At 72.1% G+C, this 56295-nt stretch carries 56 protein-coding genes, 1 tRNA gene and 1 riboswitch (1 of these 58 only partly in view); of the genes, 33 read left to right on the top strand and 24 right to left on the bottom strand.

From position 1 onward, the window contains the following. Both asnB and AC156L_RS41910 read left to right on the top strand, forming a co-directional pair. On the top strand, window positions 1–1240 hold the 3' portion of the coding sequence (gene asnB, locus AC156L_RS41915) for an asparagine synthase (glutamine-hydrolyzing) (RefSeq protein ID WP_330877760.1). The gene continues 689 nt to the left of window position 1, outside the view; the window shows 1240 of its 1929 coding nt (coding positions 690–1929); its start codon lies off the left edge, out of view; it ends in the stop codon at window positions 1238–1240. 149 nt (window positions 1241–1389) lie between these two features. Continuing rightward, on the top strand, window positions 1390–1539 hold the full coding sequence (locus AC156L_RS41910) for a hypothetical protein (RefSeq protein WP_330877761.1): 150 nt from the start codon (window positions 1390–1392) through the stop codon (window positions 1537–1539). On the opposite strand, the gene AC156L_RS41905 is transcribed toward AC156L_RS41910, so the two are convergent. The 3 genes from AC156L_RS41905 to AC156L_RS41895 all read right to left on the bottom strand — a co-directional run bounded on the left by AC156L_RS41905 (window position 1527) and on the right by AC156L_RS41895 (window position 3623). Continuing rightward, window positions 1527–1820: a MerR family transcriptional regulator gene (locus tag AC156L_RS41905; RefSeq protein WP_484407838.1), complete on the bottom strand. Its 294-nt coding sequence runs from the start codon at window positions 1818–1820 to the stop codon at window positions 1527–1529. The two genes, AC156L_RS41910 and AC156L_RS41905, sit on opposite strands and share 13 nt — an antisense overlap. Window positions 1821–2115: 295 nt before the next feature. Continuing rightward, the gene (locus tag AC156L_RS41900; protein ID WP_330877763.1) at window positions 2116–2505 is read right to left on the bottom strand and encodes a HesB/IscA family protein; all 390 of its coding nucleotides are present in this window, start codon (window positions 2503–2505) and stop codon (window positions 2116–2118) included. A gap of 113 nt (window positions 2506–2618) precedes the next feature. After that, entirely contained in the window at window positions 2619–3623 is a 1005-nt protein-coding gene (locus AC156L_RS41895; protein WP_330877764.1) for a glycerate kinase family protein, read from the bottom strand. Between the two features lie 40 nt (window positions 3624–3663). Here AC156L_RS41895 and AC156L_RS41890 point away from each other — a divergent pair, with 40 nt between their 5' ends. The 3 genes from AC156L_RS41890 to AC156L_RS41880 all read left to right on the top strand — a co-directional run bounded on the left by AC156L_RS41890 (window position 3664) and on the right by AC156L_RS41880 (window position 5863). Next, window positions 3664–4305, top strand: a complete 642-nt coding sequence (locus AC156L_RS41890) for a DUF3043 domain-containing protein (RefSeq protein ID WP_330877765.1) — start codon at window positions 3664–3666, stop codon at window positions 4303–4305. A gap of 142 nt (window positions 4306–4447) precedes the next feature. Further along, window positions 4448–5434 carry an aldo/keto reductase family protein gene (locus AC156L_RS41885; RefSeq protein WP_330877766.1) on the top strand — a complete coding sequence of 329 codons (987 nt, stop codon included), beginning with the start codon at window positions 4448–4450 and terminating at the stop codon, window positions 5432–5434. 48 nt (window positions 5435–5482) lie between these two features. Continuing rightward, entirely contained in the window at window positions 5483–5863 is a 381-nt protein-coding gene (locus AC156L_RS41880) for a GNAT family N-acetyltransferase (protein WP_330877767.1), read from the top strand. Here AC156L_RS41880 and AC156L_RS41875 read toward each other — a convergent pair. Next, window positions 5860–6060, bottom strand: a complete 201-nt coding sequence (locus tag AC156L_RS41875) for a hypothetical protein (RefSeq protein WP_330877768.1) — start codon at window positions 6058–6060, stop codon at window positions 5860–5862. The genes AC156L_RS41880 and AC156L_RS41875 overlap by 4 nt on opposite strands. A 71-nt stretch (window positions 6061–6131) precedes the next feature. Here AC156L_RS41875 and cobU point away from each other — a divergent pair, with 71 nt between their 5' ends. The 3 genes from cobU to cobS are packed head-to-tail and all read left to right on the top strand — an operon-like array spanning window position 6132 to window position 8515. Continuing rightward, window positions 6132–6683, top strand: coding sequence for a bifunctional adenosylcobinamide kinase/adenosylcobinamide-phosphate guanylyltransferase (gene cobU, locus AC156L_RS41870; RefSeq protein WP_330877769.1), 552 nt, complete (start codon window positions 6132–6134; stop codon window positions 6681–6683). Next, window positions 6680–7747 (top strand): nicotinate-nucleotide--dimethylbenzimidazole phosphoribosyltransferase, encoded by a 1068-nt coding sequence (gene cobT, locus AC156L_RS41865; RefSeq protein ID WP_414719967.1) that lies wholly within the window; start codon window positions 6680–6682, stop codon window positions 7745–7747. The genes cobU and cobT overlap by 4 nt, the downstream gene beginning before the upstream one ends. A 42-nt stretch (window positions 7748–7789) precedes the next feature. Further along, window positions 7790–8515, top strand: a complete 726-nt coding sequence (gene cobS, locus AC156L_RS41860) for an adenosylcobinamide-GDP ribazoletransferase (RefSeq protein ID WP_330877770.1) — start codon at window positions 7790–7792, stop codon at window positions 8513–8515. Between the two features lie 30 nt (window positions 8516–8545). Here cobS and AC156L_RS41855 read toward each other — a convergent pair whose 3' ends face one another. Both AC156L_RS41855 and AC156L_RS41850 read right to left on the bottom strand, forming a co-directional pair. After that, window positions 8546–9646, bottom strand: coding sequence for a branched-chain amino acid aminotransferase (locus tag AC156L_RS41855; protein WP_330877771.1), 1101 nt, complete (start codon window positions 9644–9646; stop codon window positions 8546–8548). Between the two features lie 16 nt (window positions 9647–9662). Beyond that, window positions 9663–10973: an APC family permease gene (locus AC156L_RS41850; protein WP_330877772.1), complete on the bottom strand. Its 1311-nt coding sequence runs from the start codon at window positions 10971–10973 to the stop codon at window positions 9663–9665. A 196-nt stretch (window positions 10974–11169) separates the two neighbouring features. Between AC156L_RS41850 and AC156L_RS41845 the strand changes: the two genes are divergently transcribed. Next, on the top strand, window positions 11170–12666 hold the full coding sequence (locus tag AC156L_RS41845; protein WP_330877773.1) for a leucyl aminopeptidase: 1497 nt from the start codon (window positions 11170–11172) through the stop codon (window positions 12664–12666). Window positions 12667–12869: 203 nt separating this feature from the next. Here AC156L_RS41845 and AC156L_RS41840 read toward each other — a convergent pair whose 3' ends face one another. Next, window positions 12870–13190 (bottom strand): oxidoreductase, encoded by a 321-nt coding sequence (locus AC156L_RS41840; RefSeq protein ID WP_330877774.1) that lies wholly within the window; start codon window positions 13188–13190, stop codon window positions 12870–12872. A 193-nt stretch (window positions 13191–13383) separates the two neighbouring features. On the opposite strand from AC156L_RS41840, the gene lpdA reads away from it, so the two are divergent. From lpdA to AC156L_RS41805, 7 genes are all read left to right on the top strand, one after another. Continuing rightward, window positions 13384–14754 (top strand): dihydrolipoyl dehydrogenase, encoded by a 1371-nt coding sequence (gene lpdA, locus AC156L_RS41835; RefSeq protein WP_484407836.1) that lies wholly within the window; start codon window positions 13384–13386, stop codon window positions 14752–14754. 55 nt (window positions 14755–14809) lie between these two features. Then, complete coding sequence (gene sucB / locus AC156L_RS41830; RefSeq protein ID WP_330877776.1) at window positions 14810–16564, top strand: 2-oxoglutarate dehydrogenase, E2 component, dihydrolipoamide succinyltransferase; 1755 nt, start codon at window positions 14810–14812, stop codon at window positions 16562–16564. 126 nt (window positions 16565–16690) lie between these two features. Further along, window positions 16691–17584, top strand: coding sequence for a TIGR01777 family oxidoreductase (locus tag AC156L_RS41825; RefSeq protein ID WP_330877777.1), 894 nt, complete (start codon window positions 16691–16693; stop codon window positions 17582–17584). Further along, the gene (locus AC156L_RS41820) at window positions 17581–18189 is read left to right on the top strand and encodes a phosphatase PAP2 family protein (protein WP_330877778.1); all 609 of its coding nucleotides are present in this window, start codon (window positions 17581–17583) and stop codon (window positions 18187–18189) included. The genes AC156L_RS41825 and AC156L_RS41820 overlap by 4 nt, the downstream gene beginning before the upstream one ends. After that, window positions 18176–18919, top strand: coding sequence for a lipoyl(octanoyl) transferase LipB (gene lipB, locus AC156L_RS41815; protein ID WP_330877779.1), 744 nt, complete (start codon window positions 18176–18178; stop codon window positions 18917–18919). Before AC156L_RS41820 ends, lipB begins: the two co-directional genes overlap by 14 nt. 114 nt (window positions 18920–19033) lie before the next feature. Then, window positions 19034–20041 carry a serine hydrolase gene (locus AC156L_RS41810; protein WP_330877811.1) on the top strand — a complete coding sequence of 336 codons (1008 nt, stop codon included), beginning with the start codon at window positions 19034–19036 and terminating at the stop codon, window positions 20039–20041. Beyond that, a complete protein-coding gene (locus tag AC156L_RS41805) occupies window positions 20038–20520 on the top strand; it encodes an ArsR/SmtB family transcription factor (RefSeq protein ID WP_330877780.1) in 483 nt (160 codons plus the stop codon). The genes AC156L_RS41810 and AC156L_RS41805 overlap by 4 nt, the downstream gene beginning before the upstream one ends. A gap of 223 nt (window positions 20521–20743) precedes the next feature. On the opposite strand, the gene AC156L_RS41800 is transcribed toward AC156L_RS41805, so the two are convergent. The 3 genes from AC156L_RS41800 to AC156L_RS41790 form a co-directional block, all read right to left on the bottom strand. After that, window positions 20744–21355: a DUF8189 domain-containing protein gene (locus AC156L_RS41800; RefSeq protein ID WP_330877781.1), complete on the bottom strand. Its 612-nt coding sequence runs from the start codon at window positions 21353–21355 to the stop codon at window positions 20744–20746. 75 nt (window positions 21356–21430) lie between these two features. Further along, complete coding sequence (locus AC156L_RS41795; RefSeq protein ID WP_330877782.1) at window positions 21431–22357, bottom strand: LLM class F420-dependent oxidoreductase; 927 nt, start codon at window positions 22355–22357, stop codon at window positions 21431–21433. Between the two features lie 26 nt (window positions 22358–22383). Beyond that, complete coding sequence (locus tag AC156L_RS41790; protein WP_330877812.1) at window positions 22384–23028, bottom strand: TetR/AcrR family transcriptional regulator; 645 nt, start codon at window positions 23026–23028, stop codon at window positions 22384–22386. Between the two features lie 133 nt (window positions 23029–23161). On the opposite strand from AC156L_RS41790, the gene AC156L_RS41785 reads away from it, so the two are divergent. From AC156L_RS41785 to lipA, 3 genes are read left to right on the top strand one after another with little or no spacing between them, the layout of a single operon-like run. Further along, entirely contained in the window at window positions 23162–23605 is a 444-nt protein-coding gene (locus AC156L_RS41785) for a hypothetical protein (RefSeq protein WP_330877813.1), read from the top strand. A 22-nt stretch (window positions 23606–23627) separates the two neighbouring features. Further along, window positions 23628–24551, top strand: coding sequence for an oxidoreductase (locus AC156L_RS41780; protein ID WP_330877783.1), 924 nt, complete (start codon window positions 23628–23630; stop codon window positions 24549–24551). Window positions 24552–24588: 37 nt separating this feature from the next. Continuing rightward, the gene (lipA, locus tag AC156L_RS41775) at window positions 24589–25593 is read left to right on the top strand and encodes a lipoyl synthase (protein ID WP_330877814.1); all 1005 of its coding nucleotides are present in this window, start codon (window positions 24589–24591) and stop codon (window positions 25591–25593) included. A gap of 42 nt (window positions 25594–25635) precedes the next feature. Here the strand turns inward: lipA and AC156L_RS41770 are convergent, their stop codons facing one another. The 5 genes from AC156L_RS41770 to AC156L_RS41750 all read right to left on the bottom strand — a co-directional run bounded on the left by AC156L_RS41770 (window position 25636) and on the right by AC156L_RS41750 (window position 28455). Then, window positions 25636–26670, bottom strand: coding sequence for a saccharopine dehydrogenase family protein (locus AC156L_RS41770; RefSeq protein ID WP_330877784.1), 1035 nt, complete (start codon window positions 26668–26670; stop codon window positions 25636–25638). 24 nt (window positions 26671–26694) lie between these two features. Continuing rightward, the gene (locus AC156L_RS41765) at window positions 26695–26967 is read right to left on the bottom strand and encodes a hypothetical protein (RefSeq protein WP_330877785.1); all 273 of its coding nucleotides are present in this window, start codon (window positions 26965–26967) and stop codon (window positions 26695–26697) included. Window positions 26968–27437: 470 nt separating this feature from the next. After that, window positions 27438–27509: transfer RNA gene (locus AC156L_RS41760), tRNA-Val, on the bottom strand. Then, complete coding sequence (locus tag AC156L_RS41755; protein WP_330877786.1) at window positions 27500–27958, bottom strand: peroxiredoxin; 459 nt, start codon at window positions 27956–27958, stop codon at window positions 27500–27502. The genes AC156L_RS41760 and AC156L_RS41755 overlap by 10 nt, the downstream gene beginning before the upstream one ends. A gap of 65 nt (window positions 27959–28023) precedes the next feature. Next, on the bottom strand, window positions 28024–28455 hold the full coding sequence (locus AC156L_RS41750; RefSeq protein WP_259621958.1) for a DUF3052 domain-containing protein: 432 nt from the start codon (window positions 28453–28455) through the stop codon (window positions 28024–28026). 342 nt (window positions 28456–28797) lie between these two features. Here AC156L_RS41750 and aceE point away from each other — a divergent pair, with 342 nt between their 5' ends. Beyond that, window positions 28798–31563, top strand: a complete 2766-nt coding sequence (gene aceE, locus AC156L_RS41745) for a pyruvate dehydrogenase (acetyl-transferring), homodimeric type (protein WP_330877787.1) — start codon at window positions 28798–28800, stop codon at window positions 31561–31563. Window positions 31564–31612: 49 nt separating this feature from the next. On the opposite strand, the gene pnuC is transcribed toward aceE, so the two are convergent. After that, complete coding sequence (gene pnuC, locus AC156L_RS41740; RefSeq protein WP_330877788.1) at window positions 31613–32242, bottom strand: nicotinamide riboside transporter PnuC; 630 nt, start codon at window positions 32240–32242, stop codon at window positions 31613–31615. A 73-nt stretch (window positions 32243–32315) separates the two neighbouring features. Then, window positions 32316–32444: riboswitch (FMN riboswitch) on the bottom strand. Window positions 32445–32558: 114 nt separating this feature from the next. On the opposite strand from pnuC, the gene AC156L_RS41735 reads away from it, so the two are divergent. Beyond that, the gene (locus AC156L_RS41735; RefSeq protein ID WP_330877789.1) at window positions 32559–33821 is read left to right on the top strand and encodes a phytase; all 1263 of its coding nucleotides are present in this window, start codon (window positions 32559–32561) and stop codon (window positions 33819–33821) included. A 241-nt stretch (window positions 33822–34062) separates the two neighbouring features. Further along, window positions 34063–34719, top strand: coding sequence for an LPXTG cell wall anchor domain-containing protein (locus AC156L_RS41730; protein WP_330877790.1), 657 nt, complete (start codon window positions 34063–34065; stop codon window positions 34717–34719). A gap of 160 nt (window positions 34720–34879) precedes the next feature. On the opposite strand, the gene AC156L_RS41725 is transcribed toward AC156L_RS41730, so the two are convergent. Beyond that, window positions 34880–35674 (bottom strand): mechanosensitive ion channel family protein, encoded by a 795-nt coding sequence (locus AC156L_RS41725; RefSeq protein WP_330877791.1) that lies wholly within the window; start codon window positions 35672–35674, stop codon window positions 34880–34882. 200 nt (window positions 35675–35874) lie between these two features. After that, window positions 35875–37392 carry an alpha/beta fold hydrolase gene (locus AC156L_RS41720; protein ID WP_330877792.1) on the bottom strand — a complete coding sequence of 506 codons (1518 nt, stop codon included), beginning with the start codon at window positions 37390–37392 and terminating at the stop codon, window positions 35875–35877. Between the two features lie 96 nt (window positions 37393–37488). Between AC156L_RS41720 and AC156L_RS41715 the strand changes: the two genes are divergently transcribed. The 5 genes from AC156L_RS41715 to AC156L_RS41695 all read left to right on the top strand — a co-directional run bounded on the left by AC156L_RS41715 (window position 37489) and on the right by AC156L_RS41695 (window position 42347). Continuing rightward, the gene (locus AC156L_RS41715; RefSeq protein WP_330877793.1) at window positions 37489–38691 is read left to right on the top strand and encodes a PucR family transcriptional regulator; all 1203 of its coding nucleotides are present in this window, start codon (window positions 37489–37491) and stop codon (window positions 38689–38691) included. 204 nt (window positions 38692–38895) lie between these two features. Next, complete coding sequence (locus tag AC156L_RS41710) at window positions 38896–39825, top strand: ACP S-malonyltransferase (protein WP_330877794.1); 930 nt, start codon at window positions 38896–38898, stop codon at window positions 39823–39825. Beyond that, a complete protein-coding gene (locus AC156L_RS41705; protein WP_330877795.1) occupies window positions 39822–40799 on the top strand; it encodes a beta-ketoacyl-ACP synthase III in 978 nt (325 codons plus the stop codon). Before AC156L_RS41710 ends, AC156L_RS41705 begins: the two co-directional genes overlap by 4 nt. A 76-nt stretch (window positions 40800–40875) precedes the next feature. Then, a complete protein-coding gene (locus AC156L_RS41700; RefSeq protein ID WP_259621948.1) occupies window positions 40876–41115 on the top strand; it encodes an acyl carrier protein in 240 nt (79 codons plus the stop codon). Beyond that, entirely contained in the window at window positions 41112–42347 is a 1236-nt protein-coding gene (locus tag AC156L_RS41695) for a beta-ketoacyl-[acyl-carrier-protein] synthase family protein (RefSeq protein ID WP_330877796.1), read from the top strand. The genes AC156L_RS41700 and AC156L_RS41695 overlap by 4 nt, the downstream gene beginning before the upstream one ends. A 109-nt stretch (window positions 42348–42456) precedes the next feature. Here AC156L_RS41695 and AC156L_RS41690 read toward each other — a convergent pair whose 3' ends face one another. Then, the gene (locus AC156L_RS41690; RefSeq protein ID WP_330877797.1) at window positions 42457–43065 is read right to left on the bottom strand and encodes a hypothetical protein; all 609 of its coding nucleotides are present in this window, start codon (window positions 43063–43065) and stop codon (window positions 42457–42459) included. 729 nt (window positions 43066–43794) lie between these two features. On the opposite strand from AC156L_RS41690, the gene lanKC reads away from it, so the two are divergent. The 5 genes from lanKC to AC156L_RS41665 all read left to right on the top strand — a co-directional run bounded on the left by lanKC (window position 43795) and on the right by AC156L_RS41665 (window position 50274). Then, entirely contained in the window at window positions 43795–46344 is a 2550-nt protein-coding gene (gene lanKC, locus AC156L_RS41685; protein WP_330877798.1) for a class III lanthionine synthetase LanKC, read from the top strand. Window positions 46345–46412: 68 nt separating this feature from the next. Further along, window positions 46413–46574 (top strand): SapB/AmfS family lanthipeptide, encoded by a 162-nt coding sequence (locus tag AC156L_RS41680; protein ID WP_330877799.1) that lies wholly within the window; start codon window positions 46413–46415, stop codon window positions 46572–46574. A 154-nt stretch (window positions 46575–46728) separates the two neighbouring features. Continuing rightward, window positions 46729–48354: an ABC transporter ATP-binding protein gene (locus AC156L_RS41675; RefSeq protein WP_330877800.1), complete on the top strand. Its 1626-nt coding sequence runs from the start codon at window positions 46729–46731 to the stop codon at window positions 48352–48354. Beyond that, complete coding sequence (locus AC156L_RS41670; RefSeq protein WP_330877801.1) at window positions 48354–48503, top strand: hypothetical protein; 150 nt, start codon at window positions 48354–48356, stop codon at window positions 48501–48503. The genes AC156L_RS41675 and AC156L_RS41670 overlap by 1 nt, the downstream gene beginning before the upstream one ends. Before the next feature lie 49 nt (window positions 48504–48552). After that, on the top strand, window positions 48553–50274 hold the full coding sequence (locus AC156L_RS41665; RefSeq protein ID WP_414719969.1) for an ATP-binding cassette domain-containing protein: 1722 nt from the start codon (window positions 48553–48555) through the stop codon (window positions 50272–50274). A gap of 93 nt (window positions 50275–50367) precedes the next feature. Here AC156L_RS41665 and AC156L_RS41660 read toward each other — a convergent pair whose 3' ends face one another. Further along, the gene (locus tag AC156L_RS41660; RefSeq protein WP_330877802.1) at window positions 50368–50871 is read right to left on the bottom strand and encodes a DUF3145 domain-containing protein; all 504 of its coding nucleotides are present in this window, start codon (window positions 50869–50871) and stop codon (window positions 50368–50370) included. A gap of 428 nt (window positions 50872–51299) precedes the next feature. Between AC156L_RS41660 and AC156L_RS41655 the strand changes: the two genes are divergently transcribed. Then, window positions 51300–52586, top strand: a complete 1287-nt coding sequence (locus AC156L_RS41655) for a hypothetical protein (RefSeq protein WP_330877803.1) — start codon at window positions 51300–51302, stop codon at window positions 52584–52586. Window positions 52587–52590: 4 nt separating this feature from the next. On the opposite strand, the gene AC156L_RS41650 is transcribed toward AC156L_RS41655, so the two are convergent. The 4 genes from AC156L_RS41650 to AC156L_RS41635 form a co-directional block, all read right to left on the bottom strand. After that, window positions 52591–52974, bottom strand: a complete 384-nt coding sequence (locus AC156L_RS41650) for a hypothetical protein (protein ID WP_484407833.1) — start codon at window positions 52972–52974, stop codon at window positions 52591–52593. Window positions 52975–53025: 51 nt separating this feature from the next. Beyond that, entirely contained in the window at window positions 53026–54408 is a 1383-nt protein-coding gene (locus tag AC156L_RS41645) for a dihydrolipoyl dehydrogenase family protein (protein WP_330877805.1), read from the bottom strand. Between the two features lie 36 nt (window positions 54409–54444). Beyond that, window positions 54445–55050 carry a TetR/AcrR family transcriptional regulator gene (locus tag AC156L_RS41640; protein WP_330877806.1) on the bottom strand — a complete coding sequence of 202 codons (606 nt, stop codon included), beginning with the start codon at window positions 55048–55050 and terminating at the stop codon, window positions 54445–54447. A gap of 437 nt (window positions 55051–55487) precedes the next feature. Further along, entirely contained in the window at window positions 55488–56156 is a 669-nt protein-coding gene (locus AC156L_RS41635; RefSeq protein ID WP_330877807.1) for a hypothetical protein, read from the bottom strand. Window positions 56157–56295 lie beyond the last annotated feature (139 nt).

Genomic DNA, 56295 nt, shown 5'->3' with positions numbered 1-56295 from the left:
CTTCCCCGCGACCTTCCGGCCGCGCGCGGTCCGCGGCGAGTCGGACGAGAACCGCCTCTACGACGAGATCACCGAGGCGCTGCGCGACTCCGTCGCCAAGCACATGCGCGCGGACGTGACGGTCGGCTCGTTCCTGTCGGGCGGCATCGACTCCACGGTCATCGCCGCGCTGGCGAAGGAGCACAACCCGGACCTGATCACGTTCACCACCGGCTTCGAGCGCTCCGGCTTCTCCGAGGTCGACGTGGCCGCCGAGTCGGCCGCGGCGATCGGCGTGAAGCACGTCGTCCGGACGGTGACCGCGCAGGAGATGATGGACTCCCTGCCGCTGATCACCTGGTACCTCGACGACCCGGTGGCGGACCCGGCGCTGGTGCCGCTGTGGTTCATCGCCCGCGAGGCGCGCCAGCACGTGAAGGTCGTGCTGTCCGGTGAGGGCGCCGACGAGCTGTTCGGCGGCTACACGATCTACCGCGAGCCGCTGTCGCTGGCGCCGTTCGAGAAGGTGCCCGGCGCGCTGCGCAAGGCGATGGGCAAGGTCTCCACGAAGATCCCGCAGGGCGTGCGCGGCAAGGACCTGCTGCGCCGCGGCGCGCTCACGCTGGAGGAGCGCTACTACGGCAACGCGCGCATCTTCATGGACGACCAGGTCCGCGCGGTGCTCAAGACCTACGACCCGAGCGTGACGCACATGGACGCCACGGCGCAGGCGTACCGCGAGTCGGCGAACTGGGACCCGGTGACCCGGATGCAGCACGTGGACCTCTTCACGTGGCTGCGCGGCGACATCCTGGTCAAGGCCGACAAGGTGACCATGGCGAACTCGCTGGAGCTGCGGGTGCCGTTCCTGGACCCCGAGGTCTTCAAGATCGCGTCGCAGATCCCGTCCGAGCTGAAGATCACCAAGGACACGACGAAGTTCGCGCTGCGCAAGGCGATCCGCGACATCATCCCGCCGCACGTCCTCAACCGGCGCAAGCTGGGCTTCCCGGTGCCGATCCGGCACTGGCTGAAGGAGGAGATGCACGACTGGTCGCTCCAGATCGTGGCCGAGTCGCAGACGGACCAGTACATCGACAAGGCCGCGGTGCGCCGGATCATCGAGGAGCACCGCAACAACGTGCAGGACCACAGCCGCCGCATCTGGGCGCTGCTGGTCTTCATGCTGTGGCACGGGATCTTCGTCGAGGGGCGCATCTCCCCCGTCGTGCCGGAGCCGCACTACCCCGTCAAGCTGTAGGCACTCGATCGCGAAAGCCCCCGCCTCGGCGGGGGCTTTCGCGCGTCGTGGGGTCGGTCACCCGGCCGGAGACTACCGTTTGGTAGGGCTATCGCAGGTCAGACCACTCGTCCTACCGTCGGAACGTGACTACTCCAGAGGCTGCGACCATGACCGAGTTGATCGAGGACTGCGCCGGGATCCCGCGGTCGATCACGCACGCGGAGCACCCGCTGCCCGCGCCCCGCGCCGCCGCCTCGTGGGAGGTCGACGAGAGCACCGCGCGGCGGTTCGAGGGGCTCAACGACTACGGCGTCTGACCCCCGGTCCCGGGAGCGCAGGCGGGGCCGCCCCGCCAGAGGGCGTCGGCGGTGCCCGCCTCCGGGTGCTCCTCGTAGAGCCCCGCCTCGAACTCGATGACGTCCGGGGCCTCGTTCAGCTCGGCCACCTGCTGGATGACCCCGGCCTCGTGGGCGCGGAGCAGGTCGGGGCGGGCGGCCTCCGTGCCGGAACCCTCGCGGACCAGTTCGGCGTAGCGGCGGATGCCCGGCAGGGGCATGCCGGACGAGCGCAGCCAGCCGACCTCGAACTCGGTGAACACGCGGTGGCCCGAGGAGTCGCGCCCCCGCGGGCTCCACGAACAGGTGTTCCCGCTCGTGGAACCGCAGCGTGTGCGAGCGCGATCGTCCTGGTCGAGAGCGGGGAGGTGCCGCTGCGGCTGCCGCTCGGACCGGACACCTACCGCGACGTCCGCGCGTCGCCGGTGGCCCGGCTGGAGGAGCACGACGCGCACCGCGCGCGACGGCGCTGTCCGTGGCCCGCGACGACGTCGCGCTCGTCTGAGACGCGGAAGGGCGGCTCCCGCCGTGGGGAGCCGCCCTTCCGCGCTGTGCGGACTAGTGGAACGAGTCGCCGCAGGCGCAGGAGCCGCCCGCGTTCGGGTTCTCGATCGTGAAGCCCTGCTTCTCGATGGTGTCGACGAAGTCGATGACAGCGCCCTCGACGTAGGGAGCGCTCATGCGGTCGACGGCGACCTTCATGCCGCCGAAGTCGCGGACCGCGTCACCGTCGAGGCTGCGCTCGTCGAAGAAAAGCTGGTAGCGCAGGCCCGCGCAGCCGCCGGGCTGGACGGCGATGCGCAGGTGCATGTCATCGCGGCCCTCCTGGTCGAGCAGCGCCTTCGCCTTCGAGGCCGCCTGGTCGGTGAGCGTCACGCCGTGCGTGGGCGCTTCAGGAGCCGGTGCGGCTGCTTCGGTGGAGGCGGCTGCGTCCTGAGCGGTGGTCATAGCTCTCCCTCAGAGGTCGAAACGGGCGGTCAGCCCTGTCAACACGGGCGGTACCCGCTTTGTTCCACCACCCATGGTGGCACAGTCCGCGCCCGGCACCGACAACTCGGACGTCAGCGTGACCACCGTCCCGCCACCTCGGCGGCCAGAGCGCGCAGGGTGCCCGCCGGATCCGCCATGGCTGCGGCCACGGAGCCCGCGTGCTCGGCGACCGCGTAGGAGTCGGTGATGCCCGCCGCGCCCGCCTCCCGGCGGCCGACGCTCACCTGGCCCGCCAGGACCAGGCACGGGATGCCGCGGGCCGCGGCGCCGGACGCGACGGCGGTGACGAGCTTCCCCCTGAGCGACTGCCAGTCGAAGCTGCCCTCCCCCGTGAGGGCCACGTCGGCGGTGGCGAGGGCGTCGTCCAGGCCGGTCAGCGTCCGCACCAGGCCCGCGCCGGACGTGACGGTGGCGCCGAGCGCGAGGAGGGCCGCGCCGAGGCCGCCCGCGGCGCCCGCTCCGGGCAGGTCGCGGACGTCGCGCAGCCGGTCCATGCCCTCCAGCCTGGCCTCCAGGCGAGCAACGGCCTCCGGGGAGGCGCCCTTCTGCGGGCCGAACGTCGCCGCGGCGCCGTGCGGGCCGAGCAGCGGGTTCTCCACGTCGGACGCGGCCACGAGCCGGGCCGTGACGTCGGTCACGACCGACAGCAGGCCCTCGCCGCCGTCGGTGGTGCCCGAGCCGCCGAGGCCGACGACGACCGTGTGCGCGCCCGAGGCGGCGAGCACCAGTTCACCGACGCCGCGGGTGGTGGCGCGTTCGCACCACTCGGCGCGCTGGTCGGCGGGGACGAGGTGCAGGCCGCACGCCTCGGCGGACTCGACGTACGCCGTGCCGTCGTGCTCCAGCCACCGGGCCGTCACCGGCGTGCCGAGCGGGCCGGTGACCTCGGTGGTGCGCAGTTCACCGCCCAGCGCGGCGTGCAGGACGTCCACGAAGCCGGGTCCCCCGTCGGCCAGCGGACGCAGCAGGAGTTCGTCGTCGGGTGCGGTCGACCGCCAGCCGTCGGCGATGGCGGAGGCCGCCTCGCCCGCCGTCAGCGTCCCGCCGAAGCAGTCCGGAGCCACCAGTACGCGCACCTCGCGGAGGGTACGGAACGCATTGTCATACCCTTGTCGGGTGAGGTTCCTGCGCCGCAGCTCCAACGAGTCCACCGCCACCGTCGACGAGACCGTCCCGGAGGTGGTGACCGACGACGCCGACAAGAGCCGCACGCCGGGCAAGGGGCGCCCCACCCCGAAGCGCCGCGAGGCGCAGGGCAGGCGGACCGGCCCGGTCCCGCCGCCTCCCCGCACGCAGCGCGAGGCGCTCAAGCGCGCTCGGGGCAACAAGAGCAAGCTGACGAAGGAAGAGCGCCGCGCCGCCGCGGCCGACCGCCGGGCGAAGATGATGTCCGGTGACGAGAAGTACCTGCTGCCGCGCGACCGGGGGCCGGTCAAGGCCTACATCCGCGACCTCGTGGACGCGCGCCGCAACCTCATGGGCCTGTTCATGCCGCTGGCGATCGTGGTGTTCGCCGCGCTGCTGACGCCGCTGGTGGTCGTGCAGCAGTACGCGACGCTCGTGACGACGTTCATGCTGCTGGCGATGGTGCTGGAGGGCATCGTGCTCGGCCGCGTCGTCGCGAAGAAGGTGCGCGCGAAGTTCCCGAACGAGACGATCCGGGGCCTGTCGATCGGCTGGTACTCGTTCATCAGGGCGAGTCAGCTGCGTCGTCTGCGGGTGCCGAAGCCGCGGGTCTCGCCCGGCGACACGGTCTAGTGGCCGCTGCTCCGCAGACGGCGGCTTGGCCGCTCTCAGTCGGCAGGTCGGGTCACCACCTGCCGACGCGGCCTCGCTGCCTCGCGGCCGACGTGATCTGAATCCTTAGCAAGCCGAACGACATCGGTCTAGGCTCGGACCCATGGAGTTTCGACGTCTCGGCCGCAGCGGCCTGAACATCAGCGAGATCTCGTACGGCAACTGGCTCACCCACGGCTCGCAGGTCGAGGAGGACCAGGCGCACGCGTGCGTCCGGGCCGCACTGGACGCGGGCATCACCACGTTCGACACGGCCGACGTCTACGCCAACACCAAGGCCGAGTCGGTGCTGGGGCGGGCGCTGGCCGGTGAGCGCCGCGAGTCGTTGGAGATCTTCACCAAGGTCTTCTGGCCGACCGGCCCCGGCGGTCCGAACGACAAGGGCCTGGGCCGCAAGCACATCATCGAGTCGGCCAACGCCTCGCTGAAGCGGCTCCAGACCGACTACGTCGACCTCTACCAGGCGCACCGGTTCGACCGGACCGTGCCGCTGGAGGAGACGATGCTCGCGTTCGCGGAACTGGTGCGGCAGGGCAAGGCGCTCTACATCGGGGTGTCCGAGTGGAACGCCGAGCAGATCACCCGCGGTGCCGCGCTGGCCCGCGAGCTGAACGTGCCGTTCATCTCGAACCAGCCGCAGTACTCGATGCTGTGGCGGGTCATCGAGTCGCAGGTCGTGCCCGCGTCCGAGCGCGAGGGGCTCAGCCAGATCGTGTTCTCCCCCATCGCCCAGGGCGTGCTGACCGGCAAGTACACGCCGGGCGGCGAGCTGCCCTCCGGCTCCCGGGCGACCGACGAGCGCGGGTCGAAGATGATCTCGCGCTGGATGCGCGACGACGTGCTCGCGAAGGTGCAGGAGCTGAAGCCGCTCGCCGACGAGGCGGGTCTCACGCTGTCGCAGCTCGCGGTCGCGTGGGTGTTGCAGAACCCGAACGTGGCCAGCGCGATCACCGGTGCCTCGCGGCCCGAGCAGGTGCACGAGAACGTGAAGGCGGCGGGCGTGAAGCTGGAGGCCGAGCTGCTGGAGAAGATCGACGCGGTGCTCGACGGCGTGGCCGAGACCGACCCCAGGCTGACCGTCACCGTGTGACGCGGAAGGGGCCCCGCGGGTTCGCCCGCGGGGCCCTGTCGTGCCCGGATGATCGAGTACCGAACCGCGGTGGACGGCCTGCGGCCCGAGCAGCTGCGCGGCTTCTTCGTGGGCTGGCCCGCGCCGCCCTCGCCCGAGCGGCACCTGGCGCTGCTGCGCGGTTCCACGCACGCGGTCGTCGCGCTGGACGGTGACCGGGTCGTGGGGTTCGTCACGGTGCTGTCCGACGGGGTGCTGATGGCGAGCGTCCCGCTGCTGGAGGTGCTGCCCGAGCACCAGGGCCGGGGCGTCGGCCGGACGCTCGTCGAGACCGCCGTGGCCCTGGTGGGCGAGCTGTACCAGGTGCAGCTGTGCTGCGACGACGACGTGCGGGCGTTCTACCGGAAGCTGGGCTTCCAGCGGGTGGACGGCATGGTCCTGCGGCTCTAGTCGGCCGGTGCGAGCGACATCGGGCCGTACACCTCGGACTCGCTGCGCAGCAGCGTGACCTGGGCGATCCCCGCCTCGGTCAACTCCTGCCACCGCGCGCTGAACCAGTCCTCGGCGTCGGCCTGGTCGGCGAAGGTCTCGGCCGGTCCGTCGACCTCGCGACCCTGCTCGTCCTGGTAGCGCCACCGGTAGTCCACGACGGCCTCCTGGGGATGTCCTCCGGGTAACGTTCCAGGTCAGGCTAAGCGATCGGTGGACGGAGTTCGGTGTGACGCGTCGGACACTCGTGCTCGGCGGCACCCGTTCCGGGAAGTCGGCCCACGCCGAGGGGTTGCTGACCGACCCCGTGGTGACGTACGTGGCGACCGCCCGCCGCTACCCCGGTGACGACGACTGGGACCGGCGGATCGCGCGGCACGTCGAGCGCAGACCGGCGGCGTGGACGACGGTCGAGGCGCCGGACCTGCCGGAACTGCTCGCGGCGGCGGGCGGGGACGACCCGCCGCTGCTCGTCGACGACCTCGCCACCTGGCTCACCGGGGTGCTGGACGACGCCGGCGCGTGGGAGGGCGGAGGGACCGACGAGGTCGAGCGGGAGTGCTCGGCCCTGGTCTCCGCCGCCGCCGCGTGCCGGACGCGCCTGGTCGTCGTGTCGGCCGAGGTCGGCCTCGGCGTCGTGCCGTCCACCCGCTCTGGCAGGCTCTTCCGAGACCACCTCGGTTCGCTGAACGCACGGCTGGCCGAGGTCTGCGACGAGGTGTTCCTGCTCGTCGCCGGAATCCCACTGACACTGCGCGAAGCTGGAGGTGCTGGGCCGTGAACACCAGCGATGACACGGGCGCGGGCTTCACGTTCCCGCCCGTGGACCCGCCCGACGAGCAGGTGCTGCTCCAGGCGTTGGCCCGGTTGGACACGCTGACCAAACCGGTCGGCTCGCTCGGCAGGCTGGAGGGCGTCGCCGCGTGGGTGGCGTCCTGCCAGGGCGTCTGCCCGCCCCGGCCGTTCACCCGACCCCGCGTCGTCGTGTTCGCGGGCGACCACGGCGTCGCCGAGCACGGCGTGTCGGCCTACCCCAGCGAGGTCACCGCCCAGATGGTGGCCAACTTCCTCGCGGGCGGGGCCGCGGTGAACGTGCTGGCCGCGTCCGCGGGCGCGACGGTGCGGGTGGTCGACGTGGCCGTCGACGGCGACACGCCGGAGGAGGTGCGGGCGCACAAGGTGCGCCGCGGCTCGGGGTCGATCGACCGCGAGGACGCGCTGACCCGCGAGGAGGCCGTCCAGGCCATCACCGCGGGCAGGCGGATCGCCGACGAGGAGGTCGACGGCGGCGCCGACCTGCTGATCGCCGGTGACATGGGCATCGGCAACACGACGCCGTCCGCGGTGCTGATCGCGTCGCTCACCGGGTCGGAGCCGGTGAACGTGGTCGGGCGCGGCACGGGCATCGACGACGCGGCCTGGATGCGCAAGACGGCCGCCATCCGCGACGCGATGCGCCGGGCCCGCCCGCACATCAGCGACCCGGTGGCGCTGCTCGCGACCGCGAGCGGCGCGGACATCGCCGCGATGGTCGGCTTCCTCGCGCAGGCGGCGTTCCGCGGGGTGCCGGTCATCCTGGACGGCGTCGTGGTCGGCGCGGCGGCCGTCGTGGCCGAGGAGCTGGCTCCGGGCGCCCGCGAGTGGTGGACGGCCGGGCACCGCTCGGCCGAGCCGTCGCACGCGCTGGCGCTGGGCCACCTGAGCCTCCAGCCTCTGCTGGAGTTCGACATGCGCCTCGGCGAGGGCACGGGCGCGGTCACCGCGCTGCCGCTGGTGATGATGGCCACGAGGATCCTCGCGGAGATGGCCACGTTCGACAGCGCGGGCGTCTCGGGCAAGGAGTAGCGGGGTGGTCCACCGGGGAGTCCGGCCGTCCGGGTGGGACGGGTGAGGGCCGACGGCGTTCGGCTCGCCCTGTCCTGGCTGACCGTGCTGCCGGTGCGCTCCGGCGCGGTCGACGCGCGCGTCGCGCGGCAGGCCATCGCGCTGGCGCCGCTGGTGGGCGTGCTGCTGGGTGCCGTCACCGCCGCGTTCCTGCACGGCCTCGCCTGGCTGGGCGCGCCGTCCGCGGTGGCGGGGCTGCTGGCCGTGGGGCTGCTCGCGCTCGGCACCAGGGGGATGCACCTGGACGGGCTGGCGGACACCGCCGACGGGCTCGGCTGCTACGGGCCGCCGGAGCGGGCCCTCGCCGTGATGAAGGACGGCGGTGCGGGCCCGTTCGCGGTCGTCACGCTCGTCGTCGTGCTGGGCGCGCAGGCGTCGGCGTTCGGCGACGTGCCGTGGGGCGCGGTGGTCGTGGCGCTGGCGGCGGGCCGGGCCGCGTTCGCCGCGTGCTGCCTCGAGGGGGTGCCCGCGGCGCGGCCGGAGGGGCTCGGCGCGCTGGTGGCGGGCAGCCAGTCGTGGCCCGTGGTGGCGCTCTGGTGGACCGCGCTCGCGGCCGCGAGCTTCGTCGTCGTGCCGCACGGCCCGGTCGCCGTGGCGGTCGCGCTCGGCGCGGTGCTGCTGCTGGTGCGGCACACCCGCAAGCGCTTCGGCGGCATCACGGGTGACGTGCTCGGCGCGGCCTGCGAGCTGGCGACGCTGATCGTGCTGGTCGGCTGCACGCTGGGGTGAGGGCCCCCTCGCGGAGGCCCCCACCGGTGCTCAGACGAGCGTCGTCATCCAGCCGTGCACGTCCTCGACGGTGCCGTGCTGCAACCCCGTCAGCCGTTCGCGCAGCTTCTTGGTCACCTCGCCGGTCTCGCCGCCGGAGACGCTGAACTCGCCGTCCGCGTGCTTCACGTGGCCGACGGGCGTGATCACGGCGGCGGTGCCGCAGGCGAACACCTCGGTCAGCTCGCCGGACTCGGCCTTCTTCTCCCACTCCTCGGTGGAGATGCGCCGCTCCTCGACCGGGAGGCCGAGGTCGGCCGCCATCCGCAGCAGCGAGTCGCGGGTGATGCCGGGCAGCAGCGTGCCGGTCAGCTCGGGCGTGACGACGCGGGCGGTCGAGCCGGAGCCGAGGACGAAGAACAGGTTCATCCCGCCCATCTCCTCGACCCAGCGGCGCTCCACCGCGTCGAGCCACACGACCTGGTCGCAGCCCTTCTCGGCGGCCTGCGCCTGCGCGACCAGGGAGGCGGCGTAGTTGCCCGCGAACTTGGCCGCGCCCGTGCCGCCGGGGGCCGCCCGGACGTACTCGGTCGACAGCCAGACGCTCACCGGCTTCACGCCGCCGGAGAAGTACGAGCCCGCCGGGGACGCGATGAGCGCGTAGAGGTACTCGCTCGCGGGCCGAACGCCGAGGCCGACCTCGCTGGAGATCATGAACGGGCGCAGGTAGAGGGACTCCTCCGCGGCGGAGGGCACCCAGCGCTCGTCGACGGCGACCAGCCGGCGGATGGACTCCAGGAACAGCTCGTCCGGCAGCTCCGGCATGGCGATGCGCTGCGCGGACAGGCGGAAGCGGGCCGCGTTCGCCTCGGGGCGGAACGACGCGATGGAGCCGTCCGGCCTGCGGTACGCCTTGAGGCCCTCGAAGATCGCCTGGCCGTAGTGCAGGACCATGGAGGCGGGATCGAGTTCCAGCGAGTGGTAGGGCTCGACGGCCGGGGAGTGCCAGCCCCGCGCCCGGTCCCAGCGGATCGTCACCATGTGGTCGGTGAAGTGCTGGCCGAAGCCCGGCCTCGCCAGTACCTCCGCTACGCGTTCCGGGGTGGCCGGCTGCGGGTTCGAGGTCACGGTGAAAGGCGGCGCTGTCGTCATGGGTAGACGATAATCCCTACTCTTGCATCAGAAAATCGCCATCCCGAGAATCGGACGTCCGACTTTCCCGCGGCGGGAGCTGGTCGCGCCTCCGCCGGGCTCCGACCAGGGCTCCCAGCCCCAGCGCACCGGTTCCCACCAGCATGACCACGGCCGTCGTGAGCAGGGCGGCGACCGGTGCGCTCATCGCCAGCAGGACCGACAGCCCGAGCCCGAGGCAGGCGGTGCGCATCGGCCACGTCCGGTCCTCGTGCAGCAGCAGGCGTGCCGAGGCGTTCGTGAACGCGTAGTAGAACAGGGTGCCGCACGCGCCGATCGCGAGGGCCGTGGCGGGCGGGGCGAGCAGCAGCACCACGACGACGGCCAGTCCGCCGAGCAGGTCGAGCAGCGGTGCCCGGCCGTCGCCGCGGGGGGCGAGCCGGACGGGCAGGTCGCCGGTCGACGCGAGGCTGCCGAGCGCGCGCCGCATGCCGCCGAGGACGGGCGTGAGCACCGCCAGCGCCGCGACCACCGCGCCGACCTGGACGAGCGGCACGAGCCAGCCGCCGTCCGCGGCGAGGAGAGCGTCGCGCAGCGGGGCGGGCGACAGGGCGAGCCGGGCGGAGCCGAGCTGGTACCGCACGGCGGCGGCGACGGCGAGGGTGGTGACGAGCGTGACCGCGACGAGCAGCGGGATCGCCAGCCGCAGCGTCCTGGCGGAGTGCACGGGGTCGCCGTGCGGCGGCGCGGTGATCCGCTCGAAGCCGGAGAACGCGACGAACATGATCGCGGCCACGGCCATGAAGGACGTGAAGCCCTCGTCGGCGGGCGGCGGCGCGGCGGCCTGGGGCGGTGCGACGCCGAAGCAGGTGACCACGACGAGCGCGAGCACGGCGAGGACGGTCGCGCCGACGAGCCAGAGCGCGGTGCGGCTCCAGCGCACGCCCGTGGCGCTGAGCACTCCGGCGCAGACGAGCACGAGCAGCGCGACGAGCGCCCGGTTCTCCGGGAAGGCGTAGGCGGCGGCCGTGCCCGCCAGCGCGGCGGCGATGCCCGCGCGGCCCAGCAGGTAGGCGCTCGCGCCGAGCCGGGCGGGCCACGGGCCGAGCTGGTCGCGGATGTGGGCGTGGCCGCCTTCGGCGGCGGGGTGGGCGCGCGACTGGTCGGCGGTCGAGAGGGCGCTGCAGAGGGCGGCCAGCGCGGCGACCACGACCGCCGGGAGGAGCCAGCGGCCCGCGACGGACGCCGCCGGGGCGAGCCCGAGGAAGATGCCCGCGCCCGTGGTCGACGTGAGTCCGAGCACCAGGGCCGTCGGCACCGCCGAGCGGCCCTGAGGCGATTCCGTCACGGCTACACACTGGCAGATTCCCCGCAAGAACCGTAACCGCCCTACGACGGTCCCACGATCGTGTTAATTGTTACTCGCCGCAATCGATGGTGCCGTGGACAGTCGAGGTCGCCAGACCTTTAGCATCCATCAGCATCCATCCTCGTTCCCGCCGCACAGATCAGCAGTGCCGGGAGGAATCGCCAAGGAGCACCACGTGACAGGGCCGAAACTGGCGCTTACTGACAGTGACCTCACCACCCTTGCCGCGGATGTCGTGGTGGTGGGCACGGTGCAGGGTCCGGACGGCCTCGCGCTGGCCGACGGCGCCGCCGCCGTCGACGCCGCGTTCGAGGGCGGGCTGGTCGCCCTGCTCGACACCCTCGGCGCCAAGGGCAAGGCCGAGGAGGTCGTGAAGCTGCCGACGCTCGGCAAGCTGGCCGCGCCCCTGCTGATCGCGGTCGGCCTCGGCAAGCCCGACGCGGGCGGCGCCCTCACCGAGGAGCAGGTCCGCCGCGCCGCGGGTGCGGCCGCCCGCGCGCTGACCGGCCGCAAGCGGGCCGTGACAACGCTGTCCGCCGTCCACCTCGGCGCCACCGTCGAGGGCGCGCTGCTCGGCGGCTACGGCTTCACCGCGTACAAGTCCGAGGCGGGCGACGGCCCGCTCGGCAGGCTCGACCTGGCCGTCCCGGCCACCGGCACGCTGAAGGCGCACCGCGCCGCGCTCAAGGCGTCCACGGCCATCGCCGAGGCCGTCACGACCACGCGCGACCTGGTGAACACGCCGCCGAACGACATGTTCCCGGCCTCGTTCGCCGACCGCGCCGCCGCGCTCGGCCGGGACGCGGGCCTCGACGTCGAGGTGTTCGACGAGAAGGCCCTGCGCAAGGCGGGCTACGGCGGCATCCTCGGCGTCGGCATGGGCTCGTCCCGCCCGCCGCGCCTGGTGCGCCTGACCTACACCGGTCCCAAGGCGACGAAGAAGGTCGCGCTGGTCGGCAAGGGCATCACGTTCGACACCGGCGGCATCTCCATCAAGCCCGCCGCGGGCATGGACGAGATGACCTCCGACATGGGCGGCGCCGCCGCGATCGTCGCGACGGTGGTGCTCGCCGCGAAGCTCAAGTACCCGCTGGAGATCACCGCGTGGGTGCCGATGGCGGAGAACATGCCGTCCGGCACGGCCTACCGGCCCGGCGACGTCCTGACCATGTACGGCGGCAAGACCGTCGAGGTGCTCAACACCGACGCCGAGGGCCGCCTGATCCTCTCCGACGCCATCGCGCGCGCCTGCGAGGACAACCCGGACTACCTGATCGAGGCGTCCACGCTGACCGGCGCGGCCGTCGTCGCGCTCGGCAAGAAGACCACGGGCGTCATGGGCTCCGACGAGTTCCGCGACCGCGTCGCCGCCACCGGCCGCGCGGTCGGCGAGAACGCGTGGGCCATGCCGCTCCCCGAGGAGCTGCGGGCCGACCTCGACTCCCGCCTCGCCGACCTGGCCAACGTGATGGGCCACCGCTGGGGCGGCATGCTCGCCGCGGGCATCTTCCTGCGCGAGTTCGTCACCGAGGGCGTCCAGTGGGCGCACCTCGACATCGCGGGCCCGTCCTGGCACTCCGGTGGCCCCACCGGCTACACCACCAAGGGCAGCACCGGCGTCCCCGTGCGCACGCTCGCGGCCGTCCTGGCGGACATCGCCGCACACGGCTAGTAACAGAACGTGAAAGGCCCCCGCTGAGCAGCGGGGGCCTTTCACATTTCCCCCACCCGCCCGCCACGCGAGGCCGCGCCGGTAGGTCGATTCCCTTTTTTTTGAGCCGGGCGGTGACGAAGTCCCCGCCCGGCTCGAAAAAAATGCGGTTCCGACGTGCCGACTTCAGGCGGCCGAGCCGCCGCGACGAAGTCGCGGCCGTGTCACGGCCGCTTTTTCTGCCTGGCCGTGTAATCGCGCATGCGCTGCGGGTAGCCCACGATGCCCGCGTCGTAAATGGGCATACCCAGTTTCCGGGCGAACTTCTTCGCGCCGTCCGTGCCGTCGATCCGCCTGCGGGTCCACTCGCCGTCGTGTGCGACCAACACCACGGTGGTTTCCGTCACGGTGGTCTTGGGCTCGACGAACGCCTCGACGCCGTGGCGCGCCGCCGCCCACTCCTCCAGGTGCCCGGTGTCGTTCGACGACGCGGTGCGCAGCACTCCCGGCTTGGGCTTCCTGCGGAAACGATCTAAGAGCCCCACGGGGCCACCTCCTACGAGACCTGTCGCACCATGGTGCCGGCAGGCCTGTGAAGCAGGCGGCAAAATCGTCCCGAAGGGACACCCGATCGAGGCCCCGTCGCCGCTTGCTCCAAGCTAGTGACAAGATGACTTGAGTACCCGCGCGCACCCGCGCGGATGCAAGGCGTGTTCCACCACTGTCGAGGAGTTCGAAGTGACCGACACCTCCGCCGACCTCGTCATCCTCGGCGGCGGCTCAGGCGGCTACGCCTGCGCGTTCCGCGCGGCTGAGCTCGGTCTGTCCGTCGTCCTGGTCGAGAAGGACAAGCTCGGGGGGACCTGCCTGCACCGCGGCTGCATCCCGACGAAGGCCCTGCTGCACGCGGCCGAGGTCGCCGACAACGTCCGCGAGGGCGACCAGTTCGGCATCAAGAGCTCGCTCGAGGGCATCGACATCGCGGGCGTCAACTCGTACAAGGACGGCGTGATCAGCAAGCTCTACAAGGGCTTGCAGGGTCTGGCCAAGGCCAACAAGGTCACCCTGGTCGAGGGCGCGGGCACGTTCGTCGGGCCGAACACCGTCGTGGTGAACGGCGAGCGCTACACCGGCAAGAACGTGGTCCTCGCGACCGGTTCGTACGCCAAGAGCCTGCCCGGTCTGGAGATCGGCGGCCGGGTCATCACCAGCGACCAGGCGCTCAACCTGGACTTCATCCCGGAGAGGGTCGTCGTCCTCGGCGGCGGCGTCATCGGTGTGGAGTTCGCCAGCGTGTGGCGCTCGTTCGGCTCCGAGGTGACCATCGTCGAGGCGCTGCCGCGACTGGTCCCGGCCGAGGACGAGTACGCCTCCAAGCAGCTCGAACGCGCCTTCCGCAAGCGCGGGATCAAGTTCAAGACCGGCGTCCGGTTCACCGGCGCCACCCAGACCGACTCCGGTGTCTCGGTGTCGCTGGAGTCCGGCGACGTCATCGACGCCGACCTGCTGCTGGTGGCCGTCGGTCGCGGCCCGAACAGCGCGGGCCACGGCTACGAGGAGGCGGGCGTCGCCACCGACCGCGGCTTCGTCACCACCGACGAGCGCCTGCGCACCAACCTGCCGAACGTGTACGCCGTCGGCGACTTCGTGCCCGGCCTCCAGCTCGCGCACCGCGGCTTCCAGCAGGGCATCTTCGTCGCCGAGGAGATCGCGGGGCACAACCCGAAGGTCATCGACGAGGCGGGCATCCCCCGCGTCACGTACTGCAAGCCCGAGGTCGCCTCGGTCGGCCTCTCCGAGGCCGCGGCCAAGGAGAAGTACGGCACGGTCGAGACCTTCGTCTACGACCTGGCGGGCAACGGCAAGAGCCAGATCCTCAAGACCGCCGGTGGCGTCAAGCTCGTGAAGGCGCCCGACGGCCCGGTCGTCGGCATCACCCTGGTGGGCGAGCGCGTCGGCGAGCTGATCGGTGAGGCCCAGCTGATCTACAGCTGGGAGGCTTTCCCGGAGGACGTGGCTCCCCTGATCCACGCCCACCCGACCCAGACAGAATCCCTCGGCGAGGCCTTCCTCGCCTTGGCCGGCAAGCCGCTGCACGTGCACGGCTGACCGTCGCAAACAAGTCAGCCGAACCTGCAACTCAAGCACGAGGAGTCAGCGAACGATGGCCTTCTCCGTCCAAATGCCCGCACTCGGCGAGAGCGTCACCGAGGGCACGGTCACCCGCTGGTTGAAGCAGGAGGGTGACCGGGTCGAGGTCGACGAGCCCTTGCTGGAGGTCTCGACCGACAAGGTCGACACCGAGATCCCGTCGCCCGCCGCCGGGGTGCTGCAGAAGATCGTCGCCCAGGAGGACGAGACCGTCGAGGTCGGCGCCGAACTGGCGGTGATCGGCGACGGTGCCGGTGGTGGCGAGTCCGCTCCCGCCGCGCCCGCCGAGGAAGCCCAGCCCGAGTCCGAGCCCGAGCCCGAGCAGGCGCCGGAACCCGAGGCCGAGGCCCCGGCGCAGGAGCAGCAGGAGGCGCCCGCGCCGTCCAGCGGCTCCGGCGGCGGCACCCCGGTCGTCATGCCCGCTCTCGGCGAGTCCGTCACCGAGGGCACCGTCACCCGCTGGCTCAAGCAGGTCGGCGACTCGGTCGAGGTCGACGAGCCGCTGCTGGAGGTGTCCACCGACAAGGTCGACACCGAGATCCCGTCGCCCGTGGCGGGCACCGTGCTGGAGATCACCGCGGCCGAGGACTCGACCGTCGAGGTCGGCGGCCAGCTGGCCGTGGTCGGCTCCGGTTCCCCGGCGCAGTCCTCCGCACCGGCCCCGACGCCCGCTCCCGAGGCGCCGAAGCAGGAGGCCCCGAAGCAGCAGGAAGCCCCCGAGCAGGAGGCTCCCAAGGCTGCTCCGGCCCCCGCAGCCGCACCGGCTCCGGCCCAGTCGGCCCCGGCTCCGGCCGCGTCGTCCTCGTCCGAGGAGTCGTCCAACGGCACCCCGTACGTGACGCCGCTGGTCCGCAAGCTGGCGTCGGAGAACGGCATCGACCTGAACTCGCTGACGGGCACCGGTGTCGGTGGCCGCATCCGCAAGCAGGACGTGCTGGCCGCGGTCGAGGCCAAGAAGGCCCCGGCTCCCGCGCCCGCCGCTCCGGCTCCGGCCGCCGCCGCTCCCGCCCGCGCCGCGGCTCCGGCCAAGGCCGACCAGAGCGGTCTGCGGGGCAGCACGCAGAAGCTCCCGCGCCTGCGCCAGATCGTCGCGCAGCGCACCCGCGAGTCGCTCCAGATGTCGGCGCAGCTCACCCAGGTGTTCGAGGTCGACGTGACCAAGATCGCCCGGCTGCGCACCCGCGCCAAGTCGGCGTTCGAGCAGCGCGAGGGCGTCAAGCTCACGTTCCTGCCGTTCTTCGCGAAGGCCACCGTCGAGGCGCTCAAGCAGCACCCGAAGCTGAACGCCTCGATCAACGAGGAGGCCAAGGAGGTCACCTACTACGGCGCCGAGCACCTCGGCATCGCGGTGGACACCGAGCGCGGCCTGCTCAACGCGGTCATCCACAACGCCGGTGACCTCAACCTGGCCGGTCTGGCGCACAACATCGCCGACCTCGCCGCCCGCACCCGTGCGAACAAGGTCACCCCGGACGAGCTGTCCGGCGGCACCTTCTCGCTGACGAACCTGGGCAGCAACGGCGCGCTCTTCGACACCCCGATCATCCAGCAGCCGCAGGTCGGCATCCTGGGCGTCGGCGTGGTCAAGAAGCGCCCCGTGGTGATCACCGACGAGAACGGCGACGACAACATCGCCATCCGCTCGATGGCGTACCTGGCGCTGACCTACGACCACCGCCTGGTGGACGGGGCCGACGCCGGTCGTTTCCTCACCACCATCAAGAACCGCCTGGAAGAAGGCGCGTTCGAGGCCGACCTCGGCCTGTAGTACCGCTCGTCGAGAGCCCCCCGGTGCGGTGTCGGCACCGGGGGGCTCTTGCTGTCGCCACCTGTCCCCGTCTGGGAAAACGCCCCCTGCCGTGCACGAACCCCACCCTTGGGAGACGATCAACCCATGCGCGTCGTGATCGCCGGTTCGTCCGGGATGATCGGAACCAGTCTGGTGGCGGCGCTGCGCGGCGAGGGGCACGAGGTGCTCCGGCTGGTGCGGCGCACACCGAAGGCCCCCGACGAGCGGGGCTGGGACCCGCCCGCGGGCCGGGTCGACGACGGCGCGCTCGACGGTGTGGACGCCGTGGTGAACCTGTGCGGCGCGGGCGTGGCGGACAAGCGCTGGAACGACGCCCGCAAGCAGGTGCTGCGCGACAGCCGGAGCGTGCCGACCGAGGTGCTGGCCGCCGCCGTCGTGGAGCACGGGGTGCCGACGCTGGTGAACGCCTCGGCGATCGGGTTCTACGGCGACACCGGCGACGCCGTGGTGGACGAGACGCGCGGGCCGGGCACCGGGTTCCTGGCGGACCTGTGCCGCGAGTGGGAGGCTGCCGCGGCGGTCGCCGACCAGGCGCCCGGAGTGCGCGTGGTGAAGCTCCGCACCGGTCTGGTGATCGGCCCCTCCGGCGGCCTGTTCGGCCGGATCAAGCCGCTGTTCTCGTTCTTCCTCGGCGGCAGGCTCGGCGACGGCACCCAGTACATGCCGTGGATCTCCCTGGACGACGCGATCTCCGCGATCCGCTTCGCCGTCGAGCACGCCGCGGTGGCGGGCCCGATCAACCTGACCGCGCCGAGCCCCGTGACGAACGCGGAGTTCACCCGCACCATCGGCCACGTGCTGCACCGGCCGACGCCGTGGATCGTGCCCGGATTCGTGCTGAAGGCCGCGCTCGGCGAACTGGCGGAGGAGGGGATCCTCGCGGGCCAGCGGGCCGTGCCGAAGGTGCTGGAGCGCAACGGCTTCCACTTCCTGCACCCCGCGCTCGGAGCGGCGGTGTCGGCAGCGGTGAACGGTTGAGCGCGCTCCGCCTCGCCCTCGTCGGTCTGCTGCTCGTGGGGATGTCGACCGCGCTCGGGGTGCTCGTGCGCGACGAGGTGCCCGCGCTGGACGCCCGGCTCAACGGCTACGCGCCGCTGCACACCCGTCCGCTGACGTTCGTCGCGGAGTGGATCAGCTTCGTGCTCAGCCCCGGCCTCGCGACCATCACGCTGCTGGGGCTGGCCGTGCGGTCGTGGCTGGCGAGGGACCCGCTGCTGTTCCGGATCGCCGTGCTGCTCGGGCTGTGCTGGGCCACGGTGCTGGTGCGCTACGCCTACCGGCGGGTGCGGCCGATCGACTTCCCGAAGTGGAGCTACCCGAGCGGGCACGTGACCGCGGTGACCGCGCTCGCGTTCACCTCGGTCGTGGCGTGCTCCTGGCTGGCCCACCGGTGGCTGCGGACGGTCGTCGTGCTGGCGGTGACGGCCGTGGTGCTGACGGCGGCGAGCCGGGTCGTGCTGCGGATGCACTGGTTCACCGACACCGCGGGAGCCGTGTCGGCCGTGGTCGGTGTCGGGTTGCTCGCCGGACTCGCCCTGGGACTGGTGAGACCCGGAGTAACCTCGGACCGTGACCGGATCTGACGTCTCCTGCCGCACCTCGAACCACCCCTTCGACGTGCGTGAGCTGGGCACCATCGACTACGTGGCCGCCTGGGACCTGCAACGCGACCTCGCCAACGCCCGTGCCGACGGCACGGTCGGCGACACGCTCCTGCTGCTGGAGCACCACCCCGTCTACACCTGCGGCCGCCGCACCGAAGAGGCCGACCGGCCCGTGAAGAGCACCATCCCGGTCATCGACGTCGACCGCGGTGGGAAGATCACCTGGCACGGTCCGGGCCAGCTCGTCGGCTACCCCATCGTGGAGCTGACCGAGCCCATGGACGTCGTGCAGTACGTGCGCAGGCTGGAGCAGGCGCTGATCCACGTGTGCGACCAGCTCGGGGTGCCCACGGGTCGGGTCGACGGGCGCAGCGGCGTGTGGCTGGCGGCGGACGACCGGGGTCCGGAGCGCAAGATCGCCGCGATCGGCATCCGCGTGCAGCGCGGCGTGACGATGCACGGTTTCGAGATCAACTGCAACGCCGACCTGGCCCCGTTCGGCGACATCATCCCGTGCGGCATCAGGGACGCCGGCGTCGCGTCCCTGTCGCAGGAGCTGGACCGGGACGTGACGGTGGCCGAGGTGCTGCCGATGGCGCGCGACGCCGTGCTGGCCGCCCTGGACGGCAGCCTCCCGCTGACCGACCGGGTGGTGGAACGCGGTGGGCCGAACGCCGCCGGGATCACCTTCGCCGTTCGGACGGGCTGACAAGGCCGACCCCGCTCCTCTAGTATTCCGTAATTACGGACTACCAGAGGGGGAATTGTCGTGCTCTTGACCCGACGACAGGCGCTCACCGCCGCGGGGGTGGCGGGTGCCTCGATGGTGATCGGTGCAGGGCGGGCGGCGGCAGAGCCGAAAGGGTGGCTCGGCTGGATCTCCGGACATCGCGACCACGTCGGAGTAGTCGTCGACGACGGACGCGGAGGCCGGTTGAGCCATCGGCCCCACCAGGAGCACCTCCTGGCATCGGCCGTGAAGGCCGTGCACGCGGCGGGCTACGCGCTCGCCGTCGAGCGGGGTCGCGTCCAGCCGGACGAGCAGGTGCGCGTCGGCGACTGGGAGGCCTACTACCTCGGCCTCGACGGTGGCGCGCACCAGGCCGCGCTGACCGACCTGCGGATCCCGTTCTCCAACGGCCTCACCGCCGACGACCCCGACCGGCTCGTCCCGCTGGACGACCTCGTGAAGGTCGCCCTGCTGCACAGCGACAACGCCGCGTCGGACTTCGTGCGCAACCGGGTCGGTGACGCCTCCCTGCGCGCGGCGGCGCTGCGCTGCGGGTGGCCGTCGCCGGACACGCGGTCCATCTCGGGCGAGGTGCTGATGCTCATCCTCCCCGAGCGCGCGCCCGCGAACCCCGCGCACCGCAAGCGCGTGGGCGACGAGCTGGCCGCGCGGCTGCTGACCGACACGAACTTCCAGCTGGAGGTCATCGGCCGGTTCCCGCACACCCCCGCCACCTACGACGCCCAGCGGCCGTGGGCGAGGCGGACGTGGCACGGCTCCGCGGCGCACCTGCACCGCCTGCACCGCTCCATCGCGGGCGGGAGGTTCCCCGCCGCCAGGGTCCACCTGGAACGCGCCTACGCGGGCTCGCTGCCCGAGGGCGTGCGGGCCATCGGGTTCAAGGGCGGTTCGCTGCCGGGCGTGCTGACGCTGGCGTTCACCGTGCGGTGGGAGGACGGGCGGATCGGCACCGCCGTGCTGCTCGCCGACGAGGTCGACGAGCCGATGTCCACTCAGGCCGGTGCCCTGGTCGACCTGACGCTCACCTCGCTCCTCGACCCGGCGGCACTGCGAGAACTGCGGGACTCAGTCGTAGGATGACCACGGTGGACGTGGCGCGGAGGCTGGCCGAGTTGGAAGAGCGCGTCGCCGCGCTGGAGGGCGACGACCGGGAGACCGTCGAGATCCCCCGGAGCGAGGACGGCGGCGGCACGATCGCCTACCGCGGCCTCGTGACGCTCGGTGGCGGCGAGGTGCGGTGGCAGATCGACGTGCGGGCCGAGCGCGTGCTCGGCCTGCCGGACCGCGGCCCGATCGACGTGCTCGCCGCCCTGGCCCACCCCGTGCGCGTGGGCATCGTGCGCTCCCTGCTCGTGGACGGCCCGCAGCCCGGATCGGCGTTGCAGGAGGCCGCCGGGCTCGGGTCGACGGGCCAGCTCTACCACCACCTGAAGTCGCTCACGTCCTCCGGCGTGGTGGAGCAGGACAAGCGCGGCAGCTACCGGCTGAGGACCGCCGCCACCGTGCCCGTGCTGGTGCTGCTCACCGCCGCGTCCGACGTCGCAGGTCAGCTGAGATAGGGATTTTCGCTGTGGGACGAGGGGGTGACGGCGTCCGCTCGGGAGGGTGGACTTCCGCGCGTCGTTCCGGATCCACAGCGGACTCGTCGCGCTGGACATGGTCAAACCCGTGCGGTACCAGGAGACCCGGTTCGCCGGGGCGCTGGGCGCGGTGTGGATCGAGGCGCCGTTCGCCTTCATCGGGTGTCTCCAGGGGCCTGCGCCGGTGCGGGAGCGCGGGCGACTAGCCCACCGACCAGATCGCCCAGCCGCCCGCCGCGTTCTCCACCCGGACGACTCGGCCGTCGGTCGTGCGGGCGAGGACCTCGGTGGCGCCCGTGCCCGCGTCCGTCACCGGCGTCAGCGCCCCGGTGACCGTCCAGTCGCCGATGGCCGTCCACGGCGCCCACTCCCCCGCCGAGTCGTCGGTGTGGACCAGCCTGCCGTCGGCACCGCGCGCGAACACCTCGGTCGTGCCGGTGTTCGGCTGGTGCACGGCCAGCGGGTCGCCGTCGAGGCGCTGGTCGCCGATGGCCGTCCACGGCGACCAGCCCGAGCCGGAGTTGTCGGCGTGCACCAGTCGGCCGTCGGTGCCGCGGGCGAAGACCTCCGTCGACCGGGTGCCCGGCTGGTGGACGCCGCTGGGCGTGCCGAGCACCCGCTGGTCGCCCACCCGCGCCCACGGCGTCCACCCCGTCCCGGTGCGGTACGTGTGCAGCACCGCGCCGTCCGCCCCGCGCGAGAACCCCTCAGCGCTGCCCGGCAGGTAGGCGGGATCGGCGGAGGCGGGTGTGGCGAGCGCGGCCAGGACGGTCATCCCCAGCAGGGTCGAGCCGAGCTTGGCCGCGTTCGTCACGTGTTCTCCCGAGGTCCGGACCTGCGTCGTGCTCGACGCTAGGGACCGGACCTTGGAGGAATCTCAAAGCGACCTTCAAGCCAGCGCCGGGGCGACCTCGGCGGCGACGAGTTCGACGTGGTCGAGGTCGGCGAGGTCCAGGACCTGGAGGTAGACGCGGTCGACGCCGGTCTTCTCCCGCCACTCCGAGAGCCGTTCGACGGCTTCCGCCGGCGTGCCCGCGATGCCGTTGGCGCGCAGCTCGTCGACCTCTCGGCCGATGGCCGCGGCCCGCCTCGCCACCTCGGCGTCGTCGCGCCCGACGCACAGCACCAGCGCGGCGGAGCGGATCACCTCGGCGGGGTCGCGGCCGATCTCGACGCAGGCCTCGACGACGCGGGTGAACTGCCGGTTGGCCACGTCGTGGCCCTGGAACGGCAGGTTGAACTCGGTCGCGAACCGGGCGGCCAGCGCGGGGGTGCGCTTCGCCCCGACACCGCCGATGAGCACCGGCAGGGGCGACTGGACGGGCTTGGGCAGCGCGGGCGCGTCCACGAGCCGGTGGTGCTCGCCCTCGAAGGAGTACGGGCCCTCGGCCGCCCAGAGGCCGGTGATGACCTCCAACTGCTCGGCGTAGCGGTCGAACCGCTCCCCGACCGGCGGGAACGGGATGCCGTAGGCGCTGTGCTCGGCCTCGAACCAGCCCGTGCCGAAGCCGAACTCGACCCGGCCGCCGGACATCTGGTCCACCTGGGCGACGGTGATCGCGAGCGGGCCGGGGTGGCGGAAGGTGGCGGCCGTCATCAGCGTGCCGAGCCGGATGCGGGACGTCTCGCGGGCCAGGCCCGCCAGCGTGGTCCAGGCGTCCGTGGGGCCGGGCAGCCCGTCGCCGTCCCCCATCGCGAGGTAGTGGTCGGAGCGGAAGAACGCGTCGTAGCCCGCGTCCTCGGCGGTCCGCGCGACGCGCAGCAGGTCGTCGTAGGTGGCCCCTTGCTGGGGCTCGGTGAAGATCCGGAGTTCCACCACGCCAAAGTAGTACGCCGAGCGAACTAGTGCCGCCGGGACCGCGAGCGACCGCGGACCGGGACCGGCGCGGGCTCCCCGTCGCGCACCCGCAGGCCCTCGACGACGCGCACGATCGTCCACTCGACCTCGGCGCTGGCCTTCTTCGGGTCCGACGCCGCCGCGATCGTGCTGGCGCCCGCCGACAGCGAGCCGAACAGCAGGCGCGCGGTGGTCTCGACCGGCACGTCCTCGATCTCGCCGGAGTCGACCAGCAGCTCGATGGCGGTGCGCAGCAGGCCGTAGCTGAAGTGCTCCTCGGCCTCGCGCCAGCGCTCCCAGCCCATCACGACCGGGGCCTCGTGGATGACGATCCGCTGGTAGGAGGGCTCCAGGCAGACCCGGACGTAGGCGCGCAGGCCCGCGATGGCCGTCTCCCACGGGTCGCCGGGGGCGGAGACGATCTCCGACAGGCGGCGCATGAACTTGTTCTCCACGGCGTCGAAGGCCGCTTCGAACAGGGCCTGCTTGCCGCTGAAGTGGTGGTACAGCGCGCCCTTGGTGACCCTCGCGCGCTTGGTGACCTCGTCGAGCGACGTGCCCGCGTAGCCGCGCTTGGTGAACAGCTCCACCGCGTTGTCCACGAGCGCCTGCCGCGTGGACTCCGAGTACTCGACCCGCCTCGAACCGATTGTCACCACGCTCACAACCGTACGACATACCGCCGGTACGTACCGATGGTATGTTGGCCTCACGCGGTCATACCGGCGGTATGCGAAAAACTGCGAGTATGACCCCGGCCACCCCACGAGAGGAGGCGTGACGATGGGCTGGAACGACTTCTACCGACGGCGCGACGCCCTGGACGCCGTGCTGCGGCGCGACCCGGCGGGCCCGCTGGAGTTCGACCGCACCGTGTTCGGGACCGCCGACGAGCTGCTGCTCGCGCTGCACCACCGCTGGCTCCAGCAGCTCACCGGCCGCCTGGGCGTCGCGCTGGCCGACGCCGACGACCGCGCCGACGCCGTGCTGAGGACCTGGCGCGCCCTGCGCGCCGAGCAGCCCGTGCTGCGCTCCGTGCTGGACTCCCACCTGACCGACCCCGCGGCCGTCGAGCGCGAGGAGCGCCTGCTGGCGCTGACCTCCGGTCTCGCCGAGATGTCCGAACCCCCGACCGAGGTCGCGAGGATCGGCGCCGCGTTCCTCGACCTGATCCGCTCGGAGCCCGCCGCGCGAACGTCGGGGAGCAGGCTGCTCAGCCGCACCTGAACGACCTTGGTTAGGTGGAGCCATGTGGACCGAAGCCGACATCCCCGACCAGACCGGCCGCACCGTCGTGGTCACCGGCGCGAACTCGGGCCTGGGACTGCGCTCGGCCGAGGTGCTGGCCGCCAGGGGCGCTCGGGTGCTCATGGCCTGCCGTTCCCCCGAACGGGGCGCCGAGGCGCTCCGGCGGGTCCGCGCGAGCGGTGGTGAGGCCGAACTCGTGGCGCTCGACCTGGCCGACCTGTCGTCCGTGCGGACCGCCGCCGCGGACGTCCGCGAGCGGACCGGTGACGCGGTCGACGTGCTGATGAACAACGCGGGCGTGATGGCCACCCCGCGCGGCTGGACCGTCGACCACTTCGAGACCCAGTTCGGCACCAACCACCTCGGGCACGCCGCCCTCACGTGGCTGCTGATGCCCGCGCTGCGCACCCGAGCGGGCGCGCGGGTCGTGACGCTGTCGAGCCTCGGGCACCGGATGGGCGGGTTCCAGGTCGCCGACCCGAACTTCGAGGCCCGCCGCTACTCGGCGTGGCCCGCCTACGGCCAGTCGAAGCTCGCGAACCTGCTGTTCGCGAACGCCCTGGCCAGGCACCTGGTGGCCGCGGGCCTGGACGTGACCTCCGTCGCAGCCCACCCCGGCCTGACCCGCACGAACCTCGGCCTGAACCACGCCAAGGCCCAGGGCAGCGCCGTGCTCGACAAGATCGTGCGGATGTGGGACGCGGTGGGCACGCAGAGCGTCGAGAAGGGGGTGTTGCCGCAGCTCTACGCTGCGACGGCGCCCGGCGTGGCGCAGAACGACTACTTCGGACCCGACCGGCTGGGCGAGACCCGCGGCCACCCGAAGCCCGCCGCGCGGTCGAGCGCCGCGAAGGACGAGGTCGCGGCCGACCGGCTGTGGGACCTCACGGCCACGCTCACCGGGGTCGATCCCGATCCGGCGTGACCCCGCACACGCGCGCGCGGAGCGTAGGGTGACCTCTGTGACGCCGGTACCAGAGGGTCGGAAGCTGCTGCGGCTCGAGGTCCGCAACAGCCAGACGCCGATCGAGAAGAAGCCCTCGTGGATCAAGACGAAGGCCAAGATGGGCCCCGAGTTCCGGGAGCTCAAGGGCCTCGTCAAACGCGAAGGGCTCCACACGGTCTGCGAAGAGGCGGGCTGCCCCAACATCTACGAGTGCTGGGAAGACCGCGAGGCCACCTTCCTCATCGGTGGCGAGCAGTGCACCCGGCGGTGCGACTTCTGCCAGATCGACACCGGCAAGCCCTCTGACCTCGACCGCGACGAGCCCCGGCGGGTCGCCGAGTCGGTCCAGGCGATGGGTCTGCGCTACTCCACCGTGACGGGTGTCGCCCGCGACGACCTGCCCGACGGCGGCGCGTGGCTGTACGCGGAGACCGTGAACCAGATCCACGCGCTGAACCCCGGCACCGGCGTCGAGCTGCTGATCCCGGACTTCAACGCGGTGCCCGAGCAGCTGGCCGAGGTCTTCGAGTCCCGGCCCGAGGTGCTCGCGCACAACGTGGAGACCGTGCCGCGCATCTTCAAGCGCATCCGGCCCGCGTTCCGCTACGAGCGGTCCCTCGACGTGATCACCAAGGCCCGCGAGTTCGGCCTGGTCACCAAGTCGAACCTGATCCTGGGCATGGGCGAGACCCCGGAAGAGGTCACCCAGGCGCTGCGCGACCTGCACGAGGCGGGCTGCGAGATCATCACGATCACCCAGTACCTGCGGCCCTCGCCGCGGCACCACCCGGTCGAGCGCTGGGTGAAGCCCGAGGAGTTCGTCGCGCACTCGGACGACGCCAAGGCCATGGGCTTCTCCGGCGTGATGGCCGGACCGCTCGTGCGCTCGTCCTACCGCGCGGGCAGGCTGTACGCGACCGCCGTGGAGAAGCGCGGCGAGGAGCTGCCGGAGAACCTGCGGCACCTGCTCCAGGCCGGTTCGGCGGCCCAGGAGGCCAGCTCGCTGCTGGCCCCCCGCTAGCCACACGACACCCCGTGCCCCGGCGTCCGCGCCGGGGCACGGCTATGCCCGGACCGGCTCGTCGACCACCACGCCGTCCAGGGTGCGCACGAAGTCCGCACCGAACGCGCTGGACGGCGTGTGCGACCCCGCGGGCACGTCACCGGCGAGCAGCCGGTCCACCACGCGGACGACCGCGTCGGCGGTGAGGTCGTAGCCGTTGGGCGTGGTGAGCGCGATGGACACGGTGTGCCCCTCGGCGTCCGACGCCTCTCCCCACACCTCGGAGCGGGTCCGGCCGCGCAGGGCCTCGTCCGGGCCGCTGACCCGCTGCGCCAGCGCCTTGCCGACGTTCTGCGCCAGCGACGAGCGCAGCAGCGGCGCGAACAGCGCCTGGACGTGCCCGGTGAGGCCGGGCAGGACGGTGAACGTGGTGATGTTCGGGATGCCCGTCGACCGGTAGGCCGTGCTCACGTCGCCCCACGGGATCGACCCGACGTCGCGGGCACCCGACCGGAACGCGGCGCTGCGCCTGCGGTGGCCGAGCCGGACCCGGCGCAGCTCGCCGTCGACCCGCGCCCGGCCACCCGCCGCGCTGCCCTCGACGGACGTCTTCGTCGTGCCGGGGCTCGCCCCGCCGCCCGCGGCGAACGCGAGGTCCAGGTGCGTCGCGCTGGGCAGTTCGGCCTTGAGCATCGCCGCCACGCAGTCGGTCGGCACGACGTCGAAGCCCGCGCCGGGCAGCAGCACAACCCCGGCGGCGCGCGCCTCGGCGTCACGGGTCGCGACGGCCTCGAACACGTCGATCTCGCCGGTGATGTCGACGTAGTGCGTCCCCGACGCCAGGCAGGCGTCCACCATCGGCGCGGACGTCGCGGAGAACGGGCCCGCGCAGTGCACGACCAGGTCGACGTCGGCGAGCGCCTGCTCGGCGTCCTCCAGCCCGAACACCCGGTGCTCCAGCCCGAGCCGCTCGGCGAGGGGGGCGACCTTCGCCGCGGACCGTCCCGCCAGGACGGGCCGGTGGCCTCGTCGCACGGCCAGATCCGCGATCAGCTCGCCGGTGTACCCGTTGGCGCCGTACAGCATCCACGTCATGCACAAGACGCTACCAACGAGTAGCTAGTGTCGGGAGCGCCGTCTGCCGACGAGCCCGCCCGCCGCCAGCAGCACGCCTCCGCCGATCGCCATCGGCAGGGCCCAGCCCATCCGCTCGTTCCGCAGCCGCTCGCAGATCCCGACGAACGTCGGATCGATCTTCTCGACCTCAACCTGGTCGAAACCGATGCCCAGCGCGTTGCCGCACGACACGGGTGAACCGCCGGGGGTGTCCGACGACATCGGCACGAACATGATCAGCAGGCCGGCGAGCAGGAATGCGAGACCAATCACCATCGTGACCGTCCTCGGCGCCATGGGGAGAAGTTACGTCCGAATTGGACTCCCGTACAGAGCCCGAACGGCCTCATGTTGATCAATCGCGTTCCAGTTGGCCGAGACGTCCGACGTCTCCCGTTCGAGAGGGTCGATGCCGAGTGGTCGAGCCGGCCTGGACGGAGGGGGCCAGCCTCGGGAGCACGGCGCCGGACACGATCCACGAGCCCCAGGGGTCGACCCCTCCACTGCGGATCGATGGCCCGCCCGCGAACAGCCCGACTTTCGCCGTTCGGAGCACCGAGGACGTAGCGGCATCCGGGAAAGCCCCGAGCGCACTGCGGTGGACGAGCGTCCTCACCCCGAGGCGACCGCCACCGGGGGTCCGGGGGCGGAGCCCGCCGGGCGGGGTCTGGGGGTCGCACCCCCGGAGAACACGACGGGGCGAGTCCGTTCGCGCATTCCGCGAACAGGGCTCACCCCGAGAACCGTGGGCGCGGCAGGGTTCGAACCTGCGACCGCTCGGGTGTAAACCGAGTGCTCTTCCGCTGAGCTACACGCCCTGGTCGGCCGCCAACGCGGCAACCGCATGCTGCCATGCCGTCTGGTCGCGGGGTTCGCCGGGTTCGTTCACCTCGGCGTACCGGACCACCCCGGCGACGTCCACGAGGAACGTGCCGCGGTTGGCCATGCCCTTGGCCTCGTTGAACGTGCCGTAGGCCCGCGCGACGGCCCCGTGCGGCCAGAAGTCGGACAGCAGCGGGAACCGGTAGCCCCGGTCGAGGGACCACGCCTTGAGGCTGTACGGCGTGTCGACCGAGATCCCCAGCACCGCCACGCCCGCCGCCGAGTACACCTCCAGCCCGTCCCGCAGCGCGTCCAGCTCACCCTGGCAGGTGCGGCTGAACGCGAAGGGGTAGAACACCAGCAGCACCGCTGAGGCACCGCGGTAGGACGACAACGACACGACCTGGTTGTTGGCGTCCTTGAGGGTGAAGTCGGGGGCTCGCACGATCTCCCTGGAAGGCGTGAGCACAGGCCCCCGTACGTCTCGGGGTGCCCGTGCTCAGCCTTCGGTCAGCGCTTGACCTTCGCCGAGCTGGGGCGCACGAGCCTCGTGCCCGACCAGTCCTCGGCGACGGTGATGTTGGACGTCTGGGACAGCCCTGCGGTCGGCACCGCCTCGGCGATCTCACTCGGCTCGACGTGTCCAGGGCGTCCGGTCTTGGGCGTCAGCACCCACACCACGCCGTTCTCGGCCAGCGGACCGGTCGCGTTGATCAGGTCGTCGACCAGATCTCCGTCACCGTCCCGCCACCACAACAGGACAACGTCCACAACATCGTCCGCGTCCTCGTCGAGGAGATCGCTACCGATCCTCTCCTCGATGGCGGCACGAACGTCGTCGTCAACGTCCTCGTCCCAGCCGATCTCCTGAACTGCCTGGCCCGGTGCAATCCCGAGCTTGTCGGCGACACCGCCCTTGTCGGCGTCTCCCGCGGCGACCACGGCTTCCACTCCTCCAACTACGCAAGAGCGGCAGTCGACTCGACTGCCGCGCGATGTATCAACACCTGTCGCGGCTAGCGAACACTGACAGATGGCCTCCGCGCAACCGTTGACCTCATGACACGCCGCAATCCGACCCCCCTGAACCGTCACCCGACCGGATGACGCACACTGAACACACCTCATACCGCGCGCGCGAGGGACACGATCCAGAACTACTGGCCGGTAGGGGGTCGTCTGGGGTGTCCCACGGGCGCCGATGAGGAATCATGGACAGGTAAACCGCCTGAACCCGCAGTGAACGCCGGCAGAAGTCGGCTGCAACCCTGGCGAGGAGAACCCTTGGCCCCGCAGAACAACGGCACCGCCCCCGAACGGGTGCGTGTCATCCGTGACGGTCTCGCCGCACACCTGCCGGACATCGATCCGGACGAAACTGCGGAGTGGCTGGAGTCGTTCGACGCCGCGCTCAAGGGTGGCGGCCAGCAGCGTGCCCGTTACCTGATGCTCCGGCTCCTGGAGAAGGCGCGCGAGGGCGGCGTCGGCATCCCGTCCCTGACCAGCACGGACTACGTGAACACCATCCCCACCGAGCGGGAGCCGTGGTTCCCCGGTGACGAGGAGGTGGAGCGCCGGTACCGGGCCTGGATCCGCTGGAACGCGGCGATGACGGTGCACCGCGCGCAGCGACCGGGTGTGGGTGTCGGTGGTCACATCTCGACCTACGCGTCCTCCGCGAGCCTCTACGAGGTCGGTTTCAACCACTTCTTCCGGGGCAAGGACCACCCCGGCGGCGGCGACCAGGTGTTCATCCAGGGCCACGCGTCGCCCGGCGTCTACGCCCGCGCCTTCCTCGAAGGCAGGCTGACGGAGGACCAGCTCGACGGGTTCCGCCAGGAGTACTCGCACGGCGGCCTCGGCAAGGGCCTGCCGTCGTACCCGCACCCGCGGCTGATGCCCGGCTTCTGGGAGTTCCCCACCGTGTCCATGGGCCTCGGCCCGATGAACGCGATCTACCAGGCGCGGTTCAACCGCTACCTCCAGGACCGCGGGTTCAAGGACACGTCCGACCAGCACGTGTGGGCGTTCCTCGGCGACGGCGAGATGGACGAGCCCGAGTCGCGCGGCCTGCTCCAGCTTGCGGCGAACGAGCAGCTCGACAACCTGACGTTCGTGGTCAACTGCAACCTCCAGCGCCTCGACGGGCCGGTGCGCGGCAACGGCAAGATCATCCAGGAGCTGGAGTCGTTCTTCCGCGGCGCGGGCTGGAACGTCATCAAGGTCGTCTGGGGCCGCGAGTGGGACTCGCTGCTGCACGCCGACCGCGACGGCGCGCTGGTGAACCTGATGAACACCACGCCCGACGGCGACTACCAGACGTACAAGGCCAACGACGGCGCGTACGTGAAGGAGCACTTCTTCGGCCGCGACCCGCGGACCAAGGAGCTCGTCGCGCCCCTGACCGACGACGAGGTGTGGAACCTCAAGCGCGGGGGCCACGACTACCGCAAGGTGTACGCGGCGTACAAGGCGGCCACGGAGCACCACGGCCAGCCGACGGTCATCCTCGCCAAGACCATCAAGGGCTACGGCCTGGGCCCGCACTTCGCGGCGCGCAACGCCACGCACCAGATGAAGAAGATGACCCTCGCGGACCTGAAGATGTTCCGCGACAGCCTGCGCATCCCGATCACGGACGAGCAGCTGGAGAAGGACCCCTACCTGCCGCCGTACTACCACCCCGGCCCGGACTCCCCGGAGATCCAGTACCTGCTGGAGCGGCGCAAGCAGCTCGGCGGGTTCGTCCCGGAGCGGCGGAACCCGGCGAAGGCGCTGACGCTGCCCGACGACAAGGTCTACGAGGTCCTCAAGCGGGGCTCGGGCAAGCAGCAGGTCGCCACGACGATGGCGTTCGTGCGGCTCGTGCGCGACCTCGCGAAGGACCCGGAGATCGGCAAGCGGCTCGTCCCGATCATCCCGGACGAGGCGCGGACCTTCGGCATGGACTCGATGTTCCCGTCGCAGAAGATCTACAACCCCAACGGGCAGATGTACACCTCCGTGGACGCCGAGCTGATGCTCGCGTACAAGGAGTCCGAACAGGGCCAGATCCTGCACGAGGGCATCAACGAGGCCGGGTCGACGGCGTCCTTCACGGCCGTGGGCACGTCCTACGCCACGCAGGGCGAGCCGATGATCCCGATCTACATCTTCTACTCGATGTTCGGGTTCCAGCGCACCGGTGACGGCCTGTGGGCCGCGGCGGACCAGATGGCGAGGGGCTTCGTGCTCGGCGCCACCGCGGGCCGCACGACGCTGACCGGCGAGGGCCTCCAGCACGCCGACGGCCACTCGCTGCTGCTGGCGCACACGAACCCCGCCGTGGTCGCGTACGACCCCGCGTGGTCGTTCGAGGTGGGCCACATCGTGCGGGACGGCCTGCGGCGGATGTACGGCGAGGACGCCGAGAACGTCTTCTACTACATGACCGTCTACAACGAGCCGTACCAGCAGCCCGCGGAGCCGGAGGGCCTCGACGTCGAGGGCCTGCTGCGCGGCCTGTACCGGTACCAGGCGGCCGCGGACGGCGAGGGCCCCCGCGCGCAGCTCCTGGCGTCCGGTGTGGCGATGCCGTGGGCGATCGACGCCCAGCGCGTCCTGGCCGAGGAGTGGGGTGTGCGGGCCGACGTGTGGTCCGCGACCTCGTACTCGGAGCTGCGCCGCGAAGCGGTGGAGATCGAGCGGGAGAACCTGCTGCACCCGGAGAACGAGCCCCGCGTCCCGTACGTGACGAAGGTGCTCTCCGAGTCCACGGGTCCCGTCATCGCCGTGTCGGACTGGATGAAGGCCGTTCCGGACCTCATCCGCCCGTACGTGCCGACGGACATGCACACGCTCGGCACCGACGGGTTCGGCTTCTCCGACACCCGCCCTGCCGCGCGCAGGCACTTCCTGGTCGACAAGGAGTCGATCATCGTCGCGACGCTGGCCGCGCTGGCCAAGCGCGGCGAGATCGACCCGGCCCTGGTCGTGAAGGCCGCGCGGCAGTACCGGATCGACGACGTCATGGCGGCCGGGCCGTCGACGGGCGACGCCGGTCTCGCGTAGTCGGGTACCTCGGGGGGAGTCCCGTTCGCGGGACTCCCCCCGAGGCGTCTCAGGCGGTGGCCCGGACGGCGGTGGCGCGCTGCTTGGCCGCCCGGTTCCAGTCGAGCCAGCCGCGGACCACCAGGACGGCGAACACGGTGTAGATCAGGGCGCTGAAGTACAGGCCGGACCGGATCTGGAGCGGCACGCCGATGGCGTCGACCGCGAGCCAGACGATCCAGAACTCGACCAGGCCGAAGCCCTGGAGCGCGAACGCCAGGACGGTGCCGACGAAGATGGCGGCGTCCGGCCAGGGCGCCCACGAGGCGTCCAGGGCGTCGAGCAGCAGCGCGAAGGCGACCGTGCCGAGCACGAACGCGGCCACGACGGCGATCCGCTCGCCGGTGGACCCCTTGCGCACGACGACGCCGAACACCGGGTCGCGCCTGCGCAGCCACGCGTACCAGCCGTAGAGGGCGATGAGGCCGACGACGACCTGCCGGATCGCCAGCCCGCCGAGCTGGGCGGACAGGTAGACGGTGAACAGCAGTGCGACGGAGGCCAGTTGGACCGGCCACGTCCAGAGGGACCGGCGCTGCGCCAGGAAGACCACGGCCAGCGCGAACACCTGGCCGAAGAACTCGGCGTAGGCGATCCTCTGCCCCAGAACGGTGAAACCCTGCTCCAGCAACACGTGCACCGCGTCCTCCATCCCCAGGGCGGTCCGGGGCGTGGCGCGGCACCGGTGCACGGGCGCGCCGGACACCGGTGGCGTGCGCGCCTCTCATCCGGACTCTCACCGTCGGCCCCGGAGTTCCACCGGGTCAACCGCGGGCCACGGGGCTCGCGGGTCGTGGGCTGTCACCACCGGTTCGGACTTCCACCGACCCCGGAACGCACGTCTCCTGATTGCTCGAACATCGTCGCGCGGATCCGGTGTTCCGTCCTCGTTTGTGACGCGTGGCACTCGTTCGCCGTACACCGCGCGTTCACCCCGGCTCACTAGCGTCCCCAGCATGGTCCCCACCTCGCTGGTGCTCCCCCTGGTGCTGCTGCTGGCGCCCGTTCCCGCCACGCCCGCGGTGGTCGTGCCGACCGCGCAGACCCGCGCGTTCGTGGACGACCCCTCCGCCGACCCGGCCAACTCCGACGCCGACGACCCCGCCGTCTGGGTGCACCCGAGCAGGCCGGAGCGCACGGTCGTGCTCGGCACCCTGAAGGAGGGCGGGCTGGCGGCGTTCGACCTCCGCGGGCGCACGCTGGGCACCTACCCGGCGCCGCCCGCGCCGACGCCGGGGGCCAAGCCGGGCCGGTTCAACAACGTCGACGTGCTGTCCGGTGTCGCGGTCGGCGGCCGGAAGCGCGACCTCGCGTTCGTGAGCGACCGGGGGCGCGACCGGATCCGGGTCTACGAGGTCGACGGTCGCGGGTCGGCGGTGGGCTCGACGGTGCTCTCCGACGTGACCGACCCCGCCGCGAAGCCGGTGTTCTCCGCCTCGGAGGCGGCCGTCGACGACCAGCGCAACGCCTACGGGCTGGCGGCGGGGGTCGACCGGCGCACCGGCACCCCGCTGGTGCTGACCAACCGGCGCAGCGAGACCCGGATCGCGCTGCTGCACGTCGTGCCGGGGCGGGCGGGCACGGTCGGCACGGAGGTCGTGTCCACCGTGGACCTGCCGTCGAGCTTCCCCCTGCCGGACGGCACGACGTGGACCCCGTGCGGCGACCCCGGCGACCGGCCGCAGGCCGAGGGGATGGTCGTGGACTCCGCGCACGGCGTCGCCTACGTGGCGCAGGAGGACGTGGGGATCTGGCGGATCCCCGTGCGGGTGAGCGGTTTCGGTTCCCCCGAACTGGTGGACGTCGTTCGCTCCTTCGGGGCGCCCCAGCGGTACGACGAGGCCACCGAGGAGTGCGTGCCGGACGGTCCGGACCCCGGTTTCGGGGGCGAGTGGCTCAGCGCGGACGCCGAGGGCCTGACGATCGCCGAGGGGCGGGGAGGCGGCGGTGAGCTGATCGCGTCCAGCCAGGGCGACTCGCGGTTCGTGCGGTACGAGCGGACGGGGCGCAACAGGGTGCTGGGCGACTTCGTGGTGGGCGCGGGCCGCGGTCTGGACTCGGTGGAGCACTCCGACGGCGCCCAGGTCGTCACGGCCGACCTGGGCCGCGGGTACCGCGAGGGGCTGCTGGTCGTGCACGACGGCGAGCGCCGCCCGGCGGTCGGCGACCAGGCCACGACCGGCTTCTCCTACGTCAGCTGGGGCGACGTCGTCCACTAGGGACACCTGTTGACCTGCGCGTGGCGCTCCACTCACAACGAGTCGACGTGACGCGACCTCGCTTTTACCTTAACGGGTGTTTAAATATCGCTCGCTGATCCACCCGTGATCAGAGCGTTGCCAAACAGCGACCTGAGGACTTGTAGGGGTTGCTACGGTCGCGTGCTGTATCACCCACAAGGGTGAGTCTCATCGCATTTCACTTCTTGTGATCTTGCATGTATTCAGAGCGGGAGACCACATGGCAGGCAGAGTTCTCGGTGCGATCACGGTGGCCGCCACCTCCGGTCTGGCCCTGTTGGCACTGGCGATCCCGGCTTCCGCGCACACGCCGACCTCCAAGGCCGAGTGCGTCGCGGACAAGGCCGTGGTGAGCGTGAAACTCAAGGCCTACGCCCGGCAGGGCAACACCATCGTGGTCAAGGACGGCGAGACCGAACTGGTCAACACGTCGTTCGGCGACAGCTACGAGAAGTCCTGGACCACTCCGGGCGACGTCGCCCACACCTTCACCATCACCGTGAAGGCCTCGGACGGCAACCAGCACAACTACTCCAAGACGCACAAGGTCGACGCGTGCGTGAAGCCCACGTCGTCCAGCAGCACGACCCCCACCACGACCACCACGACGTCGCCGGTGGAGACCACTCCTCCCAGCTCGACGAGTGAGAGCACGCCTCCCGCCGAGGTGACCACCACCACGACGCCCGCGTCCTCCTCGTCCGAGACCGTGCCCGTCACCACCACCACGACCCCGGTCGCGGGCGGTGGCGGCGAGGCCCAGCCGCCGCTGGCCTCCACCGGTGCCTCGCCCGGTTGGGCGCTGCTGGCGGGCCTCGGCCTCGTCGGCGCCGGTGCCGGTGCGGTGTTCGTGGTGCGCCGCAAGCGCGCCGCCTAGCACCACCCGCTCCACCCGAACAGGGCGCTCCCACCTCGCGGTGGGGGCGCCCTGTTCGCACGTCCGGCCGAAGTGGACCGACGGCGGACGTGAGCCGTGAACGCCACGAGGGCCGTCCCGCGTCGGCGGGACGGCCCTCGTCGGTGGAGGACGGCGCGGACTACTCGCCGGACGGCATCGGCATCCCCGCGGGCGGCGTCGGGGTGTCCGACCCCGCGGGTGGCGCGGTGGCGTGGCGGCGGGTGCCCGCCGCCACCGGCTCCTGCGAGCGGCGCGGCGCCGGGGCGGTCAGGGCGGCCTCGTCCTGCACGCGGGTCAGCCAACCCTCCCAGCGCTGCTGCATGGGGCGGATGAGGCCGCCGCCGACACCGATGACGATGACGCCCGCGACCGTCGCGAGCACGGCGATCAGCACCGGCATGGTCACCGAGACGGCGATGCCGAGCTGGTTCAGCGCGGCGATGACGCCGAGCGCCATGATGAAGCCGTAGGTGATCGTGCCGAGCACCCTCGTGTACGACCGGCCGCCGAGCGCGCCGGTCACGAGGCCCTGCACGGCCTTGGCGATGGCCGAGGCCACCAGGACGAGCACCAGCGCCACCACGATCCGCGGCAGGTAGGCGATGACGTCGTTGAGCAGCGCGCTCACGGCGTTGTCGGTGCCGAAGACGCCGAACGCGAGCTGGAGCGCGATCAGCAGCACGAAGTAGTAGACGAGCTTGACGATCAGGCCGGACGCGTCCACGGGGGACTGCGCCATCATCGAGCCGAGGCCGGACCTGTCGACCAGGCGGTCGAAACCGACCCGCTTCAACAGGAAGCCGACGGCCTTCGACAACGCCTTCGCGATGAACCAACCAACCAGCATGACGAGCGCGAAGCCCAGGAGCTTCGGCACGAAAGTGGCGATCATGGCCCAGGCCTGTCCAAGACCTTCGGTGATCTGGGAGCCCACGACGCCCTCCTTACCTCTTCGTTGCCTGTTCAGTGACGGGGGAGATGGTTTCCCGAACGCGGACCGGTGGGCAATTCGGCGCGCTGGCACGAAAGGGTGACCAACTGGCGTTCTTCACATTTTCGGTTCACAGTGGACGGACCGGTGGGGACCGGGGAGAGGGAACCGCCCGGCGCCGGCGGCGCCGGGCGGTTCTCCGTTCAGCGACCGAACCGGTGATCCACCTCATCCAAAAAGGATTCAACCGATCGAGTGACGGTGTGCGCGGGGTCGGGCCGGGGGTCGCCGGGGCAGGTGGAGCTGTTGCCCGGCAGGACGCCGTCGATCAGGTACCGGTCGACGGCCGCGTCCACGCAGGCGTTGCCGCTGCCGTAGATCCCGTGCTTGCCCTCGTCCAGGACGGTGAGCAGGTTGTCGCCCAGCGCCGCGGCCATCGCTGGCCCGCCCTCGTACAGGGTGCGCGTGTCGCCCTCGGCCTGCACGACCACGCCGACGGGGTAGCCGTCGCGCGCGAGCGGGACCATCGGCTCGGACGGGGTGAAGGTCCGGAAGGTGCACGCGGTCGGCGCGGCGCGCACGACGCCGAGGCCGTACGGGTAGCGGTCGCGGAACGCCCGCATCTCCTCGTAGTAGGACTCCAGGTCGCGCGGCCAGTCGGCCTCGCAGGTGACCGTGTCGTAGACGCCGGAGCGGAGCTCCTCGCGCGCCGAGGCCGCCATCCGGGCCCCGCGCTCGGCCGCCGCCCACGGGTCGGCCCCCGCGGCCAGCTCGTCCACCACGTCCGCGAGGTCGGCCCACAGCGGGCGGAACCGGGCGCCGACGCCGACGGCCGCGTCGAACTCGGTCCGGTCGTGGCCGCCGACCGGTTCGACCGCGAGGCGCGCGGAGACCTTCTCGACGGTCGCCAGCACCTCGGCGGCGTTCGCGCCGAGCCGGGGCACCCTGTTCTCCCCCGCGGCCCACTCGGCCCAGAGGTCGACGTTGCGCCGGGTGGCGATCGCCTGGCCCTTGAGCTGCCCGTGCCACAGCCGCTCCGGGTGCACCGAGGAGTCGAGGACGGTGCGGTCCAGGTGCCGGGGGAACAGCGAGCCGTAGACGGCGCCGAGGTACGTGCCGTAGGAGTAGCCGAGGTAGTTGATCCGCTGCTCGCCCAGGACGGCGCGGATGACGTCCACGTCCCGCGCGGAGTTCGCCGTGTTGACGTACCGGCGCACGCCGCCTGCGGACCGCTCGCAGGAGTCCTCCGCGGCCCGCGCCTCGGCGGCCCACTTCGGGAACTCCGAGTCCGGCGGGCGCGAGTCGGGCGTGGCGATCTCGGGCACCACCGCGCAGGTGAGCGGGGTCGAGCCCCCGACTCCCCTCGGGTCGAAGCCGATCAGGTCGTAGGACCCCGCCAGCGCCGTGGTCGCGAGGAACGCGGGCATCCGGACACCGGACCCGCCGGGACCGCCGGGGTTCAGGACGAGCACGCCGCGCCGGGCCCCGGTCGCCTTCTTGCGGCTGATCGACAGGGACAGGCGGCCCGCGCCGACGTCGCGGTAGTCCAGCGGCACGACGACGGTCGCGCACTCCAGGACGTCGAGGCACGGCCCCCAGGCCGGTTTCTGGTCGAGGAACTCCGCGAGCGGGTCCGGTGGGCCGGACCCCGCGGCGGAGGGCGGGGCCGCCGTGGCGAGCACGGTGAGCACCGCCAGACCGACTGGGACGAAACTCCGCACGACCGGGCCTCCCGTCGTTGAGCGCCACCGCACCGAACGTAGGACCGGGTGGACCCTCGGGCGCGAACTGTCACCCGGACGTGCGATCGTTGGGGCATGACCGGCTCAGCCGCCGCGGACGGGCAGGAGGCATGGCCCGAGCTGTCGCGTTCGACGCTGCGGGACCTGGAACGGGCCTCGGGCGACCTGGCCGCGTCCAGCGTGTCGGAGATGGAGCGCAGGCTCCCCTGGTTCCGCCGGATGCCCGCCGACCAGCGCGCCAGCGTGCTGCTGCTGATCCAGAACGGCGTGGCGGGCTTCGTGTCGTGGCTGGACGACCCCCGCCAGGCGATCAGGCTGACCGCCGAGGCGTTCCGGTCGGCCCCGAAGGACATCTCCCGGTGGGTGAGCCTGCGCCAGACCGTCGAGCTGGTCCGGATCGCGCTGGAGCTGTTCGAGCAGCAGCTGCCGAGGCTGGCGGCGAACGACGAGGAGCGGGCCCGGCTGACCGAGGGGGTCCTGCGGTACGGGCGGGAGATCGCGTTCTCCGCGGCCACGTCCTACGCCACGGCGGCGGAGGCCAGGGGCGCGTGGGACGCGCGGCTGGAGGCGCTCGTGGTCGACGGGATCGTGCGCGGCGACGCCGAGGAGTCGCTGCTGTCGCGGTCCTCCGCGCTGGGCTGGGACCCGGCGGCCGAGGCGACCGTGCTGGTGGGCAACCCGCCGTCCGACGACCCGCCCGCGGTCGTCTACGAGGTGCGCAGCCGCGCGGCCCGCAGCGGGCGGCCGGTGCTGCTGAGCGTGCAGGGCTCCCGGCTGGTCGTCGTGCTGGGCGGCGAGACCGACGAGGGCGACGTGCTGGGCAAGATCGCCGAGGCGTTCGGCGACGGCGCCGTGGTGGCGGGCCCGACCGTGGCGAGCCTGGCCGAGGCGCACCGCAGCGCCAGCGACGCGCTGTCCGGGCTGCGGGCGGTCGTCGGGTGGCCGACGGCGCCGCGGCCGGTGCGGTCGCTCGACCTGCTCCCGGAACGGGCGCTCGCGGGCGACCCGGAGGCCGAGTGGCAGCTCGTGGACCGCATCGCCCGGCCCCTGGAGGAGGCCAGCGGGGCGCTGCTGGAGACCGTGGACACCTTCCTGGAGGTGGGCGGGGTGCTGGAGACGTGCGCGCGCAAGCTGTTCGTGCACCCCAACACCGTCCGGTACCGCTTGCGGCGGGTGACCGAGCTGACGGGGCGCAACGCCCACGACGCCCGCGACGCCCTCGTGCTGCGCATCGCGCTGTCCGTCGGGCGGCTCGCGAAGGCCCGCGGTTTGTGGTGATCGGGACCGGAATGTCGCTTTGCGCCCTCCCGGTGTGACGGACACCGCACCCTTTGGTGGGTGACACAGGTCGCTGTGCACAACACGCCACGACGTTCTCCGGACACTTCGCGGCAACCTTTGTAGGAACCCTACAAATCCGACCCGTGTACTTCGTGTACGACGGCATGAGTGGGAACGGCTCCGACCGTGTTCAGTTGCACTGTGATCGCACTCCTCGCACCCGGACAGGGCTCGCAGACCCCCGGCATGTTCGGCCCCTGGCTCGAACTCGACGGCGCAGAGCAGCGGGTCGCGTCCTGGTCCAAGGCCACCGGCCTGGACCTGGTCCGCCTCGGCACCACCGCGGAGGCCGAGGAGATCAAGGACACCTCGATCACCCAGCCGCTCGTCGTGGCGCTGGCGCTGCTCGCGTTCGAGGAGCTGCGCAAGCGCGTCGAACTGCCGGCCGACACGATCATCGCGGGCCACTCCGTCGGCGAGCTGGCCGCCGCCGCGATGGCAGGCGTGCTCAGCCCCGACGACGCCGTGGCGCTGGCCGCGGTGCGCGGGTCGGAGATGGCCGCCGCGTGCGCGCTGCACCCGACCGGGATGGCCGCCGTCCTCGGCGGCGACGAGGCCGAGGTGCTGGCGAGGCTGGCCGAGCTGGGCCTCACGCCCGCCAACCGCAACGGCGCGGGCCAGATCGTCGCCGCGGGCCCGCTGGAGGCCCTCGACCAGCTGGTCGGGTCGCCCCCCGGCACCGCGAAGATCCGCAAGCTCCAGGTCGCGGGCGCGTTCCACACCTCGTTCATGGCCACGGCCGAGGACGCGCTGCGGACCCGCGCCGCGGGCACCACCGCGCACGACCCGGTCCTGCCCCTGCTGTCCAACGCCGACGGTGCCCTCGTCACCGACGGCGCGGACGTGCTGCACCGGCTGATCGCCCAGGTGACCCGCCCCGTGCGGTGGGACACCTGCCAGGCCACCCTGGCCGAGCACGCCGTGCACGCGGTCGTCGAGCTGCCGCCCGCGGGCGCGCTGACGGGCTTGGCCAAGCGCGAGTTGAAGGGCACCCCCACCTTGGCGTTGAAGACTCCGGAGCACCTCGACAAGGTCGCCGAGCTCCTGGCCACCGCGGAGGCGTCCCGATGACCGCCTTCACCCTGCCCGCGGCCCTGACGGGCACGCGCATCCTCGGGATGGGCAGCTACCAGCCCGAGACGATCGTGAGCAACCACGACCTCGCGAAGGTCATGGACACCAACGACGAGTGGGTGCGCGAGCGGGTCGGCATCGTCAACCGGCGCTTCGCGGGCAAGGACGAGCTGCTCGTCGACATGGCCGTGGAGGCGGGCGCGAAGGCCATCGCCGACTCCGGCCTCCAGCCCGCCGACGTCGGCGCGGTCATCGTCGCGACCTGCACCATGCCGTCGCCGATACCGAACGCGGCGGCCCAGGTCGCCGAGCGCCTCGGCGCGAAGGCCGTCGGCGCGTTCGACGTGAACGCCGCGTGCGCCGGGTTCTGCTACGCCCTGGCCACCGCCTCCGACATGGTCCGATCGGGCAGCGCGAAGAACGTGCTGGTCATCGGGGCCGAGAAGCTCACCGACTGGGTGGACCCGACCGACCGGTCCACCGCGATCATCTTCGCCGACGCGGCGGGCGCCGTCGTCGTCGGCGCGGGCGACGAACCGGCCATCGGGCCGGTCGTGTGGGGGAGCGCGGGCGACATGGCGGACGCCATCGCCATCGCCGACCGCAACTCCTCGATCCACCAGGAGGGCCAGGCGGTCTTCCGCTGGGCGACCACCCAGATCGCCCCCGTGGCGATCCGCGCGGTCGAGCTGGCGGGCCTGGAGCTGTCCGACGTGGACGTGTTCGTGCCGCACCAGGCCAACCTCCGGATCATCGAGCTGATCGCGAAGCGCCTGCGCGCCAAGGGTGCGCGTGAGGACATGGTCGTCGCACGTGACATCGTGGAGTCGGGCAACACCTCGTCGGCCTCGGTGCCGATGGCGCTCGACCACCTGCGGGCGGCGGGCGAGATCTCCAGCGGTGACGTGGTGCTGCTCGTGGGCTTCGGTGCGGGCCTGTCCTACGCGGGGCAGGTCGTCCGGTGCCCGTGATGTCGGGCCCCAACAGTGTTCCGGCGGGACGGGACAGCCGTTCCAGCCGTCCGATGCACGAAGGAAGGGATTTTCAGTGAGCAACGAGGACATCCAGAAGGGGCTTGCCGAGATCGTCGAAGAGGTCGCCGGTGTGGCCGCGGACGACGTGACGGCCGAGAAGTCCTTTGTGGACGACCTGGACATCGACTCGCTGTCCATGGTGGAGATCGCCGTGCAGGCCGAGGACAAGTTCGGCGTGAAGATCCCGGACGACGAGCTGGCCAACCTCAAGACCGTGGGCGATGCGGTGTCCTACATCGCCGGCAAGGCATGACCACTAACCACGACGTCGTCGTCACCGGGCTGGGTGCCACCACCCCGCTCGGTGGCGATGTCGCCTCCACGTGGGACGCGCTGCTCGCCGGTCGCAGCGGCGTGTCCACGATCGACATGGACTGGGTCGAGCGCTTCGACCTGCCGGTGAGGATCGCCGCGAAGCTCGCGGTCGAACCGACCGAGGTGCTCCCCAGGGTCGAAGCCCGACGGCTCGACCGCAGCGAGCAGGTGGCCATGATCGCCGCTCGCCAGGCGTGGGCGGACGCCGGGCACGGCGACGGCACCGTGGACCGGGAACGGCTGGCGGTGATCGTCGGCACCGGCATCGGTGGCGCGATGACCCTGCTGAACCAGGACGACCTGCTGGAGGAGCACGGCCTGCGCAAGGTCTCGCCCCTCACCATCCCGATGCTGATGCCGAACGGCCCGGCCGCGCACGTGGGCCTGGAGTTCAAGGCGCAGGCCGGGGTGCACGCGCCGGTCTCGGCCTGCGCGTCGGGCGCCGAGGCGCTCGCGTGGGCGTGGCGGATGATCCGCAGCGGCGAAGCCGACGTCGTGGTGGCCGGAGGCGCGGAAGCGTGCATCTGCGCCATCCCGGTGGCCGGGTTCTCGCAGGCCCGCACCATGAGCACCCGCAACGACGACCCGGCGGGGGCCTCCCGGCCGTTCGACACGGGCCGCGACGGCTTCGTGCTCGGCGAGGGTTCCGGGATCATGGTGCTGGAGCGCGCGGACTTCGCGGCCGCTCGCGGCGCCAAGGTCTACGGCCGTCTCGCGGGCATCGGCACCAGCTCCGACGGCTACCACATCACCGCTCCGGACCCCGAGGGCGTCGGCCAGTCCCGGGCCATGGCGGCAGCCATGCGCACCGCCGGGCTGACCGGCGGCGACATCGGCCACGTGAACTGCCACGCGACGTCCACCCCGGTGGGCGACGTGGCGGAGACCGTCGCCGTGCGCAAGGCGATCGGCGACCACCCGGTGCTGACCGCGCCGAAGGGCGCGCTCGGCCACATGCTGGGTGCGGCGGGCGCGGTGGAGGCCATCATCACGGTGCTGTCGCTGCGGGACGGGATCGTGCCGCAGACGCTCAACCTGGACAACCTCGACCCGGCCGTCGAACTCGACGTCGTCGCGGGCGAGCCCCGCAAGATCAAGCTGGATGCGGCGATCAACGACTCGTTCGGCTTCGGCGGGCACAACGTGGCGCTCGCGTTCACGACCGCCTAGCGACCCCGCCGGTCCACCGCGGGCTCGCGGTGGACCGGCGGGCGCGGTGCTCCCGCTCGACCGGCGTGGCCCGTCTCCCCCGTGGAGGCGGGCCACGCCTGCGTTCGGGTCAGCAGGCCTCGAACTGCGGGGTGTGGCTCTCGGGGCCCATGTCGACGCGGAGGGTGCCGTCCTCCTCGCGCAGCGGGTAGACGACGCGCCAGCGGATGCAGTCGACCGGCAGCTCGGCGGGTGCCCTGGTGACGTCCTGGACGCTGACGAAGCTGGCCAGCACGCGGAGCCGTTCGCCGGAGGAGGCGTCGATCCGCTGGACCAGGACGGTGCCGTCGGACGTCGTCTCGTAGTTGGCCCGCCACTGCGGTGCGCGCAGCCTGCGGGAGAACTCCGCGGTGACCGCCCCGCTCCACGACTGGTAGTCGCGGGCGTTGATGGCGTCGAAGTACCGCTGGAACAGTGCCCGGACGCGCTCGCCGTCCGGGTGCAGCTCGGCGTCGACGCTGAGCCGCACGGTGCGGTCCCCCGGCTGGGCCGAGCGCGGCACGGAGGTGGACGGCGGGGAGCCGTCGGACGCGGTGGCGGAACCGGCGCTCGTGGTGGTGGCGGGCCGGGTGTAGAGGTCGCGCACCAGGAGGCCGCCCGCGACGGACCCCGCGGCCACCACGAGGGCCGTCGGGAGGACCCAGAGGGCGCGAGGACGCCTCGGTTCTTCGGTCGTCACCGTTCGAGCGTGCCACAGCGGTCGGGCCCGATCCGAGCCGGCCGACCGTCAGCGGTATCCCACCGGTGAAGCCTTTAAACCACCCATACGGGTGACGAAAGGGCCCCGATGTCACTGAATAATGCATGAGGATTACTCATAAATCCCAATCGTGTGACAGAAACAATCCTATGGATACCATTGAATTACCCAATAACACAGCAAGTGCGTACCGCTGCGAGTTGCGCACCACGGCGACACCCGTTCGAAACGAGCCTGCTGACGCAACCACCTGCACAAAGACGAAGGCGTACCGCCGAACGGACACCGGGGACGCGACGAAAGGCTCCGTCCTCCCGACGTGCCCGACAGGCTCGACGGCGACTCTGGGTAGCACCCAGCCACCTCCGGCCGATTTTCTGGGGCACGGGGAAGAAACCGCAGGTAGGACGAGGTGACCGTTGCTGAACTAGAGAGTTTCGTTTAGTTGCGCCACCCTCCGCGTGGTCAGCGTTACACCCGAACAAACGTCGCGATCGAGTGAATCTAGGCAAAGATCGTTGCACTCCGTCGTAAATCCGAGGGTAATTCACCATTTTTTGACCCACTAACGGGCCAACCTGCATCGCCCGTGTGGCGGCTTGGAAACTCTCCGCAAACTGTGCGGAAATATGGCCGTCGCATTGACGACAAGCACATCGCCCACCAGTTCGGGGCGCGCCGCTCAACACGCCAGGGGAGGTAATTCCAGTGGATCTCCGCTATGAGGCTTACTGCTTCGCGGATCGTCACTTCTACGACGTGCAAAGCCACGCGGAAACCTCCGCCGACGATTTCTCCCGCGAGCTCCCCGAGCTGCCGGAGGGCTGGTCGCAGGGCGAGAAGAACATCTGGCGGCACCTGCACCCCAAGGGCGCGGTGCTGGCCAAGCAGGGCTGGAAGATCCACGTGTCGGCCACCGTGGCCAACGCGGGCCGCGTCCTGAAGACCACCTACGACTACTGCGTCGAGCACCGGATCTCGTTCAAGTACCTGCGGACCCAGTCGATCGTGCTGGCGCGCAACTCCAAGTACGCCCCCCGCGAGGCCAGCGGCAAGCTGATCGCGATCTACCCGGCCGACGAGGTCGAGCTGGAGCGCGTCCTGGTGGAGCTGTCCGCGCTGCTGGACGGGGAGCAGGGCGCCTACATCCTCAGCGACCTCCGCTACGGCGCGGGCCCGCTCTACGTCCGCTACGGCGGGTTCGTCGAGCAGTGGCTGGAGAAGGACGGCAAGCAGGTCCTCGCGATCGAGGGCCCGGACGGCGAGCTGGTCCCCGACCAGCGCAAGCCGAACTTCTGGGTGCCCGAGTGGGTCGAGCTGCCGCCGTTCCTGGTGCCGCACCTCGCCGCCCGCAACGGCGGCGACCCGGACGAGTTCCCCTACGACGTGGTGCGCTCGCTGCACTTCTCCAACGGCGGCGGCGTCTACCTCGCGACCCGCAGGTCCGACGGCGCCGAGGTCGTGCTGAAGGAGGCGAGACCCCACGCCGGCCTCGACCGCGACAACGTCGACGCGGTCGCCAGGCTGGACCGCGAGTTCGCGATCCTGTCCAGGCTGGACGGGATCGCGGGCGTTCCCAGGGTGTACGACCGGTTCACCGTGTGGGAGCACCACTTCCTGGCGATGGAGTACATGCCGGGCAGATCGCTCGGGCAGTGGCTCGGCATGCACTACCCGTTGACGCACAACGAGATCAGCGACGAGCGGATCGCCGAGTACCGGACGAGGGCGCTCGCCGTGCTCGACAAGGTCGAGCGGACCGTCCACGCGCTGCACGAGCGCGGGGTGGTGTTCTCCGACCTGCACTCGCTCAACGTCCTGCTCGACGAGGACGACCGGATGTCGCTGATCGACTTCGAGCTGTCGTTCCACGTGGACGAGCCCCGCAGGCCCACGCTCGGCGCGCCCGGCTTCCAGGCCCCGCCGGACCGCGAGGGCGTCGAGATCGACGAGTACCCGCTCGCCGCGCTGCGGCTGTGGCTGTTCCTGCCGCTCAACGAGGTGCTGGAGCTGGCACCCTCGCGGCTGAGGTCCCACCTCGACTTCATCCAGCGCCGGTTCGGGCTGTCCGACGAGTACTGCGAGCGGATCGCGGCGGTGCTCACCCCCCGCGTCGAGGTCCCGCCCGCGCCGGAGCGGACGACGCTCGACGAGCCGGAGCCGGACTGGCGCGCGGTGCGCAAGGACATCGCGACCGCCATCCTGGCCAGCGCCACACCCGACCGCACCGACCGGTTGTTCCCCGGCGACATCGAGCAGTTCGAGGTCGGCGGCGCGTGCTTCGCCTACGGCGCGGCCGGTGTGCTGCACGCGCTGCACGTCAGCGGGCAGGGCCGCTTCCCCGAGTACGAGCAGTGGCTCCAGGACTCCGTGCGGCGCGATCCGCCGAAGCAGCCCGGTTTCTTCACCGGCGCGCACGGCATCGCCCACGTGCTGGAGAACTTCGGCCACCACGACCTGGCGACCGACCTGGTCACCGAGTACGCGAAGACGCTGCCGGGCACGGTGGACCACGGACTCGGCAGCGGCCTGTCCGGTGTCGCGCTGAACCTGCTGCACTTCGCGAACGTCCGCCACGACGACGACTTCCTCACCCAGGCGGTCGACATCGCCGACCGCCTCGGCCACGAGCTCCAGTTCGCGGAACCCCCCGGCCCCAAGGCGAAGGCCGGTCTGCTGCACGGCTGGTCCGGGCCCGCACTGCTGTTCCTGCGGCTGTTCGAGCACAGCGGCGACCGCTCCTGGCTCGACCTGGCCGGGCAGGCGCTGGACCGCGACCTGGCGGAGTGCATGGTCGCGCTCGACGGTTCGACGCAGGTGCGCGACGGCGGCTACCGCACGCTCCCCTACGTCGAGGTCGGCGGCGCGGGCATCGCGATGGTGCTCAACGAGTACGCCCGGCACGCACCCGACGCGGAGAGCGTCACCCGACTCCCCGACCTGCTGCGCGGCGCCGCGGGCGAGTTCGTGATCCACCCCGGCCTGGTCCTCGGCCGGATGGGTCTGCTCGCGACGCTCGCCCAGGCCGTGCGGCGGCAGCCCGACCCGGTGTTCGAGCAGGCGATGCGACGACACCTGGCCGCGCTCGCGTGGCACGCCGTGCCCTACCGGGACGGTCTGGCGTTCCCTGGGATGCAGCTGCGCAGGCTGTCGATGGACCTCAACACCGGCGGCGCCGGAATCCTGTTGGCGCTGGCGTCCGTGGTGGACGGAGACGGATCGGTCCTCCCGTTCCTCGGAGCCGCGTCCACCCCCTAGAACCCCCGGCCCCGAGTGGCTGGTGGAGCAGTAAACCCCGAGTAGTTCGCTGACTGAGGAGTAAGACAATGGGATTCATCCTCGACATGCAGGAGCTCGAGACCCCCGAGACGACGTCCAACGCGATGGCGACCGGCGGCGGTGGCGGTGGCGGCGGCAGCACGACGGCCTCGAGCGCCAGCCTGCTGCTCCCCTGCAGCCACTCCTCCGCGAGCCTGATCCTCTGCTAGGTCTCGCCCGAGAGGTTGGGTGAGCGGCACAAGCGAAGTGTGCCGCTCACCCGGTGACACAAGGGTCCGATGGCAGCGACCGACCACGAATCGGTCCGTCTGCCGTCGGGCCCTTTCCCCATGATGCGCCCACCCGTCTCCGGAGGGAACAGCCATGGCCCAACCGGGCGACGCGCTTCTGGTCGAAGCCGCGAACCACGACCGCCGCTGGTTGCTGCTGGTGCTGAACGCCGCTCTGGCCACCACCGCGAGCCTGCTGCTGCCCGCCGCGCTGGCGAGCACCGTGGACATGGCTCTGGCGGGGCGGCTCGACTCCTCCACCGTGCTGTGGCTGGTCTCGATGGTGTCGATCGAGGTCGTCGGCGACGCGATCGGCGTCGTGCTGGCCGCGGCGATCACCGCGAGGGCCACCGCCCGGTTGCGCCACCGCGTCGCCGCCCACCTGCTCGGGCTCGGCCACCCGTCACCGTTCGCCGCGGGTGACGCGGTCAGCCGCGTCACCGGGGACTCCGCCATCGCGGGCGGCATCTCGGTGATCGTGATCTCCCTGACCGTGACCGCGCTCAGCTCCGTCGGCGCCGTCGTCGCACTGGCCCTGATGGACTGGCGGCTCGCCGCGGTGTTCCTGCTCAGCGTTCCGCTGGCGATGCTCCTGGTGCGCACGCACATGCGGCTGACGGCCGACGACGTCGCCACCTACCAGACCGTGTCGGGTGACCTGTCCGCCCGGCTGCTCGACGCCGTCTCCGGCCTGCGCACGATCGCCGCCTCCGGCACCGCCGAGCAGGAGTCGGAGCGGGTGCTGCGTCCACTCCCGACGCTCGCCGCCGCCGGGATCGGCATGTGGCGCACCCAGGCGAAGATGATCTGGCGGGCCGGGCTGCTGCTGCCGGCCGTGGAGCTGGCCGTGCTGACCGCAGCGGGTTTCGGCGTGGTCGCGGGCAGGCTGACCGTCGGCGACCTGCTCGCGACGCTGGGGTACGTGGCCCTGGGCATGGGGATCGTGGGCCAGCTGCCGATGCTGACGACCCTGGCCCGCACCCGTGCCAGCGCGACCAGGCTGGTGGAGGTCCTCGACACGCCGCTGCCGAGCCGCGGCGCCACGAACCCGCCCGCGCGCCCCGGAGACCTCGAACTGCACGACGTGTCGCTCGACGGCGCGCTGCACGGCGTGCACCTGCGGATCCCCGCGGGCACGTTCACCGCCGTCGTCGGCCGGTCCGGCGCGGGGAAGTCCGCGCTGGCGTCCGTCATCGGCGGACTGTCCACACCGGACTCGGGTGAGGTGCGCCGCGACGGGACGGTCGGGTACGCGTTCGAGCGGCCCGCGCTGCTGGGCGCCACGGTCGGCGAGGCCGTCCGCTACGGCGCCGACGCGGGCAGGCGCCGGGTGCGCGCGGCCTGCGTCGCCGCGCAGGTGCACGACGTGGTCGTGCGGCTGCCCGACGGCTACGACACCCCCGTGTCCGACACGCCGCTGTCCGGCGGCGAGGCCCAGCGCCTCGGCCTGGCGCGGGCCCTCATCCGCGACCCGGACGTGCTGGTGCTCGACGACGCGACGGCCAGCCTGGACATGGTCACCGAGGCGACCGTCGACCGGGCGATCGAGGCCGCGCTGCCGGGTCGCACGAAGGTCGTCGTCACCCACCGCGCCGCCACCGCCCGCCGCGCCGACCTCGTGGTGTGGCTGGTGGACGGCCGGGTGCACGCGACCGGTTCGCACGAGGCGCTGTGGCTGGATCCGGGTTACCGGGCCGTGTTCACCGGAGGAGACGCTTGATGGACGCGCTCGAACCACCCCCCGTCGACGCCCGCCCCGCCCACTGGCCGGACGCCCGGTTGCTGCTCCAGGGCCTGCGCGCCCGCGCGGGGACGCCGCGCCCGGTCCGCGACCGGCGCGCCGTCCGCCCCCGAGGCGGTGCCCGGTGACCCCGCCGGTTCCGGTGCGGTTCGTCCCCCCGCGCGGAGGTGACGTCCGGTGGACGTGATGCGGCTGTACCTCGGGGCGCTGGCGGGTCAGCGGAGGGGCGTGCTGGTCCTGCTCGGCTGGTCGGTGCTGGAGGGCGTGCCCGCGTTCCTGTCGGGACGGCTGGTGGCGCTCGCGGTGGACCGCGGCTTCGCGGCGGGCCGACCGCTGGTCGGCGTGGGCTGGCTGCTGGTGTTCGCGGCGGTGGCGGTGCTCGGCGGGTTCGGCCTGCGGCAGGTGTTCCGGCACCTCGGCTCGGTGATCGAGCCGATGCGGGACGCGCTGGTCCGGGTCGTGGTGCGCGGCGTGCTGCACGGCGGCGCGTCGCACCGGCGGCAGCCGGACGCGAGCGCGGTCGCGCGGATCACCCGGCACGTCGAGGTGGTGCGGGACGCGACGGCGGGCGTGCTGGTGCAGGCCCGCGCGCTGCTGGTCACGACGACGGCGGCGCTGGTCGGCCTGGTGACCGCGGTGGCGGACCTCGCGTGGCTGGTGGTGTCGCCGGTCGTCATCGCGCTGGCGCTGTTCGCGCTGCTGCTGCCGTCGCTCGCGCGCAGGCAGCGGGACCAGGTGATGGCTGACGAGAACAGCGCGGAGGCGGCGGGCGCGGTGCTCGTCGGCATCCGCGACGTCGTCGCCTGCGACGCCACCGCGGACGCGGGCGCCGAGGTCGGCGCGAAGATCGACCGGCAGGCCGAGGTGGCCGTGCGGGTGGCGTGGGCGAACGCGCTGCGCGGGCTGGTGATCGCGGTCGGCGGGTTCGCGCCGCTGGCCCTGCTCGTGCTGGCGGCGCCCGCCAAGGTGGCGTCCGGGCAGCTCACGGCGGGCGCGGTGCTCGGCGCCGTGGTCTACCTGAGCACCAGCGTGCAGCCCGCGCTGCGCAGGCTGGCGGACACGACCAGCACCGTGGTGCTGCGGCTGCTGGTCGCGCTGCGCAGGCTGTCCGAGGCCGCGCCGCCGCCCGCGCCCCCCGCGGGTGACGAGGTGCCCGCCGGGCACGCCGTGGCGATGCGCGGGCTGACGTTCGGCTGGGGCGAGCACGCCGAACCGGTCGTGCGGGACCTGGACCTCGACCTGGTGCCCGGCGACCACCTGGCCGTGGTGGGGCCCAGCGGGATCGGCAAGTCGACCGTGGCGGGCCTGCTGACCGGGCTGATGCCGCCGCGGTCGGGCTCCGTGACGCTCGGTGGCGTGCCGGTGCACCTGGTGCGGCCCGCGGAGCGGCACCGGCGCATCGCGCTGATCCCGCAGGAGACCTACCTGTTCACCGGGACGCTGCGGGAGAACCTGGCGCTGTTCACGCCGGACGCGTCGGACGCGGAGCTGCTGGCGGCCGTCGCCGCCGTGGGCGCGTCCGAGCTGGTGGAGCGGATCGGCGGGCTGGACGCGGGCCTCGGGCACGCGGGTGCGGGGCTGTCGGCGGGCGAGGCGCAGCTGCTCGCCGTGGCCAGGGTCTACGCGTGCCCGGCGACGCTGGTGATCCTGGACGAGGCCACCTCGCACCTGGACCCGGCCGCCGAGGCGACGGTGGAGCGGGCGTTCGCGGAGCGCGGGGGGATCCTCGTGGTGATCGCGCACCGGCTCTCGTCGGCGTTGCGCGCCAAGCGGGTCCTGGTGATGGACGGCGGCCCGCCGCTGCTCGGCGACCACGACGACCTGGTGCGCTCCTCGCCCGCGTACGCCGAGCTCATGCAGGCGTGGCTACCGGCCGAAAGCGTCCGGCCTTCGCGCTAGCGGCTGGTTCCGAGTCGTGCTCGACAATTCCTCACGACGTCGAACGACGGGAACCCCCGCGTCACCACGGGGGTTCCCGTTCGCCGACGATGATCAGCCAACGCGGTGCAGCCAGGTGACCGGCGCGCCGTCCCCGGCGCGGCGGAAGGGCTCCAGCGCGTCGTCCCACGCGGCGCCGAGCAGTTCGTCGACGCCGTGCGCGAAGGACTCGCCGCCGCGGCTGCGCAGGGCGAGCGCGCGGAGTTGGTCCTCGGACACCACGATGTCGCCGTTGGCACTGGTTCGCGCGTGCCACAGGCCCAGCACGGGGGCGAAGCAAAAACGCTCGCCGTCCACGCCGTCGCTCGGGTCCTCCGTCACCTCGAATCGGAGCATCGGCCACGCCCGCAACGCGGACACGAGTCTTCCGCCCGTCCCGGCGTCGCCGGTCCAAGCGCATTCGGCGCGCAACTGACCTGGCGCCGCGGGCTGCGCCGCCCACCTGAGGTCCACTCGCTCACCGAGGGTGCCCGAGATAGCCCACTCGACGTGCGGACAGACCGCAGACGGCGACGAGTGGACGTAGACCACGCCACTGGTGCTGCCACGGGTGCTCACAGCTGACCTCCGCTACTCGACGAGGGACGTCTTCCCCTACGACCTGTCGGAACGGACGATCAAGTGAATTCCCGCTGGCGCCATTCTGCCTGCTGCCGGTGCTGTCCGCCAGAAGAACCAGCGCGAACACCACCCGGCCGGGGTGGATACAGGACTTTCGGCCCTAAAGTGCGTGCAGACGGCCCAAATAATGAACCGTTGGGACAAAACCCGAGATCAACGCGTGATCTTCACGTGATCATCCGATGATCGACGGGCCGCGAAGCGGACGAACGCGCGTGACGGTCGCTACACACCGCGGCGGCCGTCACTCGACGGATATCAGCTCGGCGATCAGTCGAGTGGAATCCGTGATGACCATCACTGAACGTGACAGCCGTGAGCCTGCCTGCCCACCGCCCCCTCCCGGGGCTACCGTGTCCGACCGTGTGGAACTGGGTGATCTCGTGCGGCTGATCAGGCTTGGGAGCGTTCCGACGGAGGTCGGCGCGGACGTGCGCGCGGCCCTGAGCACGTGGGGTGCCGGGGACGCCGTGCTGGGTGGTGTGGCGCTGCTGGGGGTGCAGCCCCCCGGCAGTCCCAAGGCGGTGGACGCGGTCGTCGTCCTGCCGCGCGGCGTCGTCGTGGTCGTCGGCGTGGACCTCCCGGACCCGGCCGTGCGCCTGGAGGCCCCGCTCTCGGGCCAGTGGAGGATCGACGGCTGGCCCCTGGTCCGCCAGGACGGCGCGGTGAGCCCCGCCGCGGAGGCGCTGGAGGCCGCGCTGGCCGTGGGCAGGCGGATCCAGGAGATGCGCGCCGAACCGCTGCCCGTCACCACGGTCGTCGCCGTCGGCCCGTACGTCGACCACGTCACGCAGCCGACCGTCGACCTGAACCGCGGCGTGCGCGTCCTGCACCCCAAGCCCACCTCGCTGCTGGCGGCGGTGCGCGAGCTGGCGACCAGCGACCGGCCCTGCTCGGTCGACCACGCGGCGAAGCTGCTGGCCGTCCTGTCCCCCACCGGCAACCCGCCCACCACCCGCGAACTGCTGGCGGAGGGCTTCGCCGACGCGGTGACGAGCGACCTGGCCTCGGCCAGCACCATGCTGCTGCCGAAGCTCCCGACGCGGGGCACGCCGGAGCGGGCGGCGGCGAAGGCACCGAAGCTGCTGCCCTACGCGGCGGCCGGGCTGGTGGTGCTGCTCGCCGTGGTCGGCATCGTCGTGGCGACGACGTCGGGGAGCACCCCCGAGTCCGCGCCGCCGCCCACCTCGGAACCGCTGCCGACGACGGTCGTGGTGGACGGCGAGAACTTCACGCCGCGCGGCACGGGCCGGGACGCCGACTGCGCGGCCCACTCCTTCGGCGACGTCAGCGCCTGGCTGTCGAAGCACAGCTGCACCGCCCTGCACCGCGCCCAGTACGAGACGAAGGTCGGTGACCGCCGCGTGGGGGTGGCGCTGGCCGAGGTGGCCCTGCCGGACGCGCTCAGCGCGCAGGAGCTGCACGGTGTCGTGGCCACGGCGGGCTCGGGCGGCATCACCACCCTCCTCAAGGAGGGCAGGGCGTGGCCGAACGGCCCGAGGTCCTTCGACCGCTCGGCCTTCGCCAGCACGGTCAAGAACACGCGGGTCCTGCTGGCCCAGGCCGTGTGGGCGGAGGGCGACTCGACCGCGACCGACCCGGAGCTGGTGAAGGCGGCGGAACGCGCGCTCCGCCTGCCCGCGGGCCAGTAGGCGCTCACCGCAGGTGCGGGTTCTCGTCCACCTTCACCAGTCCGGCGGCGATCAACCCGAACACCGCGTGCAGCACCAGGACCACGCCCGCGACGGCCCCCAGCCGCTCCGTTCCCGGCACCCCGTGCACCGCGCCACTGGCGAACAACCACCCCGCCACGGCCGCGACGGCCCCGCCCACGACCCAGGGCCGCGGCACCAGCGCCACGGCCAGCAGGGCGTCCTTGCTGGCCCGCCACAGCGTGTGCAGCACGACGGGCAGCACCAGGACGGCGGGGACGTACACGGCGACGGCGGGCAGCGGCGGCGCGTGCCGGAACGTCGTCGCGATCACGAAGGCGCACCAGAGGACAGCCGCACCCGCAGTGATCACCACGCCCCTGGTCACTGCTCCAGCTTAGATAACCGCCTCGAACGGCCTAGCGCGCGCACCGTTCCGTTACAGGCCGTAGGCCTCCAGCAGTCGCAGCCAGACCTCGCTGATCGTCGGGTACGACGGAACCGCGTGCCAGAGCCGGTCCACGGTCACCTCGCCCACGATCGCCACGGTCGCGGCGTGCACCATCTCGGCCACGTCCGGCCCGACGAACGTGACGCCGACGAGGGTCCGCGTGCCCTCGTCCACGACCATGCGCGCCTTGCCCCGGTACCCGTCCGCGTGCAGCGACGACCCGGCGACGGCGATGTCCACGTCGACGACCCGCACGTCGAGCCCGGCGGCGCGGGCCTGCTCCGCCGTGCGGCCGACGAACCCGACCTCGGGGTCGGTGAACACGACCTGCGGGACGGCGGTGTGGTCGGCGGTGGCGGCGGAGGCCGACCACAGCTCGGGGTCGCGGGCGTCGGCCAGGATCGCCGTGCCGACCGCGCGGGCGGCGTACTTGCCCTGGTGCGTCAGCAGAGCCCGGCCGGTCACGTCGCCGCAGCCGTACAGCCAGTCCACCCCGGACACCCGGCCGGTGTCGTCGACGGGCAGCGCCCTGCCCGCCTCCAGGCCGAAGGCCTCCAGCCCGAGGTCGCGGGTGGCGGGCTCGCGGCCGGTGGCGACCAGCAGGTGCTCGCCCACGATCGAGGTGCCGTCGGCCAGCACCAGCTCGACCCCGCCCTCCACCGCGGACACCGAGGCGGTCTTCGCGCTCGCGCGGATCGTCACGCCGTCCTCGCGCAGCCCGTCGGCGACGTACTCGCCGACGAAGTCCTCGAACTTGGGCAGCGGCCGGTCCTGCGAGATCACCAGCGTGACCCGCGACCCGAGCCTGGCCCACGCCTGCGCCATCTCGACGCCGACCACGCCGCCGCCGAGCACGACCAGCGACTCGGGCACCTCGTGCGCGGACGTCGCCTCGCGCGATCCCCAGTGCGGCACCTCGGACAGGCCGCTCAACGACGGCACGCGCGGCACGCTGCCGGTCGCGAGCACCACGGCGCGGCGAGCGGTCAGCACGCGGCCGTCGACGGTGACCTCGCGCTCACCGGTCACGACACCCCGGCCGCGGATCGGCACGATCCCCGCGCCCTCGGCCCACTGGACCTGGCCCGCGTCGTCCCAGTGCGAGGTGAACCCGTCGCGGCGGGCCAGCACGGCCGCGGCGTCCAGCCGGTCGCCGACCGGCACCCCCGGCAGGCGCTTGGCCGCCGCGAGGGCGTGGCCGGGGCGCAGCAGCGCCTTGCTCGGCATGCACGCCCAGTAGGAGCACTCACCGCCGAAGCGCTCCGCTTCCACCAGCGCGGTCCGCAGGCCTCCGGCAGCGGTCCGCCCCGCGGCGTTCTCGCCCACCGGGCCGCCGCCGATCACGATCACGTCGAACTCGTCGCTCGTCACCGGACAAGCCCACACCACCCCGTCCGCCGGGGCAAGTCAGCTCGGGTCGAGGACCTCGGCGAGCATCGTGGAGATCACCTGGTCGGCCTTGCGGAGCACGTGGAACCGGTCGTCGCCGGAGAGCTGGGAGGCCAGGGTGAACAGGCTGTCCGCGGTCTGGGCGGCCATCCGGAACGTCAGCCGCACCGGCCCGTCGCCGGGCGCGCCGAACCTCTCCACGAACAGCTCGGCCAGCCGTTCGGCCATCAGCTCGTACTGGTCGACGCTGGAGTCGAGCCGGTGCCCGTCGAGCAGGTCGCTGAACCGGATCCGCCCGAAGCCGGGCACGTCGACCAGCATCCGCATGTAGACGCCGACGACCTGGCCCATGGCCTTGCGCCAGTCCTCCGACAGCGTGCCGTCCTCGAACAGCACGTCGACCTCGGCCAGGTACTGCTCCATGCCGCGCAGGGCGAGCGCGTGCACGACGGACCTCTTGTCCGGGAAGTACTGGTAGAAGGAGCCGATCGGAACGCCTGCCATCTCGACGATCCGGGCGGTGGTGATGTCGTCGTAGTCCTGCTCGTTGAGCAGCGTCGAGCAGGCGTCCAGTATCGCGGTGACGGTGGCCGCGCCCCGCTGCTGGACCGGCTGCCGACGCATGACTCTGGCGAGTCGTCCTCTGGAGGGATTGTCAGGCACGTGTGCATCCTTAAGTGTTACGGACCAGTGTGACTGGCACGAGTAACGTCGAACTCAGCTCGGGTTGCCGCATTTCCACCTGGCCGACTGGCGATTAACTCGCGCGAGGTCAACCATGAGCCATTATCGCATTACTCGGGAGGTCCGCACCCGTCGCCACCTGCACATGCGCGTTCCAAATCGATAGAAATCAACCCGTATCCTCATCGGACATCGCTCGTTTGGGGCGTCTTTAGTGGGGGTGAACAAGAATGATCCGTTCACTCAATCGGCTCCTTTCGGAGGCACGAGCGAAAGCGGATGGCGATGACCTACGTATTACGAAACGTCACCGTCTCGCTCGAACGGGTGAGCGTGGCGTCCTGAGAGGCCCCGGACATCCGTCTGAGTAGGTGTCGTCAGGCGGTGGAACCGGCCTCCGCACGCCTCTCGCCGCCGCTGTCGACCCGCTGCCGCGGGATCCGCGCGCCGGTCGGGTCCGGGCGTGGCGGGCGCGTCACGTACGGCCGCACCAGACCCGCGACGAGCAGGCCGGGGGCCAGCAGCGGCAGCACCGCCGACAGCGTCACCGCCGTCGCGCTCGCGTGCAGCACCCCGCGCGGCAGCAGCGCGATCCGGTCGACCACGAACGTCCGCCGCCCCAGCAGCGACAGCAGCGCGAACACCGCGATCACCACGGCCAGCGTCAGGAGCGCCCGGTGCACCGCGGCCGCGTACCCGATCGCCTCGGCCGCCACCAGCACCGCGAGCCACCCGCCGGGCGCCGCCAACCGCCCGCGCTCGGTGGTCACCGCCCACAGCAGCCCGGCCACGACCGCCAGCCCGGCCAGCACACCACGCCGGGCCCGCACCCACCCACCGACGGCGTCCACCCACCCACTCGGAATCCCGGCCCAGTCGACCGGTGCCCGCAGCACGGCCAGCGGCGAGACGGGCGAACTCCCGACCTGCCCCACGATCCAGGTGAAGGTCCACGCGGACACCACGACGGCGACCACCACCTGCCACCGCGGTCCGGACACCACGCAGCGGCACAGGCGCACGAACTCCCGACGCTGATCCCTCACCGATCCCAGAGTGCCGCGAACCCGTGGCCCGCAATACCCATTCACCCCGCTGCTCAGGCGGTACCGCTCGTCAGGGGGAGTCCGGTCACGCGCCGTGCCGTGGGGAGGCGCGTGCCGGGTCAGGCGAACGGTCCGACCA

The sequence above is a fragment of the Umezawaea sp. genome, assembly GCF_057122925.1.
This window is presented reverse-complemented; position numbering and strand designations above follow the sequence as displayed.

Excerpts from the sequence above, each read along its gene's own strand:
- AC156L_RS41670 (WP_330877801.1), top strand. The coding sequence starts at position 48,354 with ATGGACGCGCTCGAACCACCCCCCGTCGACGCCCGCCCCGCCCACTGG.
- AC156L_RS41825 (WP_330877777.1), top strand. The coding sequence starts at position 16,691 with ATGCGCGTCGTGATCGCCGGTTCGTCCGGGATGATCGGAACCAGTCTG.
- AC156L_RS41885 (WP_330877766.1), top strand. The coding sequence starts at position 4,448 with ATGGAGTTTCGACGTCTCGGCCGCAGCGGCCTGAACATCAGCGAGATC.
- AC156L_RS41910 (WP_330877761.1), top strand. The coding sequence starts at position 1,390 with ATGACCGAGTTGATCGAGGACTGCGCCGGGATCCCGCGGTCGATCACG.
- AC156L_RS41855 (WP_330877771.1), bottom strand. The coding sequence starts at position 9,646 with ATGACGACAGCGCCGCCTTTCACCGTGACCTCGAACCCGCAGCCGGCC.
- AC156L_RS41780 (WP_330877783.1), top strand. The coding sequence starts at position 23,628 with ATGTGGACCGAAGCCGACATCCCCGACCAGACCGGCCGCACCGTCGTG.
- AC156L_RS41715 (WP_330877793.1), top strand. The coding sequence starts at position 37,489 with ATGACCGGCTCAGCCGCCGCGGACGGGCAGGAGGCATGGCCCGAGCTG.
- AC156L_RS41805 (WP_330877780.1), top strand. The coding sequence starts at position 20,038 with ATGACCACGGTGGACGTGGCGCGGAGGCTGGCCGAGTTGGAAGAGCGC.
- AC156L_RS41770 (WP_330877784.1), bottom strand. The coding sequence starts at position 26,670 with ATGACGTGGATGCTGTACGGCGCCAACGGGTACACCGGCGAGCTGATC.
- AC156L_RS41675 (WP_330877800.1), top strand. The coding sequence starts at position 46,729 with ATGGCCCAACCGGGCGACGCGCTTCTGGTCGAAGCCGCGAACCACGAC.
- AC156L_RS41680 (WP_330877799.1), top strand. The coding sequence starts at position 46,413 with ATGGGATTCATCCTCGACATGCAGGAGCTCGAGACCCCCGAGACGACG.
- AC156L_RS41640 (WP_330877806.1), bottom strand. The coding sequence starts at position 55,050 with ATGCGTCGGCAGCCGGTCCAGCAGCGGGGCGCGGCCACCGTCACCGCG.
- AC156L_RS41785 (WP_330877813.1), top strand. The coding sequence starts at position 23,162 with ATGGGCTGGAACGACTTCTACCGACGGCGCGACGCCCTGGACGCCGTG.
- sucB (WP_330877776.1), top strand. The coding sequence starts at position 14,810 with ATGGCCTTCTCCGTCCAAATGCCCGCACTCGGCGAGAGCGTCACCGAG.
- AC156L_RS41695 (WP_330877796.1), top strand. The coding sequence starts at position 41,112 with ATGACCACTAACCACGACGTCGTCGTCACCGGGCTGGGTGCCACCACC.
- AC156L_RS41900 (WP_330877763.1), bottom strand. The coding sequence starts at position 2,505 with ATGACCACCGCTCAGGACGCAGCCGCCTCCACCGAAGCAGCCGCACCG.
- AC156L_RS41735 (WP_330877789.1), top strand. The coding sequence starts at position 32,559 with ATGGTCCCCACCTCGCTGGTGCTCCCCCTGGTGCTGCTGCTGGCGCCC.
- AC156L_RS41765 (WP_330877785.1), bottom strand. The coding sequence starts at position 26,967 with ATGGTGATTGGTCTCGCATTCCTGCTCGCCGGCCTGCTGATCATGTTC.
- AC156L_RS41810 (WP_330877811.1), top strand. The coding sequence starts at position 19,034 with ATGGTGATCGGTGCAGGGCGGGCGGCGGCAGAGCCGAAAGGGTGGCTC.
- AC156L_RS41705 (WP_330877795.1), top strand. The coding sequence starts at position 39,822 with ATGACCGCCTTCACCCTGCCCGCGGCCCTGACGGGCACGCGCATCCTC.
- AC156L_RS41730 (WP_330877790.1), top strand. The coding sequence starts at position 34,063 with ATGGCAGGCAGAGTTCTCGGTGCGATCACGGTGGCCGCCACCTCCGGT.
- AC156L_RS41880 (WP_330877767.1), top strand. The coding sequence starts at position 5,483 with ATGATCGAGTACCGAACCGCGGTGGACGGCCTGCGGCCCGAGCAGCTG.